The 57,671-nt window shown below is 72.3% G+C and carries 49 protein-coding genes and 1 pseudogene (1 of these 50 cut by a window edge); 16 read left to right on the top strand and 34 right to left on the bottom strand.

Translation table 11 applies throughout. The features are described from left to right. From FGW31_RS23480 to FGW31_RS23465, 4 genes are all read left to right on the top strand, one after another. A protein-coding gene (locus FGW31_RS23480; RefSeq protein ID WP_142195459.1) for a helix-turn-helix domain-containing protein crosses the window boundary here: on the top strand, positions 1-440 show its 3' portion. It extends 394 nt beyond the left edge of the window; only the last 440 of its 834 coding nucleotides appear in the window; its start codon lies off the left edge, out of view; the stop codon is at positions 438-440. Continuing rightward, a complete protein-coding gene (locus tag FGW31_RS23475) occupies positions 422-619 on the top strand; it encodes a DUF397 domain-containing protein (protein ID WP_142195458.1) in 198 nt (65 codons plus the stop codon). The genes FGW31_RS23480 and FGW31_RS23475 overlap by 19 nt, the downstream gene beginning before the upstream one ends. A gap of 210 nt (positions 620-829) precedes the next feature. Next, positions 830-2,374 (top strand): alpha/beta hydrolase, encoded by a 1,545-nt coding sequence (locus tag FGW31_RS23470; protein ID WP_142195457.1) that lies wholly within the window; start codon positions 830-832, stop codon positions 2,372-2,374. A gap of 107 nt (positions 2,375-2,481) precedes the next feature. Continuing rightward, positions 2,482-2,802 carry a hypothetical protein gene (locus FGW31_RS23465; protein ID WP_142195456.1) on the top strand — a complete coding sequence of 107 codons (321 nt, stop codon included), beginning with the start codon at positions 2,482-2,484 and terminating at the stop codon, positions 2,800-2,802. Between the two features lie 9 nt (positions 2,803-2,811). Here FGW31_RS23465 and FGW31_RS23460 read toward each other — a convergent pair whose 3' ends face one another. The 3 genes from FGW31_RS23460 to FGW31_RS23450 are packed head-to-tail and all read right to left on the bottom strand — an operon-like array spanning position 2,812 to position 6,935. Next, positions 2,812-3,474, bottom strand: a complete 663-nt coding sequence (locus tag FGW31_RS23460) for a response regulator transcription factor (RefSeq protein WP_142195455.1) — start codon at positions 3,472-3,474, stop codon at positions 2,812-2,814. Continuing rightward, positions 3,471-4,790, bottom strand: a complete 1,320-nt coding sequence (locus FGW31_RS23455; protein WP_373303329.1) for a sensor histidine kinase — start codon at positions 4,788-4,790, stop codon at positions 3,471-3,473. The genes FGW31_RS23460 and FGW31_RS23455 overlap by 4 nt, the downstream gene beginning before the upstream one ends. 60 nt (positions 4,791-4,850) lie before the next feature. Beyond that, positions 4,851-6,935, bottom strand: a complete 2,085-nt coding sequence (locus FGW31_RS23450; protein WP_142195454.1) for an MMPL family transporter — start codon at positions 6,933-6,935, stop codon at positions 4,851-4,853. A 195-nt stretch (positions 6,936-7,130) separates the two neighbouring features. Between FGW31_RS23450 and FGW31_RS23445 the strand changes: the two genes are divergently transcribed. After that, the gene (locus tag FGW31_RS23445; RefSeq protein WP_142195453.1) at positions 7,131-8,351 is read left to right on the top strand and encodes a GNAT family N-acetyltransferase; all 1,221 of its coding nucleotides are present in this window, start codon (positions 7,131-7,133) and stop codon (positions 8,349-8,351) included. Here FGW31_RS23445 and FGW31_RS23440 read toward each other — a convergent pair. The 3 genes from FGW31_RS23440 to leuA all read right to left on the bottom strand — a co-directional run bounded on the left by FGW31_RS23440 (position 8,341) and on the right by leuA (position 12,134). Then, positions 8,341-9,306: an FAD-dependent oxidoreductase gene (locus FGW31_RS23440; RefSeq protein ID WP_233452563.1), complete on the bottom strand. Its 966-nt coding sequence runs from the start codon at positions 9,304-9,306 to the stop codon at positions 8,341-8,343. The genes FGW31_RS23445 and FGW31_RS23440 overlap by 11 nt on opposite strands. Before the next feature lie 216 nt (positions 9,307-9,522). After that, positions 9,523-10,224: a TerB family tellurite resistance protein gene (locus FGW31_RS23435; protein ID WP_142195451.1), complete on the bottom strand. Its 702-nt coding sequence runs from the start codon at positions 10,222-10,224 to the stop codon at positions 9,523-9,525. A gap of 188 nt (positions 10,225-10,412) precedes the next feature. Beyond that, positions 10,413-12,134, bottom strand: a complete 1,722-nt coding sequence (gene leuA, locus FGW31_RS23430) for a 2-isopropylmalate synthase (RefSeq protein WP_142195450.1) — start codon at positions 12,132-12,134, stop codon at positions 10,413-10,415. A gap of 330 nt (positions 12,135-12,464) precedes the next feature. Here leuA and FGW31_RS23425 point away from each other — a divergent pair, with 330 nt between their 5' ends. The 3 genes from FGW31_RS23425 (at position 12,465) to FGW31_RS23415 (ending at position 15,226) form a co-directional block, all read left to right on the top strand. Continuing rightward, positions 12,465-13,535 (top strand): M4 family metallopeptidase, encoded by a 1,071-nt coding sequence (locus FGW31_RS23425; RefSeq protein ID WP_142195449.1) that lies wholly within the window; start codon positions 12,465-12,467, stop codon positions 13,533-13,535. 21 nt (positions 13,536-13,556) lie between these two features. After that, positions 13,557-13,823: a protealysin inhibitor emfourin gene (locus FGW31_RS23420; RefSeq protein ID WP_142195448.1), complete on the top strand. Its 267-nt coding sequence runs from the start codon at positions 13,557-13,559 to the stop codon at positions 13,821-13,823. A 92-nt stretch (positions 13,824-13,915) separates the two neighbouring features. After that, positions 13,916-15,226, top strand: coding sequence for a GH1 family beta-glucosidase (locus FGW31_RS23415; protein WP_142195447.1), 1,311 nt, complete (start codon positions 13,916-13,918; stop codon positions 15,224-15,226). On the opposite strand, the gene era is transcribed toward FGW31_RS23415, so the two are convergent. From era to FGW31_RS23360, 11 genes are all read right to left on the bottom strand, one after another. Continuing rightward, entirely contained in the window at positions 15,227-16,180 is a 954-nt protein-coding gene (gene era / locus FGW31_RS23410; protein ID WP_161174815.1) for a GTPase Era, read from the bottom strand. 124 nt (positions 16,181-16,304) lie between these two features. Beyond that, positions 16,305-16,784 carry a hypothetical protein gene (locus tag FGW31_RS23405; RefSeq protein ID WP_142195445.1) on the bottom strand — a complete coding sequence of 160 codons (480 nt, stop codon included), beginning with the start codon at positions 16,782-16,784 and terminating at the stop codon, positions 16,305-16,307. 235 nt (positions 16,785-17,019) lie between these two features. Continuing rightward, on the bottom strand, positions 17,020-17,373 hold the full coding sequence (locus tag FGW31_RS23400; protein ID WP_142195444.1) for a cytidine deaminase: 354 nt from the start codon (positions 17,371-17,373) through the stop codon (positions 17,020-17,022). Between the two features lie 607 nt (positions 17,374-17,980). Beyond that, entirely contained in the window at positions 17,981-18,340 is a 360-nt protein-coding gene (locus tag FGW31_RS23395; RefSeq protein ID WP_142195443.1) for an MmcQ/YjbR family DNA-binding protein, read from the bottom strand. After that, entirely contained in the window at positions 18,337-19,647 is a 1,311-nt protein-coding gene (locus FGW31_RS23390) for a hemolysin family protein (RefSeq protein ID WP_142195442.1), read from the bottom strand. Before FGW31_RS23390 ends, FGW31_RS23395 begins: the two co-directional genes overlap by 4 nt. After that, on the bottom strand, positions 19,644-20,141 hold the full coding sequence (gene ybeY, locus FGW31_RS23385; protein WP_142195441.1) for an rRNA maturation RNase YbeY: 498 nt from the start codon (positions 20,139-20,141) through the stop codon (positions 19,644-19,646). Before ybeY ends, FGW31_RS23390 begins: the two co-directional genes overlap by 4 nt. 12 nt (positions 20,142-20,153) lie before the next feature. Next, positions 20,154-21,224: a PhoH family protein gene (locus FGW31_RS23380; protein WP_142195440.1), complete on the bottom strand. Its 1,071-nt coding sequence runs from the start codon at positions 21,222-21,224 to the stop codon at positions 20,154-20,156. 319 nt (positions 21,225-21,543) lie between these two features. Continuing rightward, positions 21,544-22,665 (bottom strand): carbohydrate kinase family protein, encoded by a 1,122-nt coding sequence (locus tag FGW31_RS23375; RefSeq protein WP_142195439.1) that lies wholly within the window; start codon positions 22,663-22,665, stop codon positions 21,544-21,546. A gap of 99 nt (positions 22,666-22,764) precedes the next feature. Continuing rightward, positions 22,765-24,174, bottom strand: a complete 1,410-nt coding sequence (locus tag FGW31_RS23370; protein WP_142195495.1) for an MFS transporter — start codon at positions 24,172-24,174, stop codon at positions 22,765-22,767. An 88-nt stretch (positions 24,175-24,262) separates the two neighbouring features. Then, the gene (locus tag FGW31_RS23365; protein WP_142195438.1) at positions 24,263-25,621 is read right to left on the bottom strand and encodes a glucarate dehydratase family protein; all 1,359 of its coding nucleotides are present in this window, start codon (positions 25,619-25,621) and stop codon (positions 24,263-24,265) included. Further along, positions 25,618-26,580, bottom strand: a complete 963-nt coding sequence (locus FGW31_RS23360) for a 5-dehydro-4-deoxyglucarate dehydratase (protein WP_373303328.1) — start codon at positions 26,578-26,580, stop codon at positions 25,618-25,620. The genes FGW31_RS23365 and FGW31_RS23360 overlap by 4 nt, the downstream gene beginning before the upstream one ends. A gap of 111 nt (positions 26,581-26,691) precedes the next feature. Here FGW31_RS23360 and FGW31_RS23355 point away from each other — a divergent pair, with 111 nt between their 5' ends. Next, the gene (locus FGW31_RS23355; protein ID WP_142195436.1) at positions 26,692-27,474 is read left to right on the top strand and encodes an IclR family transcriptional regulator; all 783 of its coding nucleotides are present in this window, start codon (positions 26,692-26,694) and stop codon (positions 27,472-27,474) included. Positions 27,475-27,678: 204 nt separating this feature from the next. Beyond that, the gene (locus FGW31_RS23350) at positions 27,679-29,010 is read left to right on the top strand and encodes an MFS transporter (RefSeq protein ID WP_142195435.1); all 1,332 of its coding nucleotides are present in this window, start codon (positions 27,679-27,681) and stop codon (positions 29,008-29,010) included. An 866-nt stretch (positions 29,011-29,876) separates the two neighbouring features. Here the strand turns inward: FGW31_RS23350 and FGW31_RS23345 are convergent. The 9 genes from FGW31_RS23345 to hrcA form a co-directional block, all read right to left on the bottom strand. Further along, positions 29,877-30,869 (bottom strand): adenosine deaminase, encoded by a 993-nt coding sequence (locus FGW31_RS23345; RefSeq protein ID WP_142195434.1) that lies wholly within the window; start codon positions 30,867-30,869, stop codon positions 29,877-29,879. Positions 30,870-30,888: 19 nt separating this feature from the next. Then, positions 30,889-31,794: a ribonuclease Z gene (locus FGW31_RS23340; RefSeq protein WP_142195433.1), complete on the bottom strand. Its 906-nt coding sequence runs from the start codon at positions 31,792-31,794 to the stop codon at positions 30,889-30,891. A 3-nt stretch (positions 31,795-31,797) separates the two neighbouring features. After that, positions 31,798-32,151 (bottom strand): histidine triad nucleotide-binding protein, encoded by a 354-nt coding sequence (locus FGW31_RS23335; RefSeq protein WP_142195432.1) that lies wholly within the window; start codon positions 32,149-32,151, stop codon positions 31,798-31,800. Between the two features lie 53 nt (positions 32,152-32,204). Continuing rightward, entirely contained in the window at positions 32,205-35,462 is a 3,258-nt protein-coding gene (locus tag FGW31_RS23330) for a S41 family peptidase (RefSeq protein WP_142195431.1), read from the bottom strand. 45 nt (positions 35,463-35,507) lie between these two features. Next, a complete protein-coding gene (locus tag FGW31_RS23325; RefSeq protein WP_373303327.1) occupies positions 35,508-36,059 on the bottom strand; it encodes a hypothetical protein in 552 nt (183 codons plus the stop codon). 126 nt (positions 36,060-36,185) lie between these two features. Further along, positions 36,186-36,926, bottom strand: coding sequence for a 16S rRNA (uracil(1498)-N(3))-methyltransferase (locus FGW31_RS23320; RefSeq protein ID WP_142195429.1), 741 nt, complete (start codon positions 36,924-36,926; stop codon positions 36,186-36,188). Next, positions 36,923-37,996, bottom strand: a complete 1,074-nt coding sequence (locus FGW31_RS23315; RefSeq protein ID WP_142195428.1) for a nitronate monooxygenase — start codon at positions 37,994-37,996, stop codon at positions 36,923-36,925. Before FGW31_RS23315 ends, FGW31_RS23320 begins: the two co-directional genes overlap by 4 nt. Positions 37,997-38,427: 431 nt before the next feature. Beyond that, the gene (gene dnaJ, locus FGW31_RS23310) at positions 38,428-39,567 is read right to left on the bottom strand and encodes a molecular chaperone DnaJ (RefSeq protein WP_142195427.1); all 1,140 of its coding nucleotides are present in this window, start codon (positions 39,565-39,567) and stop codon (positions 38,428-38,430) included. Next, complete coding sequence (hrcA, locus tag FGW31_RS23305; RefSeq protein ID WP_142195426.1) at positions 39,567-40,583, bottom strand: heat-inducible transcriptional repressor HrcA; 1,017 nt, start codon at positions 40,581-40,583, stop codon at positions 39,567-39,569. The genes dnaJ and hrcA overlap by 1 nt, the downstream gene beginning before the upstream one ends. Positions 40,584-40,744: 161 nt before the next feature. Between hrcA and FGW31_RS23300 the strand changes: the two genes are divergently transcribed. Together FGW31_RS23300 and FGW31_RS23295 are read left to right on the top strand one after the other, a co-directional pair. Then, positions 40,745-41,473, top strand: coding sequence for an MBL fold metallo-hydrolase (locus tag FGW31_RS23300; protein WP_142195425.1), 729 nt, complete (start codon positions 40,745-40,747; stop codon positions 41,471-41,473). A gap of 34 nt (positions 41,474-41,507) precedes the next feature. Next, entirely contained in the window at positions 41,508-42,314 is an 807-nt protein-coding gene (locus FGW31_RS23295; protein WP_142195424.1) for a DUF3097 domain-containing protein, read from the top strand. Between the two features lie 60 nt (positions 42,315-42,374). Here FGW31_RS23295 and hemW read toward each other — a convergent pair whose 3' ends face one another. Further along, positions 42,375-43,607 carry a radical SAM family heme chaperone HemW gene (gene hemW, locus FGW31_RS23290; protein WP_142195423.1) on the bottom strand — a complete coding sequence of 411 codons (1,233 nt, stop codon included), beginning with the start codon at positions 43,605-43,607 and terminating at the stop codon, positions 42,375-42,377. A gap of 27 nt (positions 43,608-43,634) precedes the next feature. Continuing rightward, on the bottom strand, positions 43,635-45,713 hold the full coding sequence (locus tag FGW31_RS23285) for an ATP-binding SpoIIE family protein phosphatase (protein ID WP_142195422.1): 2,079 nt from the start codon (positions 45,711-45,713) through the stop codon (positions 43,635-43,637). Positions 45,714-45,980: 267 nt separating this feature from the next. Here FGW31_RS23285 and FGW31_RS35095 point away from each other — a divergent pair, with 267 nt between their 5' ends. Then, on the top strand, positions 45,981-46,862 hold the full coding sequence (locus tag FGW31_RS35095; RefSeq protein ID WP_182674570.1) for a hypothetical protein: 882 nt from the start codon (positions 45,981-45,983) through the stop codon (positions 46,860-46,862). Positions 46,863-46,910: 48 nt separating this feature from the next. Here FGW31_RS35095 and FGW31_RS23275 read toward each other — a convergent pair whose 3' ends face one another. Then, a complete protein-coding gene (locus FGW31_RS23275; RefSeq protein WP_142195420.1) occupies positions 46,911-48,785 on the bottom strand; it encodes an AMP-dependent synthetase/ligase in 1,875 nt (624 codons plus the stop codon). Positions 48,786-49,029: 244 nt separating this feature from the next. Beyond that, positions 49,030-50,898 carry a translation elongation factor 4 gene (gene lepA / locus FGW31_RS23270; protein WP_142195419.1) on the bottom strand — a complete coding sequence of 623 codons (1,869 nt, stop codon included), beginning with the start codon at positions 50,896-50,898 and terminating at the stop codon, positions 49,030-49,032. Positions 50,899-51,152: 254 nt separating this feature from the next. Between lepA and rpsT the strand changes: the two genes are divergently transcribed. Continuing rightward, positions 51,153-51,419 carry a 30S ribosomal protein S20 gene (gene rpsT / locus FGW31_RS23260; RefSeq protein ID WP_142195417.1) on the top strand — a complete coding sequence of 89 codons (267 nt, stop codon included), beginning with the start codon at positions 51,153-51,155 and terminating at the stop codon, positions 51,417-51,419. A gap of 185 nt (positions 51,420-51,604) precedes the next feature. Here rpsT and FGW31_RS23255 read toward each other — a convergent pair whose 3' ends face one another. From FGW31_RS23255 to FGW31_RS23240, 4 genes and pseudogenes are all read right to left on the bottom strand, one after another. Continuing rightward, on the bottom strand, positions 51,605-52,000 hold the full coding sequence (locus FGW31_RS23255; RefSeq protein ID WP_142195416.1) for a nuclear transport factor 2 family protein: 396 nt from the start codon (positions 51,998-52,000) through the stop codon (positions 51,605-51,607). 103 nt (positions 52,001-52,103) lie between these two features. Continuing rightward, complete coding sequence (gene holA / locus FGW31_RS23250) at positions 52,104-53,093, bottom strand: DNA polymerase III subunit delta (protein ID WP_182674568.1); 990 nt, start codon at positions 53,091-53,093, stop codon at positions 52,104-52,106. Positions 53,094-53,148: 55 nt separating this feature from the next. Continuing rightward, positions 53,149-53,394: a hypothetical protein gene (locus FGW31_RS23245; protein ID WP_142195414.1), complete on the bottom strand. Its 246-nt coding sequence runs from the start codon at positions 53,392-53,394 to the stop codon at positions 53,149-53,151. Positions 53,395-54,061: 667 nt separating this feature from the next. Further along, positions 54,062-54,946 (bottom strand): annotated as a pseudogene (locus FGW31_RS23240) (ComEC/Rec2 family competence protein); the annotation flags it as partial. Positions 54,947-55,116: 170 nt separating this feature from the next. On the opposite strand from FGW31_RS23240, the gene FGW31_RS23235 reads away from it, so the two are divergent. Further along, entirely contained in the window at positions 55,117-56,460 is a 1,344-nt protein-coding gene (locus FGW31_RS23235; RefSeq protein ID WP_142195413.1) for a hypothetical protein, read from the top strand. Then, entirely contained in the window at positions 56,426-57,667 is a 1,242-nt protein-coding gene (locus tag FGW31_RS23230) for a DNA-binding response regulator (protein ID WP_142195412.1), read from the top strand. The genes FGW31_RS23235 and FGW31_RS23230 overlap by 35 nt, the downstream gene beginning before the upstream one ends. Positions 57,668-57,671 lie beyond the last annotated feature (4 nt).

Below are 57,671 nucleotides of genomic sequence, written 5' to 3'. Positions count from 1 at the left end.
AGTACATCGAGGAACTGCTCAAGGGCCGCATGGACCGGACACGGCTCCTGAGGGACGCCACGCGGCCGGTGTACTGGGTCGTGCTGCACGAGGCGGTGCTGCGCGTGGCGGTGGGAGGTGCGGCGACCATGGCGCACCAACTCGACCACATCGCCGCGATGACGGGTGAGCGCAAGGTGCTGTTGCAGGTGCTGCCGTTCTCTGCGGGGGCGCATCCGGCCATGGGCAAGATGATGTGGCTGTTGGAGTTCGAGGACTCGCCGCCGACTGTCTATACGGAAGCCGTGCTGTCGGGGAATCTGCTGGACGAACCGGCGCTGGTGAAGCGAATCCGGGCGTCATACGATCACATCAGGGCCGCCGCGTTGTCGCCGGAGGCGTCCCTGGCCCTGATCGAGTCGGCAGCGGAGGACTTCAGACGATGCGAGGGTATGAGCTGAGCAAAGCCCGCTGGCGCAAGAGCAGCCACAGCGGCGGTGACGGTGGCGAAGCCTGCCTCGAAGTCGCCGACGGAGTTCCGGGTGTCGTGCCCGTTCGGGACAGCAAGGTGGACGGGGGGCCGGTGATCGTTGTCGGGGCGGTCGCCTGGGCGGAGTTCATAGCCGGGGTCGGCCGGTAGCGGGGAAGGCGACGGAGGGACCGTACGGGGCGGCAGTCCACAAGGACCTCGGCCCGGCCGGTCCCTGACCCGGCCCGCGGAAGCACGACACTCGCGAAGATGCCGGCGGGCCCAACGGCCACTGGCCGGCAGGCCCTGGGGCAAACCCCCGTAGGGACACGCCCGTTGCCCGGATGGGAGCGGGAGCGCGCTGCCGCGAGGCTCGTGGACATGTCGCCCACCACCACACACACCCTCGCCCTCACGGCCGTACCCGCCGCCCTGCTGGTCGCCCTGCTGCCGCCGCTGACCGCCGACGCCGTACCCGGCACCGCGGCGCGGCCCGCGCTGACCTGGGCCCCCTGCGCGGGCACGAGCGCCACGGCCGACGCCCGTCAGGAGTGCGCCACGCTCCGGGTCCCCATGGACCACGCCGACCCGACCGGCCCGCAGATCTCCCTCGCCCTGTCCCGGATACCCGCCGAGAACCCGGACAGCAGGCACGGCGCCCTGCTCCTCATCCCGGGCGGGCCGGGCGGTTCCAGCATCGACGACCCTTCCGGCAAGGGGCAGAAACTGCCCCGGGAGATCCGTGACCAGTACGACCTCATCGGGTTCGCGCCCCGCGGCCTCGCACCGTCCACCTCGGTCGACTGCAAGCTGGAGCCCACCGACCTCGCCGCCGCCAAGCTGCGCCCCTGGCCCGCCCCGGACGGCTCCATCGGCCGGAACATGGCCACCGCCGAACGCCTCGCCACCGCCTGCGCCCACAACGGCGGAGAGCTGATCCGTCACCTCGACACCCGCAACAACGCCCGCGACCTCGACCGCGTCCGGGCCGCGCTCGGAGAGCGGAAGATCTCCGCGTGGGCCGTGTCGTACGGGACGTACGTGGGCGCCGTGTACAGCCAGATGTTCCCGCACCGCACCGACCGGATCGTGCTGGACAGCAACGACGACCCCGACCCGGTCCGGGCGAACCGCGCCTGGCTCGCCGCACACGAACAAGGCGTCGAGGACGTCTTCCCGCACTTCGCGGCGTGGGCGTCGAAGCCCGGCAACCCGGACCGGGTCGCGGAGACGGCCGCGGAGGTACGTCCGCTGTTCCTGCGGCTCGCCGCCCGCCTCGACCGCGAGCCGATCCCCTGGCCCGGCGCCGACGCCGGGGAACTGAACGGCAACGTGCTGCGCCAGACCATGCTGGACAGCCTCTACCGGCCGGGCAGGTACCCGGCCCTCGCGCAGCTGATGCGGGCGGCCCGGCAGGGCACCGTGCCGCCCGTGCCGCCCGCCCCGCCCGAGTCGGTCGTGCAGAACGTGACCGCCGTCGGCGTCGGGACGCTCTGCAACGACGTGGCGTGGCCCACCTCGCCCGCCGTGTACGAGAAGGGCGTCGCCGACAGCCGCGCCGAGTACCCGCTCACCGCCGGCATGCCCCGCAACGCGCTCCCGTGCGCCGCCTGGCCCCACCAGCCCCGCGAGGCCCCGGTGCGGATCACCGGCCGAGGGCCGTCCAACATCCTCCTGGTGCAGAACCGACGGGACGTCGCCACTCCGCTCGGCGGTGCGTGGAAGCTCCGCGAGGCGTTCGGACGGCGGGCGGTCATGGTCACCGTCGACTCCACCGGCCACCACGCCTACCTCGCCGAGGGCAACGCCTGCGGCGACCGCACCGTCTCCCGCTTCCTCGCCACCGGCGCACGCCCCGACCGGGACACGTACTGCCCCCAGGACGGCACACCCGCACCCCGGGCCGTTCGTCCGACCGGACGATGAACTGCCGATGACGCCAATGGGCTGACGCCGTGCCGGGACCGCAACCGGGGCGGGCGCGGGCGGCCTCCTGTCCTGCAGAACCGGCACTGCTTGGTGAGGAGACCGACATGACCGCCACCGCTTTCGAGTACGGCCCGAAGCATGCCTTCGTCGACCCCTGCACCGCGGCCGGCGGCGCGGACTCCGTCCGGTGGCCCCCGGCGGAGGGGCAGCGGGACGGCGACTACCTGCTGCCGCCGCCGCGCCCGGCCGAGCGGCTCGACATCGCCCTCGACCCGCGCGACCGCCGCCGCCTGGAACTGCACGCCGCGCTGACCGCCGCCGGCATCCCGCCCGCCCCCGAGGACCGCGAAGCCATCGAAAGCCTGAGCGCGCTGTCCGGCAGCATCAACACCACCATCCAGCGGTGGCTCAACCACACCCTGTGAGCCGCCGGTTCACGAACCGCCGGGCGTCACCAGCCCCGACTCGTACGCCACGATGACCAGTTGGGCCCGGTCCCGCGCGCCGAGCTTGCCCATGATGCGGCTGACGTGGGTCTTCGCGGTGAGCGGACTCAGTCCCAACGACTCGGCGATCTCCGTGTTGTTCAAGCCGCGCGCGACCAGCGCCAGCACCTCCCGCTCCCGGTCCGACAGGCACTCGGGACCGGCGGTCGGCGGCGCGGCCGGACTGCGCAGGAACCGCTCGATCAGCCGGGCCGTCGGCCCCGGCGACAACAGCGCCTCCCCGGCGGCCACCGTACGGATCGCGTCCAGCAGTTCGGCGGGCCGGGTGTCCTTCACCAGGAACCCGGACGCGCCGGCGCGCAACGCGTCCACGATGTTCTCGTCGGTGTCGTAGGTGGTGAGGACCAGCACCTTCACACCGGCGAGATCGTCGTCGGCCGCGATCAGACGCGTCGCCTCGATGCCGTCGAGGTCCGGCATCCGGATGTCCATGACGACCAGGTCGGCCCGCTCCGTGCGGGCCAGTTCCGCCGCCTGCCGGCCGGTGGCCGCCTGCCCGACGACCTCCATGTCGGGTGCCGACTCGACGAGCATCGCGAACGCCTCCCGCACCAGCGTCTGGTCGTCGGCGAGCAGCACGCGGACGGTCATCCCGTTCCCTCCCGTGTCGCGGGCGTCGCCGCGCCGAGCGGCAGCGTCGCGGTGACCTGGTAGCCGCCGCCCTCACGCGGCCCGGCGTCGAGTGTGCCACCGACACTGCGGGCCCGTTCCCGCATGCCGACCAGGCCGAAGCCGGGAACGCCACCGGGCGTGGGACCGGTGCCGTCGTCGACGACGGACAGCCGCAGCACGCCGTCCGCCTCCCGCAGGTCGACCCGGACCGCCGGTTCGGGCCCGGCATGCCGCACCGCGTTGGTCAGCGCCTCCTGCACCAGACGGTAGACGGCCGCACCCACCGCCGGCGGCACCGCGTCACCGACCCGGACCTCGTGCTCCACCCGGGCGCCCGACGAACGCGCCGCCTCCACCAGATCCGGCACGCCGTCGATGCCGGCCAGCGGGCCGCGCGCGTCCCCGGACCCGTTGTCGCGCAGCACCTCCAGCGTCGTACGCAGCTCACCGCGCGCCGTCCGGCAGGTCTCCGCGATGTCGTCGAGGGCCTTGGCGACGGTCTCCCGGTCGAGCCGCTCGGGATCGGCGGCCAGGACGTGCGCGGCGACGGACGTCTGCACACCGATCAGGGTGATGCTGTGGGCGAGCAGGTCGTGCAGGTCGCGGGCGATGCGCAGGCGTTCCTCGGCGACCCGGCGGCGGGCCTCCTCCTCCCGGGTGCGTTCCGCCCGCTCGGCGCGTTCGACGATGGCGGCGACGTACTGGCGGTAGAAGCGGACGTCGACACCGAAGACCAGCACCGCCACCACCCAGCCGGTGATGCGGACCAGCTCCACGAAACCGTCGGGATTGGTGAGCGCGTTCAGCGTGAGGGTCGTGCCGATGACCAGGGTGCCGATGACCAGGGTGCGCCGGGGCGTGCTGGTCGACGCGACCGAGTAGAGGGCGACCATCGAACCGGCGACGGGAGCGGCGTGGCTGTAGTCCAGGGCGTGGTACGGCACGACCGTCACCAGCGCCAGCAGCAGCACCAGCAGCGGCCGGCGCCGCCGCCAGGCCAGCGGGACGTGCGCCGCGAGCAGCAGGGTCCAGCCGAGCGCGTCGGGTGTGCGCCCGTGGTCGACGAGCAGCGCCAGGGCAGCGGCCAGCGCGGCCGTGCACACGGCGAGCACCGCGTCGTGGCGGACGGCGTGCGGGACAGTCAACGGGTCACGGTTGACCGCGGCCATGATCCGCTCGCCCAGGCGGAGCCGCGCCGCCGCCGGTTCCGCCGGTTCCGTCGCCGCGGGGTCCGCTGTCGTGGTGGTCGCTGTCGTGGTGTCCGCTGTCGTGGTGGTCGGCTGCACGGGGTCCATCCTCCGGGAGGACGGCGCCCCTCCGGCAGGGAGGGGCGCCCTTGGTCGGGTCGCGGGCGGCTACACCGGTTCCGGCTGCCGTTCGCGTACGGCCGGCTCCGGTGCCCGGGACAGCCGGCCGGGCCACCACATCCGGCGGCGCAGCAGCACGCTCGCCGTCGTCACCAGGTAGGTGCGGACGAGGAAGGTGTCCAGGAGGACGCCGGCCGCGATGACGAAGCCGAGTTCGACCAGGCCCACCAGCGGCAGGGTGGTGAGCACCGCGAAGGTCGCGGCCAGCACGACGCCCGCGGAGGCGATCACCCCGCCGGTGGTGCGCAGCGCGGTGAGCGCGGCGGCCTCGGGTTCGGCGCCGTTGAGGGACTCCTCCCGCATCCGGTGCATCAGGAAGATGCCGTAGTCGACACCGAGGGCGACCAGGAAGACGAACGACAGCAGCCCGAGCCCCGGGTCGGTGCCGGCGAAGCCGAACAGCGGCTCGAAGACCAGCCCGCCGAGACCGAGGGCCGCGCCCCACACGGCGACCACCGCGGCCAGCAGCAGCAGCGGCGCGACAAGGCTGCGCAGCAGCACCACGAGAATCCCGAACACGGCCGCGAGCACCAGCGGCACGATCACCGAACGGTCGCGGGCCTCACTGGCGGCGAGGTCGAGCCGCTGCGCGCTGGGGCCGCCGACGTGCGCGCCGAGACCGTCGCCGTCGAGGCCGTCGCGGAGCGCCTCGATGGTGCGGGTCTCGCCCGCCGACTCGGGTGCGGCGGTGGCGAACACGGAGATCTCGGTCCAGCCGCCGCCGCTGCGTCCCGCGGCCGCCTCGGCGACTCCCTCGGTGCCACGGGCCCGCTCCAGTACGGCGTCCGCCCGGTCGGCCGGCGCCATCACGGTGAGCGGGCGGGTGCTGCGCTCGGGATACTCCCGCTCCAGGGTCTGCAGGGCGGTGATGGACTCCGGCCGGTCGGTGAAGGAGTCCTCCTGCTTGAGGTCGCCGGTCAGGTTGAGCGTGCCGAGGGCCAGCGCGCCGAGGAGTGCGGCGCCGCCCGCGAGGACGGCCGCCGGCCGGCGCGCGGCGGAGGTGCCCATGACGGCGAACAGTGACCGGCGGGCCCTGGGCGCGCTGCCGAAGGCGGGGATCAGCGGCCAGAACACGCGCCGGCCGAGCAGCACGAGCACCGCGGGCAGCAGCGTCGTCATCGCGACCAGCGCGGCGAGCACCCCGACCATGCCGACCGGGCCCATGCCGCTGCTGCTGTTGAGGTCGGCGGCGAGCAGGCACAGCAGCCCGGCGGCGACCGTGCCGGAGGAGGCGAGGACCGCCGGTCCGCAGCCGCGCAGCGCGGCACTCATCGCGTCGTACGGCCGTTCGTGGCGGCGCAGTTCCTCCCGGTAGCGGGAGATCAGCAAAAGCGCGTAGTCGGTGCCGGCGCCCAGGACGAGGACGGTCATGATGCCGCCGCTCTGCCCGGTGACGGTGACGTCGAACAGTGCGTGCAGTCCGTAGCCGACGGCCATGGCCAGGGCGGTGGCGACGCCCGCCACGGCGAGCGGCACCAGCCACAGGAACGGGCTGCGGTAGATCAGCACGAGCAGCACGGTGACGACGGCGAGCGTGGCCAGCAGCAGGGTGCCGTCGATCGTCTCGAACACCGTGCCCATGTCGGTGTTGAGCGCGCCGGGCCCTCCGACCTCGGCACTCAGCCCGCCCGTGCCCACGGTGATCTCGCGCACCCCGTCGACGAACGCGTCCCGGGCGTCCTCGTCCTGGCCCGGCTGGGTGCTGGAGACCGCGTACATGAGGGTGTCGCCGTCCCCGGACGGGACGCCCCGGGGCGGCTGCGACAGCTCGTAGGCGTCCTCGACCTCGGCGACCTGCGCGGCGGCCGCACTCCGGTCGGCGGCGGTCAGCCCGCCGTCCCGGTGGTACACGAGCACCAGGTCGGTGGACTCGCCGCCGGGCAACTCCTCCTGGATCCGGGCCACCTGGGTGGAGTCGGCGCTGTCGGGCAGATAGTCGACGGCCCGGTTCTGCTGGACCTCGCCGAACCTGCCGGCCAGCGGCCCGACGAACACCAGCGCGGCCAGCCACAGGCCGACCACCACCCAGGGCACGGCGCGTCGCCGCCGTATGCGTGTCATTGCGGCCCCCATGGAACGGGCTCCCCTCCGGTCGGACGTCTGAGTCGCCCTCCAGACTTCCGGCACGACGGACACGGAACGTCGGGCGTGAGGCCGAGTTGCGCGGTACTGCCGCGGGTGACGGCGAGGGGGCGGTACTCCCCGGGGAGTAGCGGGCCGGAACAGGCCATTGCCGGAGGTCGGTGGCGTGGGCTATGCATGACGTCCATGACCACGGTGTCCACCAGACCGGCCGCTCCGTCCGAATTACCCGGACTGCACGCCTTGTTGGCGTCGTGGTGCGAGGCGGAGGCCGCGCCGCCGCCCCGGGCCCTGGAACACTGCGTACGGCACGGTCTGGTGCGCGTGGCCGAGGTGGACGGGGCCGTGGTGGGATGCACGGCCGCCGAGTCGCCCTCGTCCGGTCATCTGCGGGTGTCCGTGGTCGCCGTCGCCCCCGGTGCGCGCCTGCGGGGAGTGGGCGCCCGGCTGGTGAAGGACGTTCTCGACGAGGCGGCGCGGACACCCGGGGAGCGGCCCACGATCTCCGCCGTCATCGGCATCGGAGATCTGGACTCCGCTCGTTTCCTGCTGGCGTGCGGGTTCATCGGGACGCGTGTCTTCCGGTCCGGCGGGGCCGGCGGCGGGCCGCGTATCCAGTACCAGCACAAGCTGCGTGTCGACTACGTGGACCCCGACGCCCGCCACCTGGTGCCGACCGCGCTGCCGGAACAGCTCGCCGATTCGCTGGCGCCGGACGACCACGCGGTGACCGGACTGGTCACCCTGGCCGACGGCCCGGCCTTCGAGATCACCCGTTTCGAACGGGACGACCCCGCGTCCCTGCAGTCCGGGGAGGCGGCGGCGGGCATCGCCTTCTCCGGGTCGCTGCTGGCCGCCATCACGTTCCTGCTGGGCATCTCCTTCACGTCGGACCGGTTCCCCGACGACGTGCGGCTGGTCCTCATCGGCGCGACCTTCAGCACCATGCTGTCGCTGATCGTCTACGCGAGTGCCTCCGGCGAGCTGGCCCGGATCCGCGCCAACTCCTTCGGCCGGATCATGAAATGGGGCAACGTCCTGTCCGAGTACGGCGGTGTGCTGCCGTTCCTGATCTCGCTGCCGGTCATCTTCGCCGGGGTGAGCCACAGCCGGTGGATGACGATGGTCCTGGCGTTGGTGGTGAGCGTCTCGATCGCCGGCTACGAGTGGTCCGAGTTCTCCATCGCCCACCGGTTCCGCAACACCGGGCCGGGCGCCACGCTGATGGTGCTCACCGCGGTGTCCCCGCTGTTCGGTGCCGCCGCGGTGACCACCGGTTCGGTGAGCTGGCCCTGGACGCTGCTGCTGATCGTCACGCTCGCGGTGCGGACGTGGCTGTATCTCGTCCGCCGCGGTCCGGAGGGCGGGATCGCCAAGCGGCGCGGGCAGTGGCAGATCAGGGCGTGAGGCCCAGCAACCGCCGTACCCGCTCCGCCGTTTCGCGTGCGCAGCCCCAGGAGAGGGTGATCCCGCCGCCGCCGTGACCGTAGTTGTGCAGCACGGTGGTGGCGCCGAGCCGCTCCTCCTCGAACCGGATCTCCGGGCGCTTGGGGCGCAGCCCCACCCGGCGTTCGAGGACGCGGGCGCCCGCCAGCCGGGGCTCGACGGCGACGCAGCGTTCGATGATGCCCCGGGCCGCCTCGTCGTCCGGGACGGTGTCCCCGCGGCCCGGTTCGGCGGTGCCGCCGAGGACGACGGTGCCGGCGTGCGGGTAGATGTAGGTGAGGGTGTCGGCGTCCGGGGTGTCGTCGCAGAAGAACTCCCGGACACCGGGGTTCTCGACGACGACCAGTTGGCCGCGTACGGGCTCCAGGGACGGGTCGGGCACCAGGGAACGCGCCCCGGCGCCCGAGCAGTTCACCAGGACGGGGGCCCGTTCGCGCAGGGCGTCGGCGAGGGTGCCGTAGTGGTGGCGGCTCAGGCGCCCGCCCGCCGTCTTCAGCCGCCGTGCGAGATGGGCGAGGTAGCGCGGCATGTCGACGACCGGGGCGCGGTAGCGCCACCCGGTGACGAATCCGGGCCGAAGCTCGTCGGGGGCGCAGGCGCGGGCGCCGACCAGCGGCGCCCAGACGGGAAGGTCGCGCGGGACTCGGGACTCCTGGGTGCCTTCCACCAGCCGGATCCCGCTGTCCTCGTCCTCGCTCAGCGCGGTCAGCTCGGTGAGCGTGGCGCTGCTCCAGCGCTCCACCAGCGCGGCGGGCCGCACCAGGTAGGGGTCCCACATCGCGCCGGCCGCCGCCGAGGTCGTCGCGGCCGGTTCCCGGTCGCTGACGACCCGCACGTCCACCCCGTACTCCGCCAGGCAGACGGCCGTGGTCAGTCCCACGACGCCCGCACCGATCACCACCACGCCGTCCGCCACTGCCCGTCTCCCGTGAGGAGTCACTGTCCCGTCCGGAGATCCCAGCATCGCATCGGGCCGGGCGGGACGCCGGGCGGCCGGGCGGCCGCTTTCGGCCAGGACGGGGTGCCGGCCGCTCGTTTCGGCCAGGACGGCGTGCGGACCGCTGGATTCGGTCAGGGGTCGGTGCGCGGGCCGGTGCTTCCGGTCAGGACGGTGGGCGGGCTGCCGGTTCGGTCAGGACGGTGTGCGGGCCGCCGCCAGCAGGCGGGTCACGTCGTCCGAGCAGATGGTGAGGGCCGCGCCCACGGTGGTCAGGGCGTCGCGTTCGGCGGGGGTGTAGGGGCCGTCGGCGAGGGCGATGCGGGCGCCCTGGAGGAGGATCGACTCGCGGCCCGGCGCGGCGAGGTGCGGGGCCAGCGGGTCGAGGGCCTCGTGCAGCTCGATGGCCAGTCCGGCGGCGCACGGCTCGCCGGTGAAGCGGCCGGTGTCCGCCTCCAGCGCCTCCACGAGCGCGGCCAGCTGCTCCTCCGTGCAGTCGTCGAAGCCGGCGGCGCGCACCGCGGCCGTGGCGGTTTCCAGGGAGGCGCGGGAGCAGGTGCCGCCCGCGGCGAGGACCGCGAGGGCGACGGTGTGCACGGCGTCGCGGAGCATCGCGGAGAAGCGGGTGGTGGTGGGGTGGTCCAGGACGTCGGTGCCGAAGTGGCGGCGGCAGGCCGCGCACTCGACGACCGGCCCGGTCTCGCCGCGCGGCAGCACCGGCACGCCGAACAGCGCGAAGCGGCGGTGTCCGGTCAGCCGCTGGTAGTTGCGGTCGCCGCCGCAGCCGGGGCAGAAGAACTCGCCGTCGCCGACCGGCGTCCACGAGGTGCGGGTGCCCAGCAGGCGGGACAGTCTGGTGGCAGCGGCACGGCCGTTGGGTCCCCGTCCTGGCAGCACGTCGCACCTCCATATGGCCACAGCACCATCGCCGCGCTTGCGTGATGTTAGCCACATCCGGGAGGCTGAGTCAGTACCCCGGACGAGACCTTTCCGTGACCTGCACAGCAATTGGCCGGGAAACGACGGGGGGCCCCCCCCCCGCCGGTACGGGGGGACGGACCCCTCGGATCCCGCGAAGCGGCTGTTCAGCGCGCCGCGCGGTTGACGGCCGAGACGACCGCCTTCAGCGAGGCCCGCGTGGTGTTCGCGTCGATTCCGATGCCCCACAGCACCTTGTCGCCGATGGCGCACTCGATGTACGAGGCGGCCTGCGCGGAGGCGCCCTCGCTCATCGTGTGCTCCTGGTAGTCCAGCAGGCGTACGTCGATGCCGATGCCCTGCAGTGCGTGGAAGAACGCCGAGATCGGGCCGTTGCCGGTGCCGACCAGGGTGGTCTCCACGCCGTCGACGGTGGCCTCGACGGTGAGGGTGTCCACGCCGTCGCGGTCGGTGGTGGACTGGCCGTTGGCGACCTGGATGCGGCCCCAGGGGTTCTGCGGGTTGGGCAGGTACTCGTCCTGGAAGACGGCCCAGATGTCGGCCGGGGTGATCTCGCCGCCCTCGGCGTCCGTCTTCGCCTGGATGATCTTGGAGAACTCGATCTGCATCCGGCGCGGCAGGTCCAGCTTGTGGTCGTTCTTCAGGACGTACGCGATGCCGCCCTTGCCGGACTGCGAGTTGACGCGGATGACGGCCTCGTAGGAGCGGCCGACGTCCTTGGGGTCGATGGGCAGGTACGGCACGGCCCACTCGATGTCGTCCACGGTGACGCCGCGCGCGGCCGCGTCGGCCTCCATCGCGTCGAAGCCCTTCTTGATGGCGTCCTGGTGGGAGCCGGAGAAGGACGTGTAGACCAGGTCGCCCACGTACGGGTGGCGCGGGTGGACCTCCATCTGGTTGCAGTACTCCCACGTACGGCGGATCTCGTCGATGTCGGAGAAGTCGATCTGCGGGTCGACGCCCTGCGAGAACAGGTTCATGCCCAGGGTGACCAGGTCGACGTTGCCGGTGCGCTCGCCCTGCCCGAACAGGCAGCCCTCGACGCGGTCGGCGCCGGCCATCAGGGCCAGCTCGGCGGCGGCGACGGCGGTGCCGCGGTCGTTGTGCGGGTGGACCGACAGGCAGACGTGCTCGCGGCGGGAGAGGTTGCGGTGCATCCACTCGAAGCGGTCGGCGTGCGTGGAGGGGGTGGAGCGTTCGACGGTGGCGGGCAGGTTGAGGATGATCTCGCGGCCCGGGCCGGGCTGGTAGACGTCCATCACCGCCTCGCAGACCTCCAGCGCGAAGTCCAGCTCGGTGTCGGTGAAGATCTCCGGGCTGTACTGGTAGCCGAACTCGGTCTCCGGGCCCAGCAGCTTCTCGGCGTACTCCATGACCAGCCGGGTGCCGTCGACGGCGATCTGCTTGATGTCGTCCCTGGAGCCGCGGAAGACGACGCGGCGGAAGACCGGGGCGGTGGCGTTGTACAGGTGGACGGTGGCCCGCCTGGCGCCCTTCAGGGACTCCACCGTGCGCTCGATCAGGTCCTCGCGGGCCTGGGTCAGTACGGAGATGGTGACGTCGTCCGGGATGGCGTCCGGGTCCTCGATGATCGAGCGGACGAAGTCGAAGTCGGTCTGGCCGGACGCAGGGAAGCCGACCTCGATCTCCTTGTAGCCCATCTTGACCAGCAGGTCGAACATGGCCCGCTTGCGGGCGGGCGACATGGGGTCGATCAGGGCCTGGTTGCCGTCGCGCAGGTCGGTGGAGAGCCAGCGGGGGGCGGTGGTGATGCGCTTGTCCGGCCAGGTGCGGTCCGGAATGTCGACCTGCTCGTAGCGGCCGTACTTGTGGATCGGCATGGGGCTGGGCTGCTGGCGGTTCGCCATGATGCGTGGGGCTCCTCGGTGGTCCGCGGAATGTCCGATGGGACGGCCGACGGCGCAACGCCAGACTCCGCGGGGAGGGGGTCGGCCTCTACTGCAGACCCTCACCGCGGCAGCTAAGGAGAAGCAGCCCGAAACGCATGATGCTCCGCAGCATAGCCGAGACGCATGCCACGCGAGGGTCCGTATCAGTATGCGGGACCGGCGGGATTAACTGGACAAAAAGTGCCGTATACCACTTACAGGCGGCGGGGGCGGCGGAGTGGCCGGAGATTTCATCCATCGTGGTTGCGGGTGGTGACAGTGACATCACACGGTGCAATGGTGCCGGGTATGACCCACAACGGGGGCTTCGAGCCCGTCTTCTGCTCCATCGTCCCGCCGCACGTCCTCGACCGGCTCGCGCAGGCCGACGATCCCGTGCTCGCCGGTCCCGCGCGCCGCACCCTGCAACGCGACGCCTACGAACGCACCCAGCGCCGGCTGACCACCGTGGTCGGCGCGCCGGCCGTCGCGCCGCTCGCCGAGGCCGAGCGCGCCAAGCCGCACCGCACCGTGTACGACGCCGGGCACGGCACCGACCTGCCGGGCGAGAAGGTCCGCGGCGAGGGCGACGCGCCCGGCGGGGACGCCACCGTCAACCGCGCCTACGCCGGTCTGGGCGCCACGTTCGAGCTGTTCCTCAAGGCGTACGCGCGCGACTCCATCGACGGCAACGGCCTGCCGATGGTCGCCACGGTGCACTACGACCGGGAGTACAACAACGCCTTCTGGAACGGCGAGCAGATGGTCTTCGGCGACGGGGACGGCGAGATCTTCCTCGACTTCACCATCCCCATCGACGTCATCGGCCACGAACTCGCGCACGGCGTCACGCAGTACACCGCGAACCTGACGTACTTCGGCCAGCCCGGCGCGCTCAACGAGTCCGTGTCGGACGTCTTCGGCGCGCTGATCAAGCAGTACACGCTGGGCCAGACGGCGGCGGAGGCCGACTGGCTGATCGGCGCGGGCCTGCTCGCCCCGCGCGTCACCGGCAAGGCGCTGCGCTCGATGAAGGAGCCGGGCACGGCGTACGACGACGACGTGCTCGGCAAGGACCCGCAGCCGGCGACGATGGACGACTACGTCCGCACCGGCCGGGACAACGGCGGCGTCCACATCAACTCCGGCATCCCGAACCACGCCTTCTACCTGGCGGCCACCACCCTCGGCGGGCACGCCTGGGAGCGGGCGGGACAGGTCTGGTACGACGTCCTGACCGGCGGCGAGCTGCAGCAGGACGCGATGTTCACGGACTTCGCGACGCTCACGGTGAAGGCGGCGCGCGCCCGCTACGGGGAGGGCGAGGAACTGCGGGCGGTGTCGAAGGCCTGGGAGCGGGTGGGGGTGCGCACGCTGTAGTTCCGTACTAGACACGGACCCATGCACATTCAGGTGACACGCACCGGTGGTTTCGCGGGCATCGAGCGGCGGGCCGAGGTGGACACCGCGGGCCGCGCGGACGCCCACGAGTGGCACGCCCTGGCCGAACGGGTGCTGTCCGTCGGCCGGGGCACCCCGCCGGACGGGGTGCCGGACGGCTTCAGCTACCGGATCACGGTGGACGGGAGGACGGTGTACTGCGCCGATCCCCGGCTGACGGACGAGCAGCGCGCACTGATCCGCAGAGTGCTGCGGGAGGGCGCGTAACGGGCCCCGGGCGCACGGGCGTTGACGCGGTGCGGGCCGGGTGCCCGCACGGGCGTTGACGCGGTGCGGGCCGGGTGCGGATGATGCGGGCCATGGCGACGACGAACCCGGTGCCCCGTTTCCCGGCCGGTTTCCTGTGGGGAGTGTCGACCTCGGCGCACCAGATCGAGGGGGCGGCGGACGAGCGGGAGCCGTCCGTGTGGGACGTGTTCACGGCCGAGCCTGGGCGGGTGCGGGACGGCTCGACGGCGGCGGTGGCCTGCGACCACGTCCACCGCCACCGCGAGGACGTGGCGCTGCTGGCCGGTCTGGGCGTGGACGCGTACCGCTTCTCGGTGTCCTGGCCGAGGGTGCGGGCCGAGGGCGGCCTGGACTTCTACGACCGGCTGGTCGACGACCTGTGCGCGGCCGGCGTACGGCCGGTGCCGACGCTGTTCCACTGGGACCTGCCGGCCGGTCTGGACTGGCTGGAGCGGAGCACGGCGGAACGGTTCGCGCAGTACGCGGCCCGGGTGGCCGGGCGGCTCGGTGACCGCGTGACGAAGTGGATCACGCTCAACGAACCGGCCGAGCACACGCTGCTCGGGCATGCGCTGGGGGTGCACGCGCCGGGCCGGAAACTGCTCTTCGACGCGCTGCCGGCCGCCCACCACCAGCTCCTCGCGCACGGCCTGGCGGTGCGGGCGCTGCGGGCGGCGGGTGCGGACGACATCGGCATCGCGAACTCCCACGGCCCGACCTGGCCGGCGTCCGAGGACGAGGCGGACGTGGCCGCGGCCGGTTTCCACGACCTCCTGCTGAACCGGCTGTTCGCCGACCCGCTGCTGCTGGGCCGCTACCCGGAGGGCATCGGCGAGCTGCTGGCGGGCGATGCCGCGGCGGACCTGGAGGTGATCGCCGAGCCGCTGGACTGGTACGGGATCAACTACTACGCGCCGACGCGCGTGGGCGCACCGCTGGACGCGGAGACCGATGTGGGCGGGGTGCGGATACCGGCCGGGCTGCCGTTCTCGGTGCGGGAGGTCGAGGGGTATCCGGTGACGGACTTCGGCTGGCCGGTGGTCCCGGAGGCGCTGACGGAACTCCTCACCGCGTTCCGCGCGCGGTACGGGGACCGCCTCCCGCCGGTCGTGATCACCGAGAACGGGTGCGCCTACGACGGCCTGGACGACCGGGACCGCATCGCCTACCTCGACGGCCACATCCGCGCCCTGCACCGGGCGCTGGAGGCGGGCGTGGACGTGCGCGGCTACTTCGTGTGGTCCCTGATGGACAACTTCGAGTGGGCCGAGGGGTACGCCCGCCGCTTCGGGCTGGTCCACGTCGACTTCGGCACGCTGCGGCGGACCCCGAAGGCGTCGTACGAGTGGTTCAGGCAGCTGCTGCGGGACCAGCGGGCCTGATCAGAAACCGAGCCGCCGCAGCTGCTTCGGGTCGCGCTGCCAGTCCTTGGCGACCTTCACGTGCAGGTCGAGGAAGACCGGGGTGCCGAGGAGCGCCTCGATCTGCTTGCGGGACTTGATGCCGACGTCCTTCAGGCGCTTGCCCTTGGGGCCGATGACGATGCCCTTCTGGCTGGGGCGCTCGATGAAGAGGTTGGCGTGGATGTCGAGCAGGGGCTTGTCGGCGGGACGGTCCTCGCGCGGCAGCATCTCCTCGACGACCACGGCGATGGAGTGCGGCAGTTCGTCGCGGACGCCCTCCAGGGCCGCCTCGCGGATCAGCTCCGCGACCATGACCTGCTCGGGCTCGTCGGTGAGGTCGCCCTCCGGGTACAGCGCGGGGCCCTCGGGCATCAGCGGGATCAGCAGGTCGGCCACCAGCTCGACCTGCTTGTTCGCGGTCGCCGACACCGGGATGATCTCCGCCCAGGTGATGCCGAGTTCCTTGCCGAGCTGGTCGACGGCGATGAGCTGTTCGGCCAGCGCCTTGCCGTCCACCAGGTCGGTCTTGGTGACGATCGCGATCTTCGGGGTCTTCCTGATCCCGGCCAGCTCCTTGGCGATGAAGCGGTCGCCGGGGCCGATCTTCTGGTCGGCGGGCAGGCAGAAACCGATCGCGTCGACCTCCGCCCAGGTGGTGCGCACGACGTCGTTCAGCCGCTCGCCGAGCAGGGTGCGCGGCTTGTGCAGTCCGGGGGTGTCCACGAGGATCAGCTGCGCGTCCTCGCGGTGCACGATCCCGCGCACGGTGTGCCGGGTGGTCTGCGGCCGGTTCGAGGTGATGGCCACCTTCTGCCCGACCAGAGCGTTCGTGAGGGTGGACTTGCCCGCGTTGGGACGGCCCACGAAGCAGGCGAAACCGGCCCTGTGGACAGCGTCGGCGGGCTGCTCGGATGTCTGCGTACGAACACTCATGCCGCCCATTCTCCCTGATCCCCGAGGCCGCGCCGTACCACCTTGCGGATCGGGGCCGAGCGGGGGGCGAGCGGGGCCGGACACCCGGAGGCGTCCGGCCCGCCCGTGCGGTTCCCCGGCGGCGTCAGTCGAAGACGAACGGGCCCGGGGCCTGCGGTCCGGTCGCCTTGCAGGTGATGGTGATGAAACCGAACGCGGTCACCTTCAGCGAGCCGCCGTACGCCTCCAGGCTGTCGCCGGACGCCACGGTTCCGCTGAGCGGGCCGACCTCGAGCGGGTCGCCGGCCGCCATGGCCGGGTTCTTGGTGCCCTTGAACACGGTGGTGCCGCCGCCGGCCTTCACCAGGGTGAGTTCGGAGACCAGGGAGTCCTGGCCGATGGAGACGGGCGCGGTCACCGAGGAGGTGGTGAGGGTGACGGTGGCGGAGGTGCCGTTCTGGGTGGCCGTCAGGGTGGCCTCGCCACCGCCGTAGCTTCCGCAGTCGGCGGTGACGGTCGCCGTCCCGGGGGCGACGGCGGCGGCGGTCGGGGCGAAGGCGAGCCCGCACACCGCGAGCGCGCCTGCCGCCAGGGACACACCTGTTCCGAATCGCTTGCCTCTCATTGGATTCCGGTCCCTTTCCGTGTGGGGGGAATTCCGTGGGGGGACTGCTCGGCGCAGGGGTCCGGACCCGCCGCATCACACCGGCTGACGTGCCGTCAGTACCGGTGTGTCCATTGATGCGCGGGAGGCAGGGTGCGGCAAGGATGAAATCCGGCCTATTTACCGGCGGTAACAGGTGGGTGGGGCGGGCGGGGGCGGACGCCGGTCCGTCCCCGCCCGCGCCCGCGCCGGTGCGTCAGCCCGCGGTGACGGTCTCCCGGACGGTCCCGTCCGGACCGGCCACCAGCACCGGGGTGTCCGGCCCGCCCAGGTCCCGCACGGCCGCGCGGTCCTCGGCCGACGCCGCCTCCGCCTCGGTCACCACCGCCGCCGCCTCCAGCGACTTCGCGCCGGAGGCCACGGCCATCGCCACGGCCGTCTGGAGGGCGCTGAGCCTCAGGGAGTCCAGGGCCACGGTCCCCGCGACATACGTCCGCCCGGTCTCGTCGCGCACGGCCGCGCCCTCGGGCACGCCGTTGCGGGCCCGCGCGGAACGGGCCAGGGTGACGATCTTGCGGTCCTCGGGGTCGAGCGCGCTGCTGTCGGTCATGATCCGAGCATAAGGGGGTGTCGGGGGCGGTCGAGGGGGGAGGCAGGTCGGCCCGGCCTCGGAGGCGGTCGCGGCGGAGGCGGTGCGGCCGGCTGCTCCGGGGCGATCGAGGTGGAGGTGGGTCGGCTCGACCTCGGAGGCCGTCCCAGTCCCGGCGGAGGCAAGTCCGCCCCGCTCCAAGGCCGTCGCGGCGGAGGCAGTGAGGCCGGCCGCTCCGGGGCGGTCGCGGCGGAGGTGGGTGGGCTCAGCTTCAGGGGCGGTCGAGGTGGAGGTGGGTCGGCCCCGCCTCGGAGGCCGTCCCGGCGGAGGCAAGTCCGCCCCGCCTCGGAGGCGATCGCGACGGGTGCAGGTCGACTCAGCCTCGGGGCCGGTCCGCAGCGAAGGTGGGCCGGCTCAGCTTCAGGAGCCGTCCCGGCGGAGGCAGGTCGGCCCCGCCTCGGAGGCCGTCCCGGCGGAGGCAAGTCCGCCCCGCCTCCAACGCCGCCGCGGCGGACGCGGTGAGACCGGCTGCTCCGGGGCGGTCGACGGGGAGGTGGATCGGCTCGGCCTCGGAGGCCGTCCCGGCGGAGGCAAGTCCGCCCGCCTCGGATGCGGTGCGGTCGGCTGCTCAGGGGCGGTCGAGGCGGAGGCGGTCGGCTCGCGGCAGGCCGGCCACGACCAGGTCGTAGGAGTCCTCGACCAGCTCCCGCACCAGACGGTCCGGGAGGCCGCCGTCGACGGTCACCGTGTTCCAGTGCCGCTTGTTCATGTGGTAGCCGGGGACGATCAGGCCCGGGTGCTCCGCGCGCAGCCGGATCGCGTCCTCCGGGTCGCACTTGAGGTTGACGGTGAGGGGCCGCGCGTCCAGGTTCGTCAGCGCGAACATCTTGCCCAGCACCTTGAAGACCGAGGTCTCCGGGTTGAAGGGGAAGTCCTCCACCGTCGCGTTGAAGGACAGGCACAGCGAACGCAGTCGCCCCGGCGTCACTCCGGCCCCGCCTCCTCACCGGCGGACGGGCCGGCCGGGTGCACCGGCTCCACCAGCACCGTCACGATCTTGTTCCGGCGTCCGGCCGCCGCCTCCGCCGTCAGCCGCAGCTCCCGCGCGTCGGGCAGCGCCACCAGCGACGAGGCGCCCGCGATCGGCACCCGGCCGAGGTGCTTGGCGAGCAGCCCGCCGACGGTCTCCACGTCCTCGTCGTCGAACGCCTCCAGGCCGTACAGCTCGCCCAGGTCGCCGATGTCGAGACGGGCGGTGACCCGGTAGCGGTCCTCGCCCAGCTCCTCCACCGGCGGAAGTTCACGGTCGTACTCGTCGGTGATCTCGCCGACGATCTCCTCGAGGATGTCCTCGATGGTGACGATCCCGGCGGTGCCGCCGTACTCGTCGACGGCGACGGCGACGTGGTTGCGTTCCTTCTGCATCTCGCGCAGCAGGTCGCCGGCGTTCTTGGTGTCGGGCACGAAGAACGCCGGCCGCATCGCCGTGGCCACCAGCTCGCTCTCGGCGTCCCGGCTGATGTGCGTCTTGCGGACCAGGTCCTTGAGGTAGACGATCCCGACGATGTCGTCCTCGCTCTCGCCGGTCACCGGGATCCGGGAGAAACCGGAGCGCAGGGCGAGGGTGAGGGCCTGGCGGATGGTCTTGTACCGCTCGATCACCACCAGGTCGGTGCGCGGCACCATGACCTCGCGCACCAGGGTGTCGCCCAGTTCGAAGACCGAGTGCACCATGCGGCGCTCCTCGTCCTCGATCAGCGACTCCGCCTCCGCAAGGTCGACCAGGGCACGCAGCTCCGCCTCGGAGGCGAACGGCCCGTGCCGGAAGCCCTTGCCCGGGGTCAGGGCGTTGCCGATGAGGATCAGCAGCGACGGGATCGGACCCATGACCCGGGCCAGCGGCACCAGGACGTACGCGGCGGCCGTGGCCGTGTTCAGCGGGTGCTGGCGGCCGATGGTGCGCGGTGAGACGCCGACGGCGACGTAGGAGACGAGGACCATGATCGCGATGGCGATCAGCAGCGCCTCCGCCGTGCCGTCGAACTCGCGCAGGCAGCCGTACGTGATGAGCGCGGCGGCGGCCATCTCGCAGGCGACGCGGACCAGCAGCGCCACGTTGAGGTAGCGGGTGGGGTCGGCGGCGATCTGCGCGAGCCGGGCGCTGCCCCGGCGGCCGGAGCGCACGGCCTCCTCGGCGCGGAAGCTGGAGACGCGCGCGATGCCGGCCTCCGCGCAGGCGGCGAGCCAGGCGACGACCACCAGGGCGATCGCGCCGAGGACGAGTTGCGGACTCATGACACGGTCGGGGCCGGAGACGGGCCGGTCAGGCCCCTCTCCGCACGCCAGCCGTCCACGATGGCCGCCTGCAGGCCGAACATCTCGGCCTTCTCGTCCGGTTCCTCGTGGTCGTAGCCGAGCAGGTGCAGCACACCGTGGACGGTGAGCAGCTGGAGCTCCTCGTCCATGGTGTGCCGCGTCTCCGCCTCCTGCCCCTGCCGGGCGGCGACCTCGGGGCAGAGCACGATGTCGCCGAGCAGCCCCTGCGGGGGCTCGTCGTCGTCCTTGGACGGCGGCCGCAGCTCGTCCATCGGGAACGACATGACGTCCGTCGGCCCGGGCAGGTCCATCCACTGGATGTGCAGCTGCTCCATGGCGTCGGCGTCCACGACGATCACCGAGAGCTCGGAGAGCGGGTGGATGCGCATCCGCGCGAGCGCGTAGCGGGCGATGTCGAGGATCGCCTGCTCGTCGACCTCGGTTCCGGACTCGTTGTTGACGTCGATCGACATCTGGTGCTCGGTCTACTTCCCCTTGTGCCCGGACTTGCCCCGGCCGCCCTTGTGGGTGCCGTTCTGGGTGCCGTGCTGGCTGTCGTACTGCTCGTACGCGTCGACGATACGGCCCACCAGCTTGTGCCGGACGACGTCGTGGGACGACAGCCGGGAGAAGTGGACGTCGTCCAGCCCTTCCAGGATGTCCTGCACCTGCCGCAGGCCGGACTTGGTGCCGTCCGGCAGGTCGACCTGCGTCACGTCACCCGTGATCACGATCTTCGAGTCGAAGCCGAGGCGGGGGAGGAACATCTTCATCTGCTCGGGGCTGGTGTTCTGGGCCTCGTCGAGAATGATGAAGGCGTCGTTCAGCGTGCGGCCGCGCATGTAGGCCAGCGGCGCGACCTCGATGGTCCCGGCCGCCATCAGCCGGGGGATCGAGTCCGGGTCGAGCATGTCGTGCAGCGCGTCGTACAGCGGGCGCAGGTACGGGTCGATCTTCTCGTAGAGCGTGCCCGGCAGGAAGCCGAGCCGCTCCCCCGCCTCGACCGCGGGCCGGGTCAGGATGATGCGGTTGACCTGCTTGGACTGCAGGGCCTGCACCGCCTTGGCCATGGCGAGGTAGGTCTTGCCGGTGCCCGCCGGGCCGATGCCGAAGACGATGGTGTGCTTGTCGATGGCGTCGACGTAGCGCTTCTGGTTGAGGGTCTTGGGGCGGATCGTGCGGCCGCGCGAGGACAGGATGTTCTGCGTGAGCACCTGGGCCGGGGTCTCCTGGCCGTCGCTCTCCCCGTTCTCGCTCGCCTTGAGCATGGCGATCGAGCGTTCCACTGCGTCCTCCGTCATCGGCTGCCCGGTGCGGAGCACCAGCATCATCTCGTCGAACACGCGCGAAATGAGGGCGACCTCCGTGGCGTCGCCGACCGCGCTGATCTCATTGCCCCGGACGTGGATGTCGGCCCCCGGGAAGGCCTTCTCGATCACGCGCAGGAGCGAATCTCCCGAACCCAGCACGGTCACCATGGGGTGCTGGGCGGGGACGGTGAACTGCACTCTCGCCTGCCCCTGCGCGGGGCTGTGAGCTGTGGGTGTCTGAGTCATGGGCCGGCGCTTAAGGCCTGCGGTTCCTCCTCGTCACGGCCGCACAGCTGAGGGCGGCCTCGCGACTCCCAGGGTACGACGCGGGGGTGACAAGCCCGTAGGACTTTTCGACCGGTCCCGTTCGTTCGCCGGGCCGACCGGTCCCGTGCACTCGCCGTCGGGCCGACCGTCCCGTGCGCTCATCGCCGGGCCGACCGGTCCCGTGCGCTCGCCGTCGGGCCGGCCGGTCCCGTTGGTTCGCCGGGCCGACCGGTCCCGTGCGCTCGTCGCCGGGCCGGCCGGTCGCTTCGCGCGTCGGGCCGGGCGGTCGCTTCGTTCGTCAGGCCGACCGGCGGAAGCCGATCGTCGGGACCGCGCGCCGCAGCGGCCACGGCCGCACCAGCCCTTCCGGCACCATGTCGGCCAGGAACGCGTACCGCCGCAGCGCCGCGGGGTCCTGCCCCTCGACCGACTGCACCCTGCGCCACCAGCCCGCGATCTCCGTCCAGCCCGGCGCCGACAGCGAACCGCCGAACTCCTGCACGGACAGCGCGGCGGTGAGGCCGGCGAAGGCGAGGCGGTCGGCCAGCGGCCAGCCGGCCAGCGTGCCGGTGACGAAGCCCGCGACGAACACGTCCCCCGCGCCGGTCGGGTCCAGCGCCTCGACCTCGATGGCCGGCACCGAGGCGGTCTCTCCCGTGCGCCGGTCCACCGCGTACGCGCCCTGCGCGCCGAGGGTGACCACGGCGAGCGGGACGTGCTCGGTGAGGGCCTGGGCGGCGGCGCGGGGGCAGTCGGTGCCGGTGTAGCGCATGGCCTCCTCCGCGTTGGGCAGGAAGGCCTCGCAGTGCCGCAGGTCGGGCAGTGCGGCCAGGTCCCACGCGCCGGTGTCGTCCCAGCCGACGTCGCCGAAGATCCGGGCGCCCTTGCGCGCGGCCTGCGCGATCCAGGGAGCGCTGCGGCCGGGTGTGAGGGAGGCGACGGCGGCCCGGGCGCGGGGCGGGCAGTCGGGCGCGGGTTCGTCGGGGGGCGGTTCGTGGCCGTGGGAGACCATGGTGCGCTCGCCCTCGTACGCCATCGACACCGTGACCGGCGAGTGCCAGCCGGGCACGGTGCGCGACGGGGACAGGTCGATGCCCTCGCCCTGCTCCAGCGCGTCCCAGCAGTACTCGCCGTAGTGGTCGTCGCCGAAGGCGGCCGCGAGGCAGGTGCGCAGGCCGAGGCGGGCCAGGGCGGTGGCCATGTTGGCGACGCCGCCGGGGCTCGACCCCATCCCGCGGGCCCAGGACTCGGTCCCGCGCACCGGGGCGGAGTCGAGCCCGGTGAAGACGATGTCGAGGAAGACGGTGCCGGTGAGGTAGACGTCCCAGAGCGGATCGTCCGGGACGCGCAGGGCGGCGAGGGGATCGACCTGGGGCGGGCGGTGCGATCCGTCGGTGAATGCCTTCGCGGTGGACGCCATCACGGTGCGCTTCCTGACGTGGTGCTGATCAGGCCAGTGTGCACCAATCCACCGGCCTCGTGACCGCCGTCACGCCATTCCCCCGCCGCCCGGTCGGGGTCAGGCCGTAGCGGGTCCCGGGTGCGTGGTCCGTGCCGCGCCGGGCGTCGCCCCGGACGCCGGCGCCGGCGGGACCGCCGGAGCTTTGGCCGGGCGGGCGCGGACCCGGTCGTTGCGTCCGCCGCCGCGCACCAGCAGCACGCTCAGCGCGGCGAGGAAGCCGACGACGGTGAGGCCGACCAGGCCGGCCTTGGTGGAGCCGGTGGTGTCCTCGATGATCCCGAAGGCGGTGGGCGCGACGAAGCCGCCGAGGTTGCCGATGGAGTTGATCAGCGCGATGCCGGGTGCGGCGGCGCGGGCGTCGAGGTAGCTCTGCGGGATGGTCCAGAAGACCGGCGAGGCCGGTTTGAATCCCATCGCGGCCAGGCAGAGCGCGCCGAGTCCGGCCCAGGGCGAGACGAACACGGCCAGCAGGGTGCCGCAGCCGCCCAGGACGAGCAGGGTGATCAGCACCGGGCGGCGTTTGCCGATGCGGTCGGAGACGCGCCCGCTGACGTACACGGCGGCGATCGCGCACAGCCACGGCACCGACGTCAGCAGCCCGACCTCGAAGGAGCTGAGCCCGCCGATGTCGTCCACGATCGACGGCAGCCAGAAGGTGACCGCGTACAGGGCGACGTTGATCGCGAAGTAGATCCACAGGAACAGCAGCATCTGCGGGTCGGCGAGCAGCCTCCAGCGGGAGACGTGGGCGGAGGTGCCGCGCTGCGCGTCGCGTGCCTCCTGCTCGGCGTCGATGACGGCGACGAGGCCGGTCTTCTCCTCGTCGGTGAGCCATTCGGCCTTCTCGATGCCGGAGTCGAGGAAGCGGTAGACGACGAAGCCGAGGACGACGGAGAAGATGCCCTCGATGAAGAACATCCACTGCCAGCCGGCGTGGCCCCAGATGCCGTGCATCTCCATCAGGGCGCCGGAGACGGGGCCGACGATGACGGTGGCGGTGCCGGAGCCCATGAGGAAGATCGAGGTGGCGCGGCCCCGGTGGGAGTCGGGCAGCCAGCGGCTGAAGTAGTAGATGACGGCGGGGAAGAAGCCGGCTTCGGCGACGCCGAGCAGGAAGCGCAGGGCGTAGAACATCTCGACGCTGTCGACGAAGGCCATCGCGGTGGCGACGACACCCCAGCTGATCATGATGCGGGTGAGCCAGACCTTGGGTCCGAACCGCTCCATGAGGATGTTGGAGGGGACCTCGAAGAGGGCGTAGGCGATGAAGAAGATGCCGGCGCCGAGGCCGAACGCGGCCGCCGACAGGCCGACGTCGGCGCGGAGTTCGTCCTGGGCGAAGCCGAGGTTGACGCGGTCCATGTAGTTCGCGACGAACATCACGAAGAACAGCGGGACGACGCGGCGGAAGATCTTGCGGATCGCCGACTCGACGGCGGGCGGGTGGGGCGCGTGTGGGGAGGGCACTGCGGACACGAGCGGCTCCGATCGTGGCAGGTGGGGAGGAAGGGGACGGCGGGGGCGGGCCGCGCTGGCTCCCGCCCCCGCCGGGCGGTCACCAGCGCGGGACGGTGGGGGTGACCCAGTCGGGGTCGGCGATCCGCATGGCCGCCGCGTCGTCGCGGTCGCGCAGCGAGCCGTCGTCGTCGAGCCACCGCTGGTGGAGCCGGGCGAGCCGGTCGCGGTCGAGTTCGACGCCGAGGCCGGGCCGGTCGGAGACGCGGACGGTGCCGCCTTCGAAGGTGAGGCGTTCGGTGAGGACGTCCTCCGACTGCCAGGGGTAGTGGGAGTCGCAGGCGTGGTGGAGGTTGGGCACGGTGGCCGCCACGTGGGTCATGGCGGCGAGGCTGATGCCGAGGTGGGTGTTGGAGTGCATGGAGACGCCCACGCCGAAGGTGCGGCAGATGGCGGCGAGTTGCTGGGTGTTGCGCAGTCCGCCCCAGTAGTGGTGGTCGGAGAGGACGACCTGGACGGCGCCCGTGGTGAACGCCTCCTTGATCTCGGCGAACGTCGTCACGCACATGTTGGTGGCGAGCGGCACGCCCACCCGTCGCCCACCACCGCCCTTGTCCGAGGCGCTTCGCGCCGCCTCTTGCATGCGGGCGGCGACCTCGGCCATGGCGGGGGTGCCGAGCGCGGGGTCCTCCAGGTATTCGAGGACGTCCCCGAGTTCCGCGGCGACCTTCAGCGAGGTCTCCACGGACCAGGCGCCGTTGGGGTCCAGGCGCAGGGGGTGGCCGGGGAAGGCGGCGGCGAGGGCGCGGATCGCGGCGATCTCCTCGTCCGGCGGGAAGACGCCGCCCTTGAGCTTGAAGGAGGTGAAGCCGTACCGCTGTGTGAAGATCCGGGCCTGCTCGACGATGCCGGCCGGGTCGACGGCGGCGCCCCAGTCGTCCTGTTCCGCGGCGACGCCCTCCGGGTGGCGGGCCCACTTGTAGAACAGGTAGGCGCTGTACTCGACGGCGTCGCGGACCTTGCCGCCGAGCAGCGCGTGCACGGGCAGGCCGAGGGCCTTGCCGAGGGCGTCGAGGCAGGCGACCTCGAAGCCGGAGAGCACCGACAGGCGGAGCTTGTCGGCGGTCTGCACTCCGCGCAGTCCGCCGACGTCGACCTGGCCGGAGACCTGGGAGTCGTCGACGGCGACCTGGTCGGCCTCGGCGAACAGCGCGTTCAGGTCGCCGACGCGGCGGCCGACGAGCCGGTCGGCGAGCGGCTTGGCCAGGTCCAGGTACTTGGTGTCGCCGTAGGTCTCGCCCAGGCCGACGGTGCCGTCGGCGGTCACCACCTCGATGATCAGGCGGGGGGTGTACGGCTGGTGCACGCCCTGGGTGTTGAGCAGGGGCGGGTCGGCGACGAGGATCGGCGTGAGCCGGACCTCCGTCACGGTCAGGTCGCGCGGCGTCGGCGAGGTCACGAGGCGGCTCCTACGAGGTCGAGTCCGGTGGTGAGCAGGTCCTTCAGTGCGGTGAGGTCCTGGTCCGAGGGGTCGGTGAGCGGGGCGCGTACGGGGCCCACGGGGCGTCCGCGCAGCCGGGCCGCCGCCTTCACCAGCGACACCGCGTATCCGGGCACGCGGTCGCGCAGTTCGACGAGGGGCACGTAGAAGCCGCGCAGCAGGGCGTCGAGGGTGTCCCGGTCGTCGGCGCGCAGGGCGGCGAAGAAGGCGTTGGCGATCTCGGGGGCGAAGGCGTGCACCGCCGAGGAGTAGGCGGGGACGCCGACGGTGGCGTAGGCGCGGGCCTGGATCTCGGCGGTGGCGGCGCCGTTGAAGAAGAGGAAGCCGTCGGGGGCGGCGAGGGTGAGGCGTTGCAGGCGGTCGAGGTCGCTGTGGCCGTCCTTGAGGCCGATGACGTTCGGCAGGGCGGCGACGCGGGCGAGCGTCCCGGCGGTGTAGGCGACCTGGCCGCGCTGGTAGGTGATCAGCGGCAGCCGGGTGCGGGCGGCGATGTGCTCGAGCTGGGCGACGAGGCCGTCCTGCGGGGCGGTGACCAGGTAGTGCGGCAGGACGAGCAGGGCGTCGGCGCCGGCGTCCTCGGCGATGCGCGCGAACCGGGCGGCCTGCGCCCAGCCGTAGCCGACGCCGGCGACGACCGGTACCCGGCCCGCGCTCTCCTCGACGGCGGCGGTGACGACCCGGCGGTACTCGTCCTCGTCCAGTGAGAAGAACTCGCCGGTGCCGCAGGCCGGGAAGACGGCGCCGGGAGCGGTGGCGATCTGGTCCGCGAGGTAGGCGCGGAAGCCCTTCTCGTCGAGCGAGCCGTCGTCGTGGAACGACGTGAGCGGGAAGGAGAGCACTCCGTTCGCCATGCCGTCCTTCAGGCGTTGGGCCACGGCCGCCGCAGCGGTCGTGCCGGTGTCGGGACTCACCCTCAACTCATCTCCCCATGTAGATGTCATCCACGTATGGAGATGAAGGTTAGATACGCGAACAGGAGGCGTCAACGGTCCGGCGCACCTCTTCTTCCGCCGGTCTACGATCGGCGCATGTCGGAGTCAGGGGGCGTGCGCGAAGTGAAGTCCGCCGCGCGGACGGTGGAACTGCTGGAACTGCTCGCCGCGCGCGGCGACCGCCCGGCCCGCCTGCAGGAGCTGGCGGACGCGCTCCAGGTGCCGCGCAGCTCGATGTACGCGCTGCTCCAGACCCTGATCTCGCGCGGCTGGGTCCGCACCGACGTCACCGGCTCGCTGTACGGCATCGGCATCCACGCCCTGCTCACCGGCACCAGCTACCTCGACTCGGACCCGCGCGTGCGGGCCGTGCGCCCGTACCTCGACGAGGCGTCCGACGCGCTGGGCGAGACGATCCACATGGGCCGGCTCGACGGGTACGACGTGGCCTACCTGGCGACGCGCGAGTCGCACGAGTACCTGCGGACCATCAGCCGCGTCGGCCGGCGGCTGCCGGCGCACATGGGCGCGCTGGGCAAGGCGCTGCTGGCGGAGCGAGCGGACGAGGACCTGCCCGAGGGCCCGTACGAGGCGGCCACGCCCAACACGCACACCAGCCGGGAGTCGTTGGCGGCCGATCTGGCCCGGGTGCGCCGGCGGGGCTACTCCGTGGACCGGGAGGAGGGCGTGCCCGGCATCGTCGGTTTCGGCTTCGCCCTGCGGTACGACGCGCCCGCGCAGGACGCGATCAGCTGTTCGGTGCCGGTGGCGCGGCTCACACCGGAGCGCGAGGAGCGGATCGTCGCCGTGATGCGGGAGATCCGGACCAAGGTGGAGTCGACGGTTCCCGCAGGTGGAGGGGCCATTCACTGGAGGTAGCGACCGCTTCTACCCCCACCTCCAAGATCCCAAACGCGAGAGTGGCATAGATCACATCTGGCGCCCTCCCGTTGCCCTCCTCCGGCTTGATACAAATTGCCCGCGCGCTCCTGTCGATCGACGGATGCCGCTCCTCCCTTCTTGGCTTGGCCTCACCTTTTTCCGCATTCCGCACCGTCCCCTTCGCATGCCCTGGGAACGCCCGTGTTCGCCCCCCGCACCACCACTCCCTGGCCCCTCGTCGCCCTTTTCACGGCCGGGTACCTCGCCCCGTATCTCCTGCCGACCACCGTCGGCCGGCTGGAACGCGGGCTCGATCTGACGGCCACTCAGGCCGGAGCCGTCGGCAGTGCGCTGCTGCTCAGCTCCGCCACGGCCGGATTCCTGCTGGCCTCGCGCGTGGAACGGGCCGGGGCGCGCACCCTGGCCCGGCTGGGACTCGCCCTGGCCGTCCTCGGCTACGGCGCGGCCGCGCTCACCACCGCCGTACCGGCCGTCGTCGCCGGTGTGCTGGTCGGCGGCTTCGGTTCGGGTACGGCCACCACGGTCGCCGCCACCCGGATCGCCGCCCAGCCCGACCCGCACCGGGCCTCCACGCTCGGGCTGCTCAGCGTCTCCGCGCTGGCCGGCGTGGTCTACCTGACGGTTCCTCACCTGCCGGGCCACGGACTCACGCTGGCCGCCATCGCGCTCACCGCCGTGGCGGTGTGGCCGCTGACCTCCCGGCTGCCGGCCGGCACGCCCGGCCCGCGCCGCACCGGAACCGACGGCCCGGCCCGGCTGCCGCACCTGCGCTCGGGACTGGTCCTGGCCGGCGCCATGCTGCTGTGGTCGCTCGCCCAGAACGCGCTGTGGGGCGTGAGCGGCCGCATCGGCATCGGCCAGGCCCATCTGTCGGAGGCGACCGTGGGCGTCGTCTTCGCCGTCGCCCTGGGCACCGGACTGCTGGGTGTGGTGTGCGCGGGCGCGCTGGGGCCGCGGCTGGGTCGGGCCCTGCCCATCGGCGGCGGCACGGTCCTCATCGCCGGCTGCATCGCGCTCACCGCGTCCGCGACCGACCTGGTCGGCTTCGCCACCGGTGAGATCGCCTGGAACACGGTCTACCCGGTCGTCCTGTCGTACCTGATCGGGCTCGCCGCCTCGCTGGATCCGCGCGGACGTTGGGCCGTGCTCGTCGGCTCGGCCGCCTCGCTGGGCACGGCCGCGGGCCCGCTCACCGGCAGCGTGCTGTCCGCGCAGGCCGGGTTCCCGGTGATGGGCGCGGTGCTCGGCGCCGGACTGCTGCTGGTCGCGCTGCCGATGACCGCCGTCGCCCTGCACACCGGCGGCCGCCCGCTGCTGCCCGGCGCGGTACGGCGCCGCGGCGGCCACCCGGCGGCCGTGGTCGCCGCGGCCCCGGGCACGCCGACGGGCGGCGTGCCCGAGATCGGCGCCCCGGAACAGCCGGTGGTCGAAATCCCCCTGGACGGCACCCCCGCCCCGGCCCGCGGCGACTACGACACGGCCGCGGCCACCCGCGGTCCCGGCACCCCCTGACGCAGTGCCGCCCGAGGCGGGCGCCCACTGGGCCCGTGCGCCATCGGCACCCGCCGGGCCCGGGACACCGGGCGCCCGCCTCAGTCCCGGAGACCCCGGGCTCAGGACCGCCCCGCCGCACGACCGGTGCGGGCAGCAACCGCCGCCCCGGCAAAACCGCTTCGGCGGTCACCACCGCCGCACGACCGGTCCCGGCCGCAACCGCCGCCCCCACACGACCGGTCCCGGTCGCAACCACCGCCCCGGCAAAACCGCTTCGGCGGTCACCACCGCCGCACGACCGGTCCCGGCCGCAACCGCCGCCCCCACACGACCGGTCCCGGTCGCAACCCCCGCCCCGGCAAACCCGCTTCGGCGGTCCCCCCCGCCGCACGACCGGTCCCGGCCGCAACCGCCGCCCCCACACGACCGGTCCCGGTCGCAACCCCCGCCCCGGCAAACCCGCTTCGGCGGTCCCCCCCGCCGCACGACCGGTCCCGGCCGCAACCGCCGCCCCCACACGACCGGTCCCGGTCGCAACCCCCGCCCCGGCAAAACCGCTTCGGCGGTCACCACCGCCGCACGACCGGTCCCGGCGGCAACCGCCGCCCCGGCACGACCGATCTCGGCGGTCACCGCCGTCCCAGCAAAACCGCTTCGGCGGTCACCGCCGCCGCGCGACCGGTCCCGGCGGTCACCACCGCCGCACGACCCGTCCCGGCGGCAACCGACGCCCCCACACGACCGGGCCCGGCGGTCACCACCGCCGCACGACCCGTCCCGGCGGCAACCGACGCCGCCGCACGACCGGTGCGGGCGGCAACCGCCGCCCCGGCGCGACCGGTGCCGGATGACCGTCGACGCCGCGTCGGCACCGGTGTCGGCGGTCAGCCGAAGTCGTACGCCTCGACCTCGGCGAGGTACCGGGCGCGCCGCTCCTCGTCGTCCTCCAGGAAGGAGGCGAGGAAGGAGTTGCGGGCCAGCTCGCGCAGCCGCTCCGGGCCGAGGCCCAGCGTCTCGCGCACCGCGTCGAAGTTGTCCCCGGCGTAGCCGCCGAAGTAGGCCGGGTCGTCGGAGTTGACCGTGCACAGCAGCCCGGCGTCGAGCATCGCGGGCAGCGGATGGTCGGCGAGGGCGTCGACGGCGCGCAGGCGGACGTTGGACAGCGGGCACAGCGTCAGCGGGACGCGGTCGCGGACCAGCCGTTCGACCAGCGCCGGGTCCTCCACGCAGCGCAGCCCGTGGTCGACGCGCTCCACGCCGAGGACGTCCAGGGCCTCGGTGATGTACTCCGGCGGCCCTTCCTCACCGGCGTGCGCCACGCGGCGCAGCCCCAGCGCGGCGGCCGCCTCGTACACCTCGCGGAACTTCGCCGGCGGATGTCCGACCTCCGCCGAGTCGAGGCCGACACCGGTGATCCGGTCCAGGTACGGCTTCGCGGCGTCCAGGGTCGCCAGGGCCGACTCGGCGGACTCGTCCCGCAGGAAGCACATGATCAGCCGGGTGGAGACGCCGTGCGTCTCCTCGCTGCGGCCCAGTGCCCGCCACAGCCCCTCGACCACCGTGTCCATGCCGACGCCGCGCGCCAGATGGGCCTGCGGGTCGAAGAAGATCTCCGCGTGGCGTACGCCCTGCGCGGCGGCCCGCGCGAGGTACGCGTCGGCGAGGTCCTCGAAGTCCCGCTCGGTGCGCAGCACCGCCATGAGCTCGTAGTACAGGTTCAGGAAGGACTGCAGGTCCTGGAAGCGGTACGCCTCACGGAGCGCCTCGGTGTCGGCGTACGGCAGGTCGACGCCGTTGCGGCCGGCGAGGGCGAAGGCCAGCTCGGGCTCCAGGGTGCCTTCGATATGAAGGTGCAGTTCGGCTTTGGGTACGGGCATCGAATTATCGTACGACCGTTCACCGACGCTTCGGGAGCCCCACCCGTTGCAGGTCGCGCGCCACAGTCAGCTCGCCGTCGAACCCGGCCGCCCGCGCCTGCCGCACGAACCCTTCGGGGTCGTCGTAGCGCTGGCTGAAGTGCGTCAGCACCAGGTGCCGTACGCCCGCGTCGCGCGCCACCCGCGCGGCCTGCCCGGCCGTCAGATGACCGTACTCCACGGCCAGTTGCTCGTCCTCGTCGAGGAACGTCGACTCGATGACGAGCATGTCGCAGCCCTCGGCGAGCGCGTACACCCCGTCGCACAGCCGGGTGTCCATGACGAACGCGAACCGCTGCCCGCGCCGCACCTCGCTGACCTCCTCCAGCGTGACCTGGCCGAGGACGCCCTCGCGCTGGAGCCGGCCGACGTCCGGGCCGGTGATGCCGTGCGCGGCGAGCCGGTCGGGCAGCATGCGCCGGCCGTCGGGTTCGACCAGCCGGTAGCCGTACGCCTCGACGGGGTGGGACAGCCTGCGCGCCTCCAGCGTGTAGCCGGGGGTGCGGGCGAGAGGGCCGTCCGCGTCGACCGGGGCCTCGGTCAGCGGGGCCGTCTCGCGGTAGGCGGTGGCGTACCGCAGCCGGTCGAAGAAGCGCTGCCCGGAGCGCGGGAAGTGCGCGGTGATCCGGTGCGGCACCTTGTCGAGGTTGATGCGCTGGATCACCCCGGCGAGCCCCAGCGAGTGGTCGCCGTGGAAGTGGGTGACGCAGATGCGGTTCAGGTCGTGGGCGGCGACCCCGGCGCGCAGCATCTGGCGCTGTGTGCCCTCGCCGGGGTCGAACAGGATGCCCTCGCCGTCCCAGCGCAGCAGGTAGCCGTTGTGGTTGCGGTGCCGGGTGGGGACCTGGCTGGCGGTGCCGAGCACCACCAGTTCACGTACGGACAAGGCTTATCCGGGAGGCCACTCGAGGCCGCGTCCGCCCAGGACGTGGGCGTGCGCGTGCCAGACGGTCTGTCCGGCGCCGCTGCCGGTGTTGAAGACGATCCGGTAGCTCTCCAGCTTCTCCTCGTCGGCGACGGCCTGCGTCTCGCGCAGCACGTCCGCGGCGACCTCCGGCGCGGCGGCGGCGAGGGCCGCCGCGTCCTGGTGGTGTGCCTTGGGGATCACCAGGACGTGGGTGGGCGCCTGCGGGTTTATGTCACGGAACGCGATGGTCGTGTCCGTCTCTCGGACGATGGTCGCCGGAATGGTCCCCGCGACGATCTTGCAGAACAGACAGTCGTCCTGCGGCTCCCCTGCCATGCGTGTGCCTCCTCACGCCGGTGATCCCTTACGGCGGCATCGTAGCCGGGCGGTCAGTCCAGCGCGGGCGGCGTCTTCGCGGGGTTCGTCTCCAGTGCCTCCAGCGCGATCCGGATCGCCTCGTCCAACTGGACGTCCCGGCCCGCCGCGTGGTCCTGCGGGCGCTGCACGACCTCCACGTCGGGGTCGACGCCGTGGTTCTCCACGCCCCAGCCGTAACCCTCCAGCCAGAACGCGTACTTGGGCTGGGTGACCAGCGTCCCGTCGACCAGCCGGTACCGGCTGTCGATGCCGATCACCCCGCCCCAGGTGCGGGTGCCGACGACCGGCCCGATGCCGAGCGCCCGGATCGCCGCGTTCACGATGTCGCCGTCGGAGCCGGAGAACTCGTTGGCGACGGCGACCACCGGGCCCCGGGGCGCGTCCCGCGGGTAGCTCTCCGCGCGCATGCCGCGCGGCAGGTCCCAGCCGACGATCCGCCGGGCCAGCTTCTCCACGACGAGCTGCGAGGTGTGCCCGCCCCGGTTCTCCCGGACGTCCACGACCAGCCCCTCGCGCAGCACCTCCACCCGCAGGTCCCGGTGGATCTGCGCCCAGCCCGGCGCCTGCATGTCGGGCACGTGGAGGTAGCCGAGCCGCCCGCCGGACTTCTCCAGGACGTACGCCCGCCGGTCGGCGACCCAGGCGTGGTAGCGCAGCGGCTCCTCGTCGGCGAGCGGCACGACCACCGCGTGCCGCGGATCCCCGCCGCCGGCCGGTGAGACGGTCAGCTCCACCGGCTTGCCGGCGGTGCCGACGAGCAGCGGCGCGGGTCCGGTCACCGGGTCGACCGGCTGTCCGGCGACCGCGACGATCGCGTCGCCGGGGCGGGCGGCGACGCCGGGCGCGGCCAGCGGGGAACGGGCGTCGGGGTCGGAGGTCTCGGCGGGCAGGATGCGGTCGACGCGCCAGGTGCCGTCCTCGTGCCGGGAGATGTCCGCGCCGAGCAGTCCCTGCCGGGCGCCGTCGCCGTAGCCGCCGCGCGGGGTGACGTAGGCGTGCGAGGTGCCCAGTTCGCCGTGCACCTCCCACAGCAGGTCGACGAGGTCGTCGTGGGTGGCGAGGCGGTCGAGGACGGGGCGGTAGCGGTCGAGGACGCCCTCCCAGTCGACGCCGCTCATGTCGGGACGCCAGAAGTTGTCCCGCATGATGCGGCCGTTCTCGTCGAACATCTGCCGCCACTCGGCGGCCGGGTCGACGAACTGGCGGACCCGGCCGAGGTCGACGGTGATGTTGGTGTCGCTGTCGTCGTCGCCGGAGGCGCGCCGGTCGCTGGGTACGACCTTCAGCCGGCCGTCCGTCCACAGCAGTACCCGCTTGCCGTCGCCGCTGACCTCGAAGTGGTCGGCGTCCACGGCCAGGTGCTCGATGCGCTGCTGGGCGAGGTCGTAGCGCTCCAGGTCCGTCTTCGGGTCGGGGTCGTCGGGGGTGGCGCGGTTGGCGCCGAGCACGCCGCGCACCGGGTGCCGCAGCCACAGCACCCCGTCCTTGGCGGCCCGCAGGTTGGTGTAGCGGGCGGCCTCCACCGGGAACGGCACGATCCGGTCGGCGAGGCCGTCGAGGTCGATGCGGGTGGTGGGGGTGCCTTCGCTGTCGGGGGTCTCGTCGCGGTCCGGGGTCTCGAAGGGGCGGCCGTGCCGCTGCGGTCCGAACGGGGACGGGGTGGTCGCCGCGAGGGTGATCAGGTACGGGCGGACGCCCTCGACGAAGGCCAGGTCGAAGACGTGCTCGTCGTAGACCGGGTCGAAGGAGCGGGTCGACAGGAACGCCAGGTGCTTGCCGTCGAGGGTGAAGGCGGGCGCGTAGTCCTGGAAGCGCAGCGGGGTCGCCTCGGTGACCGACAGGTCGGTGGTGTTGGCGAGTTTCAGCTGGCTGAGCGGGCGCGGGCCGGGGTGGGACCAGGCGAGCCAGGCGGAGTCGGGCGAGAAGACCAGTCCGGAGACGTCTCCGTCCTCGCTGCGGTCGACCTCCCGCACCTCGCCGGTCTCCCGCTCGACGAGCAGGACCCGGCCGTCGTGCGAGGCGATCGCGGCGCGGCTGCCGTCGGGTGCCATGGTGAGTTCGAGGACCCGGCCCAGCCGGCCGGCGGCGATGCGGCGCGGGGTGGCGCCCGGGGCGAGGCCGGTGGCCGGCGCGAACTCCAGGGCGTCGTCGCCCTCGGCGTCGGTCACCCACACCACCCACTCCTCGCCGTCCGCGCGGAAGGTGCGGGGCCGCCGGGCGCGTACGCCCGGGGTGGCGGCGAGCGCGCGGGCGGGGCCGGCGCGGTGGGTGACCCAGTGGACGGTGCCGCGCACGCAGACGGCGCTGCCGCGGGCGGTGTGGTCGGGGGAGGCGGAGCCGAACCAGCGGGCGGCGTTCACCGGGAACGGCTGGAGGTCGACGCGCTGCCCGCCGAGCCGGATGTCCAGCCGGCGCGGCTCGGCGCCGTCGAGGTCGTCCAGCAGCCACAGTTCACCGGCGCTGGAGTAGACGACGCGGGTGCCGTCGGTGGCCGCGTGCCGGGCATAGAAGCCTCCCCCGCTCTCGGCTGCGCTCGAGCGGGAGGTGCCCCCATGCGGCGTGTGGCGGCGCAGGTCGGAGCCGTCGGCGAGGGAGGAGTACAGGGCGCCGGTGCCCTCGTGGTCGGACAGGAACGCGATCCGGTCCCCCACCCACAGCGGGTACTCGATGTTGCCGTCCAGGTCCTCGTGGAGCCGTACGAACGCGCCGGCGTCCTCCGCGTCGTGGGCGCCGCGGTCGATCCACAGCTTGCCCGCGGTGCCGCCCCGGTAGCGCTTCCACCAGGCGGCCTCGCGGCCCATCGGCGCGGACAGCAGCACGGTGTGCGGCCCGTGGGCGACATCACCGACGGGGCCGAAGGGCAGTGTGGTGGCGGGGCCGCCGTCGAGCGGGACGGCGCGCGCCCAGGTGCGGCGCAGGCTGGCCTGGCCGTGCGCGCTGAGCGCGAGGACCCGCCCGTCGGGGGTCCAGCCGCGCACCTGGGTCTTGAGGTTGCCCCAGTGGGTCAGCCGCCGGGTGGGGCCGCCGTCGACGGGCGCGATGTACACCTCGGGGGCGCCGTCGCGGGTGGAGGTCCAGGCGACGGTGGTGCCGTCGGGCGAGATGCGGGGGTGGTTCACCGGCACGTTGTCGGCGCTCACCCGCCAGGCCCGGCCGCCGTCGAGCGGGGCGAGCCACACGTCGTCCTCGGCGGTGAAGGCGACCAACTCGCCGTGCGGGTGCGGGAACCGGAGATATGCGGCGGATGCGACCGATGCAGGCTGTGTCACCCGATCACCCTATGCAGCGCGGTGGTTCCTGGACAGGGGTTTCGATCACTTGCCCTCGACGGGACGACAGGACGGGTACTGCTCGCACCACACGGTCGTTGTGACGGTCACGGTGACCGTGGGGTTCGGCTGCCCGCGCCGGGTCTCCTCGCCGACCGGCGGAGGGCTGCTGGAGTCGCAGTCGCCCAGGCCGTCGACCCGGAACACCTGCTTGCCGTCCACCTTCGCGGTGATGTTGCCGCGCACGCAGGCGCCGTTGACGGCGTGGGTGACCTTCCCGGTGACGGTGATCTCCTCGCCGTCCTGTGTCTCCCCGTCGCAGTCCACGGAGGCGACGGTGTCCTCGCCGGCGGCGGGCGACGCGCCGTCCTTGTCCCCGAAGGACGCCGTGCAGGTCAGCCAACGCACCTCCGCCTTCTTCCGGTTGAGCTCGTCGGTGACCGTCTCGTCGGTCGTGATCGCGACGGCCGCCGACCCCAGTCCGCCGCCGCCCTCGCAGGCCGCGACGCCGCCCACGGCGGCGACGGCGAACCCGACGGCGAGTGCCTGCCGCCGCCACCGACCCGAACCACGCGCAATCCTCGTCATCGCCCCCATGCACGGCAGACTGCCACCGTCACGGGCGGACGCGGTAGAGCGCATACGGTCACTTACCGCTGCGCCCGGGCGCCTTCGCGTCCCCGGGGCCCCGGTCAGCACGTCCGGCGGAAGCGGAACCCCGGGTCAGGACCAGCGCCCCGTGCGCCCCAGCAGCAGCGCCGCGGCCGCCGTCCCCGCGGTGGAGGTGCGCAGCACGCTGCGGCCGAGCCGGTAGGCGCGGGCACCCGCCTCCTCGAAGAGCGCCAACTCCTCCGGCGAGATGCCGCCCTCGGGCCCGACGACCAGCACGATGTTCCCGGCGGCGGGCAGCGCGGCGGTCGCCAGGGCCTCGGTGCCGCTCTCGTGGAGCACGGCGGCGAAGTCGGCTTCGGCGAGAAGTGAGGCAACCCGCTTGGTGGTTGCCGCGTCCCCGACCTCGGGGAAGCGCACCCGGCGGGACTGCTTGCCGGCCTCGCGGGCCGTCGCCCGCCACTTGGCGAGGGACTTCGCCCCGCGCTCGCCCTTCCACTGCGTGATGCAGCGGGACGCCTGCCACGGCACGATCGCGTCGACGCCGACCTCGGTCATCGTCTCCACGGCCAGCTCGCCCCGCTCGCCCTTGGGCAGTGCCTGGACGACGGTGAGCCGCGGGAACTCCTCGGGCTGCTCGGCGACTTCACCGAGCCGCACGATCAGCCGGTCCTTGCCCTCGGTGCCGTCCACCTCGCCCTCGGCCCAGCGGCCGGCGCCGTCGGTGAGGACGACCGCCTCGCCGGCCCGCAGCCGCTTCACGGAGACGGCGTGCCGTCCCTCGGGGCCGTCCAGCACGTAACGGCCGGTGCCGTCGGTGTCGAAGTGGTCGACGACGAAGACCGGCGCGGTCATCGGGTGCCTCCCGCCGACAACGCTGTCCGGGCGCAGGCCAGTTCGGCGGCCAGCACCTCCACCAGCTGCCCGGCGGGCAGCTCGCGGGCCATGCGGTGGCCCTGTCCGGCCCACAGCGCCAGGCCCTGCGCGTCACCGGCCGCGGCGGCGGCCTTGCGCAGCGGCGCGGTGAGGTGGTGGACGTCCGGGTAGGCGGGCGGCGCGTACGGGCCGTGCTCGCGCAGGAAGCGGTTGACCAGGCCGCGGGCGGGGCGGCCGGAGAAGGCGCGGGTCAGCTCGGTGCGGACGAACAGGGGGTTGGTCAGGGCCTGCTTGTGCAGGGGGTGCGCGCCGGACTCGGGGGTGGCGAGGAAGGCCGTGCCGAGCTGCGCGGCGGCGGCACCGGCCGCGAGGACGGCGGCGATCTGGGCGCCCCGCATGATGCCGCCCGCGGCGACGACCGGGATGCCGACGGACTCGCGGACCTGGGCGACCAGGGAGAGCAGTCCGATGCCGGAGCCGTCCGCCTCCGGGACGTCCCGGTGGGTGCCCTGGTGGCCGCCGGCCTCGACACCCTGGGCGATCACCGCGTCCGCGCCGGCCCGTTCCACCGCCCGGGCCTCCTCCGCGGTGGTGGCGGTGACCAGCGTGTACGTGCCGGCGCGGCGCAGCGCTTCCAGCACCTCGCGGGCCGGCACGCCGAAGTGGAACGACACCACCGGGACCGGGTTGTCCAGCAGGACGGCGAGCTTGGCGTCGTAGCCGTCGTCGCGTCCGCCGTCGGGGTCGCCGAGTTCGGTCTCGTACCAGGAGGCCTCGCCGGCCAGCTGGTGGGCGTAGACGCCGACGGCGGCCGGGTCGGCCGTCTCCGGCTGCGGCAGGAAGAGGTTGACGCCGAAGGGCCGGCCGGTCAGTCCCCGCAGCTGCTTGATCTCCTGGTACATCCCGTCCGCGGTCTTGTACCCGGCGGCGAGGAAACCGAGCCCGCCGGCCTCGGACACGGCGGCGGCGAGCTGCGGCACCGACACCCCGCCCGCCATGGGGGCCTGCACGATCGGGTGCGGGAACAGATCGGTCAGTACGGAGGACATGACGGCATGTTGTCACGTCCCCCGACCAACTCCGAATCGGCCCTTCCCCTTGGCATAAGCCACTTTTCGCAGGCGGCCGGACGCCGCTCCCGGCCCCCGGCAGCGCCCGGCCACGCAGCACCACCCGGCGCCCCGCGGCCTCCCGGAGCCCAGCGGCTCAGCGCCCGTTGAACGCGTCCTTCAACCGGGAGAACAGGCCATGCTGCCCGGGCTGACCCCATCCCCCGGGGGACGACCCCCGGACCCCCGGCAGCACCGACCACCCGGCGACCCACAGCCCCGCGGCCCAGCGGCTCAGCGCCCGTTGAACGCGTCCTTCAGCCGGGAGAACAGGCCCTGCTGCCCCGGCTGACCCCATCCCCCGGGGGACGACCCCCGGACCCCCGGCAGCACCGACCACCCGGCGACCCACAGCCCCGCGGCCCAGCGGCTCAGCGCCCGTTGAAGGCGTCCTTCAACCGGGAGAACAGGCCCTGCTGCCCGGGCTGGAACTGGCCCTGCGGGCGTTCCTCACCGCGCAGCTTCGCCAGTTCCCGCAGCAGGCGCTCCTGCTCGGGGTCGAGCTTGGTCGGGGTCTGCACCTCGACGTGGACGATCAGGTCGCCCCGGCCGCCGCCGCGCAGGTGCGTGACACCCCGGCCGTGCAGCGGGATCGACTGGCCGGACTGGGTGCCGGGCCGGATGTCGACCTCCTCCATGCCGTCCAGCGTCTCCAGCGGCACCTTGGTGCCGAGGGACGCCGCGGTCATCGGGATGGTGACCGTGCAGTGCAGGTCGTCGCCGCGCCGCTGGAAGGTGCTGTGCGGCAGCTCGTGGATCTCGACGTACAGGTCGCCGGCGGGGCCGCCGCCGGGGCCGACCTCGCCCTCGCCGGCGAGCTGGATCCGGGTGCCGTTGTCGACACCGGCCGGGATCTTGACGGTGAGCGTGCGCCGGGAGCGGATCCGGCCGTCGCCCGCGCACTCCGGGCACGGCGTGGGCACCACGGTGCCGAAGCCCTGGCACTGCGGGCAGGGCCGGGACGTCATGACCTGGCCGAGGAAGGACCGGGTGACCTGCGAGACCTCACCGCGGCCGCGGCACATGTCACAGGTCTGCGCGCTGGTACCGGGCGCGGCGCCCTCGCCGCTGCACGTGGTGCAGACGATCGCCGTGTCGACCTGGATGTCCTTGGTCGTGCCGAACGCGGCCTCGTCGAGTTCGACCTCGATGCGGATCATCGCGTCCTGGCCGCGGCGGGTGCGCGAGCGCGGCCCGCGCTGCGACGCCGTGCCGAAGAACGCGTCCATGATGTCGGAGAAGTTGCCGAAGCCACCGGCCCCGAAGCCGCCCGCGCCGCCGGCGCCGCCGGCCTGCGAGAGCGGGTCGCCGCCGAGGTCGTAGACCTGCTTCTTCTGCGGGTCCGACAGCACCTCGTAGGCGGCGTTGATCTCCTTGAACCGCTCCTGGGTCTTCGGATCCGGGTTGACGTCCGGATGCAGCTCGCGGGCGAGCCGCCGGAAGGCCTTCTTGATCTCCTCCTGCGACGCGTCGCGGCGCACGCCGAGTACGGCGTAGTAGTCCGTGGCCACTACGACTCCGCCAGGATCTGTCCGACGTACCGTGCCACTGCGCGTACCGCTCCCATCGTTCCCGGGTAGTCCATGCGGGTCGGTCCGACCACGCCGAGCTTGGCAACCGCCTCGCCGCCCGAACCGTAGCCCACCGACACGACGGACGTGGAGTTGAGTCCTTCATGGGCGTTCTCATGACCGATACGCACGGTCACGCCCGGATCCTTCGCCTCGCCGAGCAGCTTGAGGAGCACGACCTGCTCCTCCAGCGCCTCCAGGACGGGCCGGATCGTGAGGGGGAAGTCGTGTCCGAAGCGGGTGAGATTGGCGGTGCCGCCGATCATCAGCCGCTCCTCGTTCTCCTCGACGAGCGTCTCCAGCAGGGTGGAGAGCACCGTCGAGACCGTGCCGCGGTCCTCGGCCTCGAAGGCCTCCGGCAGGTCCTCCACCAGGCTCGGCACGTCGGTGAACCGGCGGCCCGCGACCCGGCTGTTCAGCCGCGCCCGCAGATCCGCCAGGGACGACTCGCCGAACGGCGCCGGGCAGTCGACCATGCGCTGCTCGACCCGGCCGGTGTCCGTGATCAGCACCAGCATCAGCCGCGCGGGCGCGAGCGACAGCAGCTCCACGTGCCGCACGGTCGAGCGGGTCAGCGACGGGTACTGCACGACGGCGACCTGCCGGGTCAGCTGCGCGAGCAGCCGCACCGTTCTGGCCACCACGTCGTCGAGGTCGACGGCGCCCTCGAGGAAGTTCTGGATGGCCCGCCGCTCGGGCGGGCTCATCGGCTTGACGCCGGCGAGCTTGTCGACGAACAGCCGGTAGCCCTTGTCGGTGGGGATGCGCCCGGCGCTGGTGTGCGGCTGGGCGATGAACCCCTCGTCCTCCAGGGCGGCCATGTCGTTGCGCACGGTGGCCGGGGAGACGCCGAGGTTGTGCCGCTCGGTGAGCGCCTTGGAACCGACCGGCTCCTCGGTGCCCACGTAGTCCTGGACGATGGCGCGCAGCACCTGGAGCCTGCGTTCACTGAGCATCGCGCACACCTCCAGTTGCTTGCACCCGTCACGTTCACTGGCACTCTTCGTACGCGAGTGCCAGACTTCCCCGGCCCAGTGTACGGCCGGGGGGTACGGCCCGGGCAAGGCCGGTCCCGTGCCGTCGCGCCGGGCGGGGTCGTCCCGGATAGCGTCCCGGTATGACCGTGACTTGGGAAGAGTCGGGATGGGAGCGGGTGGCCCCGGGAGTGGGGCGGTGCCGGCTGCCGGGCTGGGACTGCACGGCGGGGCTGGTGGTCGGCGCGGACGCCGTGCTGCTCGTGGACGCGGGCTCCGGTCTGGGTGAGGGCGCGCGGTTGCGGACCGAGGCGCAGGCGCTGACCGGCCGCCGTGTGACGCATCTCGCGCTCACCCATCCGCACTTCGACCACGTCCTCGGGGCGGCGGCCTTCGCGGGCGCGGAGGTGTTCGGCGCGGTGGGCATCGACACGGCGCTGTCCGGCCGCGGGCGCGAGGAGCTGCGCGCGGACGCGCTGCGGCACGGGCTGGACCGGCGGGTGGCGGAGGAGGCGGTGGACGCGCTGGTCCGGCCGCGGCACGCGGTGTGCGGCGAGTGGACGCTCGACCTGGGCGGCGGCCGGCAGGTGCTGCTGGCGAACGTGGGCCCCGGGCACACGGCGTACGACCTGGCGGTGCTCGTCCCCGGCGACCCGGAGGTGGTCTTCTGCGGCGACCTGGTCGAGGAGTCGGGCGAGCCGCAGGCGGGCCCGGACGCCGTGCCGTCGCACTGGCCGGCCGCGCTGGACCGGCTGCTGGAGCTGGGCGGCGAGGACGCGCGGTACGTACCCGGTCACGGAGCGGTGGTGGACGCGGCGTTCGTCCGGGCCCAACGCGACGCGCTGGCGGCCCGGTTCGGCGTGTCGCAGTGATCACGGCGGGCGGGCTGCTCGTATCGTCGTTAGAATGCGCCAGTACTCCGCCGACCTGACCCCTCCGTGGAAGAAGCCGCAGCCGGTACCGGAGGTCGCGGCCGAGCCCGGCCTGGTCGTCGAGGAACCCGGCACCGGCTTCTGCGGTGCGGTGATCCGCTGCGAGGCCGGCACGGTGACCCTGGAGGACCGCTTCGGCAAGCACCGTGTGTTCCCGCTGGAGCCGCGCGGGTTCCTGCTGGAGGGCCGTGTGGTCACGCTGGTGCGGCCGTCCGCCGGCCCGGTACGGCCCACCCGCACGGCGTCCGGTTCGGTGGCCGTCCCCGGCGCCCGCGCCCGGGTCGCCCGCGCGGGGCGCATCTACGTCGAGGGCCGGCACGACGCGGAGCTGGTCGAGAAGGTGTGGGGCGACGACCTGCGCGTCGAGGGCGTGGTCGTCGAGTACCTGGAGGGCGTCGACGACCTGCCGTCGGTCGTGGCCGAGTTCGGCCCCGGGCCGGACGCCCGTCTCGGGGTGCTCGTGGACCATCTGGTGCCCGGGTCGAAGGAGTGGCGCATCGCCGAGTCGGTGACGAGCGAGCACGCGCTGGTGGTGGGCCACCCGTACATCGACATCTGGGAGGCGGTGAAGCCGTCGTCGGTGGGGATCGAGGCGTGGCCGCGGGTGCCGCGGGGCCAGGACTGGAAGACGGGGGTGTGCCGGGCGCTGGGCTGGCGCGTGGCGAACACGGGCGAGGCGTGGCAGCGCATCCTCGGCTCGGTGCGCTCGTACAAGGACCTGGAGCCGGCCCTGCTGGGCCGCGTGGAAGAGCTCATCGACTTCGTCACGGCACCGTCCTGAGGCGTCGCGCTCCCGCGCGGTGCCGTCCCGGGCGCGGTGGGCGGCGGCGGCCGGGAGCGGTCAGTCGACCAGGTCCCGCACCACCGCGTCCGCCAGCAGCCGTCCGCGCAGGGTGAGCGCCGCGCGGCCCTCCTCGTACGGCCCGGGCCGCAGCAGCCCGTCCGCCAGGGCGCGCCGGGCGGCCGCGTGCCCCTGCGTGTGCAGGAGCGCGAGCGGGACGCCCTCCTTCAGCCGCAGCTCCAGCAGGATCCGCTCCACCCGCCGGTCCTCGTCCGACAGCAGCTCGCGCCCCGCCCCCGGCGACCGTCCTTCCGCCAGGGCCGCCGCGTAGGCGCCCGGGTGCCTGACGTTCCACCAGCGCACGCCGCCCACGTGCGAGTGGGCGCCGGGTCCCGCGCCCCACCAGTCGGCGCCGCGCCAGTACAGCTCGTTGTGCAGACAGCGGCCGGCCTCGGAGGTCGCCCAGTTCGACACCTCGTACCAGTCGAACCCGGCCGCCGACAGGGTGTTCTCGGCCATCAGATAGCGGTCCGCGTGGACGTCGTCGTCCGTCATGGGGACCTCGCCGCGCCGGATGCGGCGGGCCAGCTGCGTGCCCTCCTCGACGATCAGCGCGTAGGCGCTGACGTGGTCCGGCCCGGCGCCGATCGCCGCGTCCAGGGACGCGGCCCAGTCGTCGTCGGACTCGCCCGGCGTGCCGTAGATCAGGTCCAGGTTGACGTGGTCGAAGCCGGCCGCGCGGGCCTCGGCGACGCACGCCTCCGGCCGCCCGGGGGTGTGCGTGCGGTCGAGCACCTTCAGCACGTGCTGCCGTGCGCTCTGCATGCCGAAGGAGATCCGGTTGAAGCCGCCCGCGCGCAGGGCCGCCAGGTAGGCGGGGTCGACCGACTCCGGGTTCGCCTCCGTGGTGACCTCGGCGTCCGGCGCCAGCCCGAACTCCTCACGGACCGCCGCCAGCATCCGTACCAGGTCGTCGGCGGCCAGCAGGGTGGGCGTGCCACCGCCGACGAAGACCGTGCGGACCGGCCGCGGGTCGTCGCCGAGGACCTTGCGGGCCAGGCGGATCTCGTCGATCAGGGTCTCGGCGTAGTTGTCGCGCGAGGCCAGCACTCCGCCGGTGCCGCGCAGCTCGGTGGCGGTGTAGGTGTTGAAGTCGCAGTAGCCGCAGCGGGTCGCGCAGTACGGGACGTGCAGGTAGAACCCGAGGGGGCGGTCGGCGGCCCCGGCGAGCGCTGACGCGGGGAGCGCGCCGTCGGCGGGGACGGGCTCGCCGTCAGGGAGTGCGGAAGGCATGTGCTCCATTGTCCCGCACCCACCGCGTCACTCCGCCTGGAGCACCAGGAGGGCCAGGTCGTCGGCGGGCGGCCGGGCCCCGAACTCGTGCACGAGCTGCGTGATGCGCTCCGCTATCGACCCGGCGTCCATCCCCGCGCACCCGGCCAGGGCCGCGGCGAGCCCGTCCCCGTCGTCGAACTGGCGGGACCCGGAGCGCCGCTCGGTGACCCCGTCGGTGACGCACAGCAGGGTGTCGCCGGAGTACATCTCGAAGGTGTCGCTGGTGTACGTGGCGTCCTCGACGACGCCGAGCAGCGTCTGCGGCTGCGCGACCGTACGGACGGTGCCGTCGGGGGCGAGCAGCAGGGGCAGGGGGTGGCCGGCGGAGGCGAGGGTGCAGCGGACGCCGCCCCGGAAGGGCACCAGTTCGCCGTAGAGGAGGGACAGGAAGCGGGTCTGGGGGCCGTCTCCGGGGGCGGTGGGGCGCGCGCCGGCGGCCACCAGGGCGCGGGCGGCGGCGTCCGCGGCCTCCGTGGCGTCGTCGAGGAGGAGCTGGTTGAGGCGGTCCAGGACGTCGGCGACGCGGTAGCCCTCCCGGGCGAGCAGCCGCAGCCAGGGCCGGGCCAGCCCGATGACGACGGCGGCCTCCGGGCCCTTGCCCTGGACGTCGCCGACGGCGAAGCACCAGCGGTCCTGTCCGGCGGGGAAGAGGTCGTAGAAGTCGCCGCTCGGCCCGCCCTTGTCGCAGGGTTCGTGGACCAGGGCGCTGCGCACGCCGGGGATCTCGGCGACGGCGCCGGGCAGCAGCCCGCGCTGGAGGACGGCGCTGATGGTGGCCTGGCGGGAGTACTGCCGGGCCGCGCCGATGGCGAGCGCGACCCGCCGGCCGAGGTCCTCCACGAGGCCGGTGATCTCGTCGGGGAACCGGTCGATCCCGGCCCGTCCGATCACCAGCGTCCCGAGCGGCCGCCCGCCGGCGACGAGCCGGTAGGCGAGGGCGGACCCGGAGGCGGTGGGCGCCGGGGTGGTGGCGGTGGGGTCGGTGGTGGGTGGGGTGGCCGGTAACGCGTCGTCGGGCGGGGTGTCGAGTGCCTCGGCGGGCCAGGGGTAGGGCGCGGGGCCGGGGCTCAGCGGGTCGCCGGGGTGGGGCGGGTTCCGCTCCAGGGCGCGGCTCAGGTCCTCGATGCGGTCCTCGCCTGCGTGCCAGACCCGGGCCAGGCGCGGGCCGCCCGCCCGGGTCCCCTCGCCCCAGCCGCCGTGGCCGGTGCTCTCGTCCTCCAGCCACACCGCGCACCAGTCGGCCAGCCGCGGCACGATCAGCTGCCCGGTGAGGGAGGCGACCAGGTCCTCGTCCAGCTGGCCGGCGAGCAGGTCGGACGCCTCGGCGAGGAAGGACAGGGCGCCGCGTCCCAGCCAGGTCGCGTCCCGCCCGGGACGTCGGGCGAGCCAGTCGTCGCCGTACGAGCCGCCCCGCCAGGTGTCCCGGGTGCCGGGCCCCTCGCGGTGGCCGGCCGGGCCCCGGGGCAGCAGCGGGTCCAGCGGGTCGGGCGCGAGGATCTCCGCCATCCTCAGGTCCCGCGCCGACGCCCGCTCCCCCGCGTACGTCTCCCGTTGGTCGTCCACCGCGCACACTCCGGTGCCCAGCCGTGCCCACACGGTCTTCGTGCCCGGGCGGTAGGTGATCCCCCAGGCCTCGGCGAGCGCGGCGACCAGGCGCAGGCCCCGCCCGTACTCGGGGGTGTCGTGGCCCGGGGTGTCGGGCTCGCTGTCGCGCGGGGCGCGGGAGGGGTGCCGGTCGGTGACCTCGACGACGAGCGCGCCGGTCTCCTCCTCCAGCCGGCACGCCAGGCGCACCTCGGTGCCGGCGTGCACGACGGCGTTGGTGACCAGTTCACTGGCGACGAGCAGGGCGTCCTCGCCGGCGCGGCCGGTGAGCCGGTCGGCGCCGGGCAGGTCGACGCCGGGCAGGTCGAGGCGCGCCCACTCGCCGAGCGCCTTGCGCAGCAGCGCCCGCGCGGAACCCGGTGCCAGGGGACTTCCTGGCAGCGTCGCTTCCACCCGCGCGCACCCCTGCGCGCCGGAGGCGCACGAAGCGTTCTCCCGTTGGGTCGGAATGGCCCTCATGGGCAGCTCCCCGGGCAGTTCGTACGAATAGAACCTCGATCGACGCCCACAGGGTGACAGACAGACCCCGCTCATAAGCGCCGAGTTACCGAAGTGGGCCGCCACGGGTGAGAACAGCGCTCCCAGCGCGGTCAGGAACGGACAAAAAGGTGACCTACTTCGAGCAGTGACGGAACACGGGTCACGGGTCCGCGCCTCGGGGTCGTCCACCCGGACGACTGCAACGCGCTCCGGTGCACGCCCGACGGGCTCCTGGTGCCGCGTACGGTGCCCGCGGGGATCGACCGGGGCGGGAACATCGGCGCCGCGCGCTCGGTGGACATCGACGTCACCGACACCGGCGGCGAGAACTGTCCCGACACCTGGACCATCGGCGCCCGGCTCACTCCCGTCTACGGGCAGGCCGCCGGCCAGAACCGTTCGCTGCCCGTCAACGGCGAGTGGACCCCCACCGACTGCGTGGCGACGCTGCCGGAGCCGGGCGTGTACCAGGTCACGGCCATGGCCGTGGGGCAGACCTGCGCCATCGCCCGGTACAGCACCAACGTGTGGATCTCGTTCGGCCTCCAGCGCGACGACGACACGGTCCCGACCGCCTACGGCGTGGTCCAGCACCAGTACGGCTTCCCGGCCGCCGGCAACGGCTACCAGGCGTGCCACGTCGGCCAGGGCACCCTCACGCGCAACGTCGTCGTCGGCGACCGGGCCACGCTCCGCGTGGTGGCCGCCGCCTACGGCCGCGTGGCCGAGAACAGCACGGTGCAACGCGCCGAGGTGCGCGCGCCCCGCATCTCGTGGCACAAGATCTCCGACCAGGGCGACGCGGAGAACGCGGATGAGCGGCGAAAACGTCACCGGCGCGGGACCGTCGCCCGGTCCTCGCGCACGCTACTTCGCCAGGGAGGGCGAGGGCGTCCAGGTCGTGTACAACCTGCGCGACGCCGGCGCGTACCGGGCGCTGGGGTACGAGGAGACGGACGAGGCGACGTACCGGGCGAGCCTGCCGGACGGAGCCGACGGGCCCTGCCTGGAGCACGTCACCGACCGGGAAGGAGGGCAGTCCCCCTCATGACGTCCTCGTTCGCGAGGATCCGGCACGGCAGCGACGCACACCGGCGGTGCCACCCCCGAGCGGGGCGGGATCCGTGACCGACCAGGTCCGGGATCCCGCCCCGCTCACTCGTCACTCCGTGACGGTCACGCCTCGCGGGTGCCCTCGTACATCTCGTCGATGAGGTGCTTGTACTCGCGCTCCACCACCGGCCGCTTCAGCTTCAGGCTCGGGGTGATCTCGCCGTGCTCGACGTCGAGGTCGCGCGGCAGCAGGCGGAACTTCTTGATCGTCTGCCAGCGCTGCAGGCCCTCGTTGAGCTGCTTGACGTAGCCGTCGACCATCTCGACCGTGGCGGGCGCGGCGACGATCTCCGCGTACGGCTTGCCCTCCATGCCGTTCTCCGCCGCCCACGTGGTGATCGCGGCCTCGTCGAGAGCGATGAGGGCGGTGCAGTAGTTCCGGTCGGCGCCGTGCACCAGGATGTTGGAGACGTACGGGCACACGGCCTTGAACTGGCCCTCGACCTCGGCGGGCGCGATGTACTTGCCGCCGGAGGTCTTGATCAGGTCCTTCTTGCGGTCGGTGATGCGCAGGTAGCCGTCGGGCGAGAGCTCACCGATGTCGCCGGTGTGGAACCAGCCGTCGGCCTCCAGCACCTCGGCGGTCTTCTCCGGCAGGTTGTGGTAGCCCTGCATGATGCCGGGGCCGCGCAGCAGGATCTCGCCGTCGTCGGCGATGCGCACCTCGGTGCCGGGCAGCGGCTTGCCGACCGTGCCGGTGCGGTAGGCCTCGCCGGGGTTGACGAAGGAGGCCGCGGAGGACTCGGTGAGGCCGTAGCCCTCCAGGATGTGGATGCCGGCGCCGGAGAAGAAGTAGCCGATCTCGGGGGCGAGGGCCGCCGAGCCGGAGACGCAGGCGCGCAGGTTGCCGCCGAACGCCTCGCGGATCTTGGCGTAGACGAGGGCGTCGGCGACCTTGTGCTTGGCGCCGAGGCCGAAGGGGACGCTCGCGGTGCCGGTGCGGCGGAAGTTGTCCTGGGCGACCTTGGCGTACTCGCGGGCGACACCGGCGGCCCACTGGAAGATCTTGTACTTGGCGCCGCCTCCGGCCTTCGCCTTGGCGGCGACGCCGTTGTAGACCTTCTCGAAGATGCGGGGCACGGCCGCCATGTACGTCGGCCGGACCACGGGCAGGTTCTCGATGATCTTGTCGACGCGGCCGTCGACGGCGGTGACGTGACCGACCTCGATCTGCCCGGAGGTGAGCACCTTGCCGAAGACGTGCGCGAGCGGCAGCCACAGGTACTGCACGTCCTCGCCGCTGACCAGCCCGGTCGCCGCGATCGCCTTGGCCATGTACGCCCAGCAGTCGTGCGGCAGACGCACACCCTTGGGGCGGCCGGTGGTGCCGGAGGTGTAGATCAGGGTGGCGAGCTGGTCCTTGGTGATCGCGGCGACCCGCTCCTTGATCAGCCCGGGCTCCTCGGCCAGCCGGGCCGCGCCCCGCCGCTCCAGCTCGGCCAGGCTGATCACCCAGTCGTCGGTCTCGACGCCGGCCGGGTCGACGACCACGACACGGGTGAGCTCCGGCAGTTCGGCGCGCCGCTCCACCGCCTTGGCCACCTGCTCGGCGTTCTCCGCGACGAGCACCCGGCTCTGGGAGTCGGACAGGATGTACGCCGACTCGTCGGCGTTGGTCTGCGGGTAGACCGTGGTGGTCGCGGCGCCCGCGCAGAGGATGCCGAGGTCGACGAGGATCCACTCGACCCGGGTGGCGGAGGCGAGCGCCACCCGCTCCTCCGGGCGCACGCCGAGCTCGATCAGTCCGGCCGCGATGGCCTGCACCCGCTCGGCGGCCTGCGCCCAGGTCAGCGACTTCCAGCCGTCCGGTCCCTCACCGGAGGCCGGCGGCACGGGGAAACGGTACGCCTCGGCGTCCGGTGTGGCCGCCACACGCTCCAGGAAGAGGGTCGCCACGCTCGGCGGACGGTTCTCGATCAAAGTCTGTGTGTCGCTCACGACATCCTCCGGGACCCGCGACGGTGCGGCTGGCTCAGTGCGGCTGGTTTTCCTCGCTCGTTGTTTAACTCACGAGTAACTATCGAGCACGGACAGAGTAAGGGTCGATCGCCCAGGACGTAAGGGGCCACGGCCTGTCACTTCGTACAGACGACTACCCATTCCACGCGCGGGGCCCGCCGCACACGAGTGCGACGGGCCCCTGTTCCGCCCGGTTTGCGGAGTGACCCGCAGTAACGTCCGGTTACTTCTTGCTCTTGGCCGATCCCGCGCCGTCATCGCTCGACAGGACGGCGATGAACGCCTCCTGCGGAACTTCCACGGAACCCACCATCTTCATCCGCTTCTTGCCTTCCTTCTGCTTCTCCAGCAGCTTCCGCTTACGGGAGATGTCACCGCCGTAGCACTTGGCGAGGACGTCCTTGCGGATGGCGCGGATGGTCTCGCGGGCGATGACCCGGGAGCCGATGGCGGCCTGCACCGGCACCTCGAAGGCCTGCCGCGGGATCAGCTCCTTGAGCTTGGCGACGAGCCGCACGCCGTACGCGTACGCCTGGTCCTTGTGGGTGATCGCGGAGAACGCGTCCACCTTGTCGCCGTGCAGCAGGATGTCGACCTTGACCAGGCTGGAGGTCTGCTCGCCGGTGGGCTCGTAGTCGAGGGAGGCGTAGCCGCGGGTCTTGGACTTCAGCTGGTCGAAGAAGTCGAAGACGATCTCGGCGAGCGGCAGGGTGTAACGGATCTCCACCCGGTCCTCGGAGAGGTAGTCCATGCCGAGCAGGACACCGCGCCGCGTCTGGCACAGCTCCATGATCGAGCCGATGAACTCGCTGGGCGCCAGGATGGTGGCGCGCACGACCGGCTCGTACACCTCGCCGATCTTCCCCTCGGGGAACTCGCTCGGGTTGGTGACGGTGTGCTCGCTGCCGTCCTCCATGACCACGCGGTAGACCACGTTCGGCGCGGTCGCGATCAGGTCGAGCCCGAACTCGCGCTCCAGGCGCTCGCGGATCACGTCGAGGTGCAGCAGGCCGAGGAAGCCGACGCGGAAACCGAAGCCGAGCGCGGCGGACGTCTCCGGCTCGTAGACCAGCGCGGCGTCGTTGAGCTGGAGCTTGTCGAGGGCCTCGCGCAGCTCCGGGTAGTCCGAGCCGTCCAGCGGGTAGAGGCCGGAGAACACCATGGGCTTGGGGTCCTTGTAACCGCCGAGCGGCTCCTCGGCACCCTTGTGCTGGCTGGTGACGGTGTCACCGACCTTGGACTGGCGGACGTCCTTCACACCGGTGATGAGATAGCCCACCTCGCCGACGCCGAGGCCGTCGGCGGGCAGCATCTCCGGCGAGTTGGTGCCGATCTCCAGCAGCTCGTGCGTGGCGCCGGTGGACATCATCCGGATCCGCTCGCGCTTGTTGAGCTGGCCGTCGATGACACGGACGTACGTCACGACACCGCGGTAGGAGTCGTAGACCGAGTCGAAGATCATCGCGCGGGCCGGGGCGTCCTTGACGCCGACCGGGGCGGGGATGTCGGCGACCACCTTGTCCAGCAGCGCCTCGACGCCGAGACCGGTCTTCGCGGACACCTTGAGCACGTCGTCGGGGTCGCAGCCGACCAGGTTCGCCAGTTCCTCGGCGAACTTCTCCGGCTGCGCGGCCGGCAGGTCGATCTTGTTGAGCACCGGGATGATCGTGAGGTCGTTCTCCATCGCCAGGTACAGGTTGGCGAGGGTCTGCGCCTCGATGCCCTGGGCGGCGTCGACCAGCAGGATCGTGCCCTCGCACGCGGCGAGCGACCGCGAGACCTCGTAGGTGAAGTCGACGTGCCCGGGCGTGTCGATCATGTTGAGGATGTGCGTGTTGCCCTTGTCGTGGGTCGGGGCCCACGGCAATCGCACCGCCTGGGACTTGATCGTGATGCCGCGCTCGCGCTCGATGTCCATGCGGTCGAGGTACTGAGCGCGCATCTGCCGCTGCTCGACCACCCCGGTCAGCTGGAGCATCCGGTCGGCGAGCGTGGACTTGCCGTGGTCGATGTGCGCGATGATGCAGAAATTGCGGATCAGCGCCGGGTCGGTACGGCTCGGCTCGGGCACATGGCTAGGGATCGCGGGCACGCAGGGTCCTGATTCTTGAGGCGTCCGCATACGTGTGCTTGTGCGTCTGCGGTCTCGGGTCGGATCGATACGTAGCTTCCATGGTCCCACGGGTGGCGACCGGGGACGGGTTTGGGCCGCGGAATGGCCCGCTGGTAGTGTGGGGGGCTGTGTCTCATGCCCTCTCAGCGCGAGGCACACCCCCAAGAAAATCACCCGGCGCGGGATCCGTGCGGCCTCGTACGGCCCGTGCCAGAACCTGAAAAGGCTCATTCGTGGCGAACATCAAGTCCCAGATCAAGCGGAACAAGACCAACGAGAAGGCCCGGCTGCGCAACAAGGCCGTCAAGTCCTCTCTGAAGACCGCGATCCGCAAGGCCCGTGAGGCCGCCGCCGCGGGTGACGCCGAGAAGGCCACCGAGTACCAGCGCGCTGCCGCGCGTCTGCTCGACAAGGCCGTCTCCAAGGGCGTCATCCACAAGAACCAGGCCGCCAACAAGAAGTCGGCGCTGGCTCAGAAGGTCGCGGCCGTCAAGGGCTGAACAACCCTGTGATCTGATCGCCGGCAGGACTCCGGGCGGGCCCTCTCTCATCCGCCCCCGGCCGGCACCCCGAGTTCGTACGCGGCCTGCGTTCGCCACGCGGGTACGGGCTCACCGGTTTCATCCGAAGGCCCCGCCCTCACACCCTTCCCCGGGGTGGTGGGCGGGGCCTTCGGCATGGTCGTCTAGGACCAGAAGTCGTTCATCGCGTCGATGTCCGCGACGCACTCGTCCAGGTCCGTCATCTTGTCCCCGACGATCCGGAAGACGATGCCTCCGTCCTCGTCCAGGTGCTTGCCGTGCCGGTCGGCCGTGAGGTGGTGCAGGGTCACCGCGTGCCCCCGGCCGTCGACCAGGACCTGCCGCAACTCGACGGCGAACGTCCCGCCGGTCTCCTCACCGAGCCGCCGGTACATGTCGAGGATCGCGTCCTGGCCCTTGTAGTCGCCGGACAGGACGCCGGTCCCCGGCACATGATGTGTGGCATCCGCCGCCAGCATCGCACGCAGGGTCTCCATGTCCCCGCGTACGAAGGCGTCGTAGCCCTTGCGGACCAGCTGTGCGTTCGGGTGTTCAGCCATCACGCTCGCCACCTCTCCGTGCCTGGGCGACCTACGGCTGACACACCCGATTCTCCTCCTCGGGGCGGCCAGGGCGACTCGATCACCGACCTCGCGGCGAGGGCTACGCCCGTCCCCTCGACCGCGCCGCCCGTGCGATGGTGACGACCGCCTTCTCCAGGGCGTACTCCGGGTCGTCCCCGCCGCCCTTCACTCCCGCGTCCGCCTCGGCGACCGCGCGCAGCGCGACGGCCACGCCGTCCGGGGTCCAGCCGCGCATCTGCTGCCGCACCCGGTCGATCTTCCACGGCGGCATGCCCAGCTCGCGGGCGAGATCGGCGGGACGGCCGCCGCGCGCCGACGACAGCTTGCCGATCGCCCGCACGCCCTGGGCCAGCGCGCTGGTGATCAGCACCGGCGCCACCCCGGTCGACAGCGACCAGCGCAGGGCCTCCAGGGCCTCGGCCGCGCGTCCCTCGACGGCACGGTCGGCGACGGTGAAGCTCGACGCCTCGGCCCTGCCGGTGTAGTAGCGGCCGACGACGGCCTCGTCGATGGTGCCCTCGACGTCCGCGACCAGCTGGGTCACCGCCGAGGCCAGCTCCCGCAGATCACTGCCGATGGCGTCGACCAGCGCCTGGCACGCCTCGGGTGTGGCCGATCTGCCGACGGCCCGGAACTCGCTCCGCACGAAGGCCAGTCGGTCCGCCGGCTTGGTCATCTTCGGGCAGGCGACCTCCCGCGCGCCGGCCTTGCGCGCCGCGTCGAGCAGCCCCTTGCCCTTGGCGCCGCCCGCGTGCAGCAGCACCAGCGTGATCTCCTCGGCGGGCGCCCCGAGATACGCCTTCACGTCCTTGACGGTGTCGGCGGACAGATCCTGCGCGTTGCGCACGACCACGACCTTGCGCTCGGCGAAGAGCGACGGGCTGGTCAGCTCGGCGAGGGTGCCCGGCTGGAGCTGGTCGGGCGTCAGGTCGCGCACGTCCGTGTCGGCGTCGGAGGCCCGCGCGGCGGCCACCACCTCCTGCACGGCGCGGTCGAGCAGCAGGTCCTCCTGGCCCACGGCGAGCGTCACCGGGGCGAGAGGGTCGTCGGATGCGGTCTTCCTGGCCATCGCGACAAGCATCGCACGCGCCACCGACAACGCCGCCGCCCGGCCGCGACCTCCCCTACGGCTCCTCGCGCCAGCCGTCCCACCGGGCCGCGAACTCGTCCAGCTCGCCGGGGTCCAGCCGTTCCTCCTCGTCCCGCAGGACGACGAGCCACTGGGCGTCCTCGGCGTCGTCCTCGCCGGCCAACGCGTCACGGACGACGTGCGGTTCCTCCGCGAGCGCGAACCGTTCCCCGAGCGCCTCCGCGGCCTCTTCCGCGGCCTCGCGGTCGGGCAGCACGAGCAGATGTCTGACGTCACTCACGCCGGCCATTGTCCGGTAACCACGGACGGACGGGGGACGCGGGTGGGGGCCGGGGAGCCGGCGCGGGGGGAAGGGCTTCGGGGCGGCCCCGGCAGGGGCTTCGGGGCGGCCCCGGCAAGGGCTGGGGCCGCCGCGGCTGAGGGCGGCCGGGGCAGGCGTCGGGAGGGGGGCGGCTCGGAGGGGGGCGGCTCGGAGGAGGGCTCGGCTCGGAGGAGGGCTCGGCTCGCAGGGGGCGGTCGGATCGGAGGGGCGGTCGGATCGGAGGAGGGCTCGGCTCGCAGGGGGGCTCGGCTCGAAGGGGGGCTCGGCTCGAAGGGGGGCTCGGCTCGAAGGGGGCGGTCGTCAACGAGGGGCGCCCGGCAAGGAGGCGCTCGGTAAGGAGGCGCCCGGCTAGGAAGGGCGCTCGGATCGGAGGGGCGCCCGGCAGGGAGGCGCCCGGATCGGGAGGCGCCGAGGCGGGCGGGGCGGCACCGCGGGTGCCCTGGGTTGCTGCTGGCCGGTGGCCGGATCGGGAGGCGCTCGGCACGGAGGACGCTCGGCAAAGAGGGCACCGGCTCGAATGGGCGCCCGGACCGGATGGGCGCCCGGACCGGAAGGACGCCCGGACCAGAAGGACGCCCGGACTGGAAGGGCGCCCGGACCGGAGGGGCGCTCGGGGCCGTGTCCCTCAGCGCCGGGTCACCCGCAGGTCCTCGCCCTCCTTGCCTTCCTCCCTCCCGCCCGTCACCGCCAGCGCCCCGTCCCGGTCCGTGCGCAGGACCGTCGCGCCGCCGGCGCGCAGCGCGGCGACCGTGCCCGGGGCCGGATGCCCGTACGTGTTGTCCTCCCCCGTGCTGATCAACGCCAGCCGTGGCGACGCCCTGCGCATGAGGTCCGGGTCCTGGTGGGCCGAGCCGTGGTGGGCGACCTTCAGGACGTCCACGCCCGCCAACCGTGGGCCCGCCGGTGACCGCGCCAGGGCCCGCTGGGCCGGGGGCTCCAGGTCGCCGAGCAGCAGCAGGCGCAGGCCTGCCGTGCGGACCAGCATCGCCACGCTGGCGTCGTTGGGGCCCTCGGGGACGGGGCCCAGCGGCAGCGGGGCGGCGAGGTACGGGCCCGGTCGGCCGTGCCGACCGGGAGGGCCCGGTGAGCCTGGTGAGCCCGGTGAGCCCGGTGAGCCCGGTGAACCAGATGGGCCAGGTGGGCCGGGTGGGCTGCTCGGGGGCGGCCAGACCACCTCCCAGGACAGCGGTCCCGCGCGCCGCACCTCGCCGGCGACCGCCCGCGTCACCGGGATCCGCCGGGCGGCCGCGAGCCGACGTACGAACGCGGCCTGGTCCGCGGGCTCCTCGAAGGCCGTGGTCTCGACGGCACCCACCGCACGGCCGCGCAGTACGCCGGGCAGCCCCGCCACGTGGTCGGCGTGGAAGTGGGTCAGGACGACGAGAGGCACTTCGGTGATGCCCAGGGAGTGCAGGCAGCGGTCCACCAGCGCCGGGTCCGGGCCGGCGTCCACGACCACACCGGTGCCCTCCCCCGCCGCCAGCACCATCGCGTCGCCCTGGCCCACGTCTTCCCTGTCAAGTTCAACGTGTCGAAGCCGGACTTGCCGAACGATGGGACCTCGCGCCTGACCAGTCGGGCTTCCCTGGCCTGCTCGACGGGGGCTTCAGATGTAACCAAGTGTCACCAGCCATATGGCTTATGATGACAAGTCACATTGGTGATCTAGGGACAGGTGCCATGGTGGGGACTGGCCAGGACGGTGCCGACGCCGCTGAGCGTCGACTTGGAAGAGCCGTCATTTTTCTTCTGCAGCAGGCACCGATGGTGACGAACAACGTCATCCGAGCCGATATTGCAACATTGCTCCGTGCCGGTCAGGCCATGGATTTCGCGTCGCGCCTTCACGGATTCAGCAGGGTATCCAGCCCTGATCTCATTCGGCAATTTGCAAGGCAGGCCGGCATCGCCGATATGGATCTGGTCTCGCAGATCCTTCCGGTCCTCAAGCAGGCAGACGTCATCGACTACGCACTGGACTCTGATGGCACCATCGCGCATGTGGAGGAGTTCATTGGAGTCTCAGGAACCGTTATCCAGCAGGCATTCAAGGTCTTGGGAATTCTGGGTCCCTCCGAGAACGAGCTTGCACTCCTTCACAGCATTGAGATCGCTTCTTGGGCCCCGCTCACCAAGACCCAACATCTTGATCAGATCGTCAGACGAGGGATCGTCGACGACGCGGCCGCGAAGGGACTGGGCTACTCTCTCGCAACTTCGGTTAATCGCCGGGTATTTTCGAGTGATTTGAACGAAGATGTCGTCTTCAACCCGAACGTCTGGGGAACCGGTCAGGTCCAGATCGCGTCCTTCCTCCAGTCCCTTCCTCCGAACGAACGGGATGCCCTGCTCGCCATCTGCGAGAAAGCAACTGCTCGCCCTGGTTCCACTCTGGATGTCATGGGGGGTAATCCGGCCATCATTCGGAGTGCGCGCAAGGTCGGCCTGATCCAGGCCGCAACTGTGAAATCAAGTGCCCATGGTCAGCCTCTTTCACAGACCTACGTCTTCTCCCCGTTGGTTCAAACCGCGGATGATCAGTCGACCACGACAGAGGCACTGCACCTGCGTAAGCTCTTCCTCGCTCACATCCTCTTCGGACAGGAAAAGGCTCGACTCGGCCTAGGGAGGATCAATGATCCGGTCGTCCTCGTCTCAAAACTCGTGAACTCCGGGTCCGTCGGTCCGGCCACCAATATCGGAACGGACTATCACCTGCTGGAGTCCGCTGGAGTCGTGCGAGTCGAGGAGCTTCCCAACGGGAGAGCCTTCCTGAAGTTGATCAAGGAGGAAATCGTTCGGGATGGTCTCGACTGGCTCCAGGCAAGCGTCGGCAATATTCCCGGCAGCGGCTCCTCTTCGTTGAAGATGGAAAACATCCCCGGCTCGTTCATGACACCGGAAGAAGACCGGTCTATGATGCCCGTCGACGCAGCCAGCGATGAGATTACGACAGCTGCAATTCTCGAACTGAGGAAGGAAGCCCAGCGTGCAGTCAGGCACGAGAGCCCGTTCGGGCGGTAGCGGGAGTCCCACCCCGAAGTCACCTTCACTCGGTGAACAGCTGGAAGCCCGGGTTGCTCAACTCTGGTTCTGGGAAGGGTTCTATGCCCGGTATGGCGTCAATCTCCAGCGCTACTACCAAGAACCGATCCTTGTCACGGATCTGGATCTTTTCGCTTTCGACTTCAGCCCTCACCTCTCCCTAATCAAATACATTGGTGAAGTCAAATCCGGGACGGGGAAGAACGCAGAAAAGCCGCTGGATAGGCTCGTATGGCTCCGCGGGCTACGTGAACTCGTTGGTGCCGATGCTGCAGAACTAACGATGGCCAAAGGTGTCACCAGCCGTATCCGTGACCTGGGCCGGAGCTTGGACGTTTCGGCCCAGAGCGTCCAGGATTTCGAGCGCAGGGAAATCAATGCCGTTGGCAAGATGGCAGATCTCGGTTCCCATGGCGTAAGTGCACTGCGCTTGGAACAAGAGGTCCGTGAAACCTGCAAGCGTGTGGCCGACCTGGAGCGAGCGTTCTGGTTCCTGCGCGGCGAAGTCCTTTTCCTTGACCATTTCCTGGCGATCAAGCAACTGATCGACTTGCTCCAAGGAATCAGCAAGTATTGGACCCCGCGGCTCCAAGACGCAGAGGCTCGCGCCGTCAGGTGGCTGGCGTCGGAAAGTGTCAGCATCCTCACTCTGAAGCTGGTTGCGGCCTCTTCGACCGCCGTCACGCTCAACAGAAATGACTGGGATGCTCTCGTTTCGGAAAGACTCGCGGAGGGCGCCGTCCCAATGCACCAGATGCGGAAGATCTCGGACTCGGTCGACAAGTTCGTCGCTGGCATCCTGTCCGCCGCGAAAGTTTCCCCTGAGATTCGCACCGAGGCGATCGGCGCTTTCCTGCCCGAGCCTCCCGACTATGCGGCCTCTCTGGCGGAACTCTGCTGGAGATTGAAAAGTGATGCTCCAGTCGCCCGTGTCCTTCCTCGCCAAATGGACATCTTCATCTTTGAGCGGCTGACTCACCAAAGATATATCGACGCCTCTGTTGTCGGACGTCTCGGTCTTCAAAGGGATACTTTTGGACGCTCACGGCGCCTGATCTCTGCCTTCCTCCGAGGTTGCGGGGCCAGTTTTGACGAACTGGAACAGGCATTGGTCGGACCTGCTATGCCCGGAGGTGGAATCACCGTCGAGGTTCATGCGGACGAGGCAGACGCTTCAGAAGCCTGATAAC

The sequence above is a fragment of the Streptomyces calvus genome (assembly GCF_006782915.1).
GTDB lineage: Bacteria > Actinomycetota > Actinomycetes > Streptomycetales > Streptomycetaceae > Streptomyces > Streptomyces calvus.
Note: the sequence above shows the minus strand (reverse complement) of the source record. Positions and strands in the feature narration are given on the sequence as shown.

Coding starts and splice junctions, on each gene's coding strand:
- FGW31_RS23475 (WP_142195458.1), top strand. CDS start 422: ATGCGAGGGTATGAGCTGAGCAAAGCCCGCTGGCGCAAGAGCAGCCAC.
- FGW31_RS23470 (WP_142195457.1), top strand. CDS start 830: ATGTCGCCCACCACCACACACACCCTCGCCCTCACGGCCGTACCCGCC.
- FGW31_RS23465 (WP_142195456.1), top strand. CDS start 2,482: ATGACCGCCACCGCTTTCGAGTACGGCCCGAAGCATGCCTTCGTCGAC.
- FGW31_RS23460 (WP_142195455.1), bottom strand. CDS start 3,474: ATGACCGTCCGCGTGCTGCTCGCCGACGACCAGACGCTGGTGCGGGAG.
- FGW31_RS23455 (WP_373303329.1), bottom strand. CDS start 4,790: ATGGACCCCGTGCAGCCGACCACCACGACAGCGGACACCACGACAGCG.
- FGW31_RS23450 (WP_142195454.1), bottom strand. CDS start 6,935: ATGGGGGCCGCAATGACACGCATACGGCGGCGACGCGCCGTGCCCTGG.
- FGW31_RS23445 (WP_142195453.1), top strand. CDS start 7,131: ATGACCACGGTGTCCACCAGACCGGCCGCTCCGTCCGAATTACCCGGA.
- leuA (WP_142195450.1), bottom strand. CDS start 12,134: ATGGCGAACCGCCAGCAGCCCAGCCCCATGCCGATCCACAAGTACGGC.
- FGW31_RS23425 (WP_142195449.1), top strand. CDS start 12,465: ATGACCCACAACGGGGGCTTCGAGCCCGTCTTCTGCTCCATCGTCCCG.
- FGW31_RS23420 (WP_142195448.1), top strand. CDS start 13,557: ATGCACATTCAGGTGACACGCACCGGTGGTTTCGCGGGCATCGAGCGG.
- FGW31_RS23415 (WP_142195447.1), top strand. CDS start 13,916: ATGGCGACGACGAACCCGGTGCCCCGTTTCCCGGCCGGTTTCCTGTGG.
- era (WP_161174815.1), bottom strand. CDS start 16,180: ATGAGTGTTCGTACGCAGACATCCGAGCAGCCCGCCGACGCTGTCCAC.
- FGW31_RS23405 (WP_142195445.1), bottom strand. CDS start 16,784: ATGAGAGGCAAGCGATTCGGAACAGGTGTGTCCCTGGCGGCAGGCGCG.
- FGW31_RS23400 (WP_142195444.1), bottom strand. CDS start 17,373: ATGACCGACAGCAGCGCGCTCGACCCCGAGGACCGCAAGATCGTCACC.
- FGW31_RS23390 (WP_142195442.1), bottom strand. CDS start 19,647: ATGAGTCCGCAACTCGTCCTCGGCGCGATCGCCCTGGTGGTCGTCGCC.
- ybeY (WP_142195441.1), bottom strand. CDS start 20,141: ATGTCGATCGACGTCAACAACGAGTCCGGAACCGAGGTCGACGAGCAG.
- FGW31_RS23380 (WP_142195440.1), bottom strand. CDS start 21,224: ATGACTCAGACACCCACAGCTCACAGCCCCGCGCAGGGGCAGGCGAGA.
- FGW31_RS23375 (WP_142195439.1), bottom strand. CDS start 22,665: ATGGCGTCCACCGCGAAGGCATTCACCGACGGATCGCACCGCCCGCCC.
- FGW31_RS23355 (WP_142195436.1), top strand. CDS start 26,692: ATGTCGGAGTCAGGGGGCGTGCGCGAAGTGAAGTCCGCCGCGCGGACG.
- FGW31_RS23345 (WP_142195434.1), bottom strand. CDS start 30,869: ATGCCCGTACCCAAAGCCGAACTGCACCTTCATATCGAAGGCACCCTG.
- FGW31_RS23335 (WP_142195432.1), bottom strand. CDS start 32,151: ATGGCAGGGGAGCCGCAGGACGACTGTCTGTTCTGCAAGATCGTCGCG.
- FGW31_RS23325 (WP_373303327.1), bottom strand. CDS start 36,059: ATGGGGGCGATGACGAGGATTGCGCGTGGTTCGGGTCGGTGGCGGCGG.
- FGW31_RS23320 (WP_142195429.1), bottom strand. CDS start 36,926: ATGACCGCGCCGGTCTTCGTCGTCGACCACTTCGACACCGACGGCACC.
- FGW31_RS23315 (WP_142195428.1), bottom strand. CDS start 37,996: ATGTCCTCCGTACTGACCGATCTGTTCCCGCACCCGATCGTGCAGGCC.
- hrcA (WP_142195426.1), bottom strand. CDS start 40,583: ATGCTCAGTGAACGCAGGCTCCAGGTGCTGCGCGCCATCGTCCAGGAC.
- FGW31_RS23300 (WP_142195425.1), top strand. CDS start 40,745: ATGACCGTGACTTGGGAAGAGTCGGGATGGGAGCGGGTGGCCCCGGGA.
- FGW31_RS23295 (WP_142195424.1), top strand. CDS start 41,508: ATGCGCCAGTACTCCGCCGACCTGACCCCTCCGTGGAAGAAGCCGCAG.
- hemW (WP_142195423.1), bottom strand. CDS start 43,607: ATGCCTTCCGCACTCCCTGACGGCGAGCCCGTCCCCGCCGACGGCGCG.
- FGW31_RS23285 (WP_142195422.1), bottom strand. CDS start 45,713: ATGAGGGCCATTCCGACCCAACGGGAGAACGCTTCGTGCGCCTCCGGC.
- FGW31_RS23255 (WP_142195416.1), bottom strand. CDS start 52,000: ATGGCTGAACACCCGAACGCACAGCTGGTCCGCAAGGGCTACGACGCC.
- holA (WP_182674568.1), bottom strand. CDS start 53,093: ATGGCCAGGAAGACCGCATCCGACGACCCTCTCGCCCCGGTGACGCTC.
- FGW31_RS23235 (WP_142195413.1), top strand. CDS start 55,117: ATGGTGGGGACTGGCCAGGACGGTGCCGACGCCGCTGAGCGTCGACTT.